44 protein-coding genes (1 of these 44 cut by a window edge) are annotated in these 45,301 nt (G+C 66.7%); 19 read left to right on the top strand and 25 right to left on the bottom strand.

The genetic code is table 11. The features are described from left to right. The 3 genes from F3J15_RS07630 to F3J15_RS07620 all read right to left on the bottom strand — a co-directional run. Positions 1-1,128: MFS transporter (locus F3J15_RS07630; RefSeq protein WP_166889468.1), on the bottom strand; the 1,128-nt coding region annotated here is incomplete at its 3' end. Next, the gene (locus tag F3J15_RS07625; RefSeq protein WP_166889465.1) at positions 1,125-2,537 is read right to left on the bottom strand and encodes a D-arabinono-1,4-lactone oxidase; all 1,413 of its coding nucleotides are present in this window, start codon (positions 2,535-2,537) and stop codon (positions 1,125-1,127) included. The genes F3J15_RS07625 and F3J15_RS07630, both read right to left, overlap by 4 nt. An 83-nt stretch (positions 2,538-2,620) precedes the next feature. Then, on the bottom strand, positions 2,621-3,847 hold the full coding sequence (locus F3J15_RS07620; protein WP_166889464.1) for an amino acid deaminase/aldolase: 1,227 nt from the start codon (positions 3,845-3,847) through the stop codon (positions 2,621-2,623). A 429-nt stretch (positions 3,848-4,276) separates the two neighbouring features. On the opposite strand from F3J15_RS07620, the gene plcR reads away from it, so the two are divergent. Beyond that, on the top strand, positions 4,277-4,990 hold the full coding sequence (gene plcR / locus F3J15_RS07615; protein ID WP_166889461.1) for a phospholipase C accessory protein PlcR: 714 nt from the start codon (positions 4,277-4,279) through the stop codon (positions 4,988-4,990). Between the two features lie 67 nt (positions 4,991-5,057). Further along, complete coding sequence (locus F3J15_RS07610; RefSeq protein WP_166889458.1) at positions 5,058-6,434, top strand: pectin acetylesterase-family hydrolase; 1,377 nt, start codon at positions 5,058-5,060, stop codon at positions 6,432-6,434. 109 nt (positions 6,435-6,543) lie between these two features. On the opposite strand, the gene F3J15_RS07605 is transcribed toward F3J15_RS07610, so the two are convergent. The 3 genes from F3J15_RS07605 to F3J15_RS07595 all read right to left on the bottom strand — a co-directional run bounded on the left by F3J15_RS07605 (position 6,544) and on the right by F3J15_RS07595 (position 10,731). Next, the gene (locus tag F3J15_RS07605) at positions 6,544-6,867 is read right to left on the bottom strand and encodes a DUF4148 domain-containing protein (RefSeq protein ID WP_166889455.1); all 324 of its coding nucleotides are present in this window, start codon (positions 6,865-6,867) and stop codon (positions 6,544-6,546) included. A 275-nt stretch (positions 6,868-7,142) separates the two neighbouring features. Beyond that, on the bottom strand, positions 7,143-8,258 hold the full coding sequence (locus F3J15_RS07600) for a J domain-containing protein (protein ID WP_166889452.1): 1,116 nt from the start codon (positions 8,256-8,258) through the stop codon (positions 7,143-7,145). A gap of 88 nt (positions 8,259-8,346) precedes the next feature. Then, positions 8,347-10,731 (bottom strand): DNA polymerase II, encoded by a 2,385-nt coding sequence (locus F3J15_RS07595; protein WP_166889449.1) that lies wholly within the window; start codon positions 10,729-10,731, stop codon positions 8,347-8,349. Between the two features lie 147 nt (positions 10,732-10,878). Here F3J15_RS07595 and F3J15_RS07590 point away from each other — a divergent pair, with 147 nt between their 5' ends. Next, positions 10,879-11,376, top strand: a complete 498-nt coding sequence (locus F3J15_RS07590; RefSeq protein WP_156814596.1) for a hypothetical protein — start codon at positions 10,879-10,881, stop codon at positions 11,374-11,376. Between the two features lie 127 nt (positions 11,377-11,503). Here F3J15_RS07590 and F3J15_RS07585 read toward each other — a convergent pair whose 3' ends face one another. Further along, a complete protein-coding gene (locus tag F3J15_RS07585; protein WP_069250501.1) occupies positions 11,504-11,728 on the bottom strand; it encodes a hypothetical protein in 225 nt (74 codons plus the stop codon). Positions 11,729-11,766: 38 nt separating this feature from the next. Next, complete coding sequence (locus F3J15_RS07580; protein WP_166889446.1) at positions 11,767-12,762, bottom strand: LysR family transcriptional regulator; 996 nt, start codon at positions 12,760-12,762, stop codon at positions 11,767-11,769. 103 nt (positions 12,763-12,865) lie between these two features. Here F3J15_RS07580 and F3J15_RS07575 point away from each other — a divergent pair, with 103 nt between their 5' ends. After that, positions 12,866-13,240: a nuclear transport factor 2 family protein gene (locus F3J15_RS07575; protein ID WP_069250503.1), complete on the top strand. Its 375-nt coding sequence runs from the start codon at positions 12,866-12,868 to the stop codon at positions 13,238-13,240. 176 nt (positions 13,241-13,416) lie between these two features. Here F3J15_RS07575 and kdgT read toward each other — a convergent pair whose 3' ends face one another. Beyond that, the gene (kdgT, locus tag F3J15_RS07570; protein ID WP_166889443.1) at positions 13,417-14,436 is read right to left on the bottom strand and encodes a 2-keto-3-deoxygluconate transporter; all 1,020 of its coding nucleotides are present in this window, start codon (positions 14,434-14,436) and stop codon (positions 13,417-13,419) included. 280 nt (positions 14,437-14,716) lie between these two features. On the opposite strand from kdgT, the gene kduI reads away from it, so the two are divergent. From kduI to F3J15_RS07550, 4 genes are all read left to right on the top strand, one after another. Next, complete coding sequence (gene kduI, locus F3J15_RS07565) at positions 14,717-15,553, top strand: 5-dehydro-4-deoxy-D-glucuronate isomerase (RefSeq protein WP_166889440.1); 837 nt, start codon at positions 14,717-14,719, stop codon at positions 15,551-15,553. 4 nt (positions 15,554-15,557) lie between these two features. Further along, the gene (kduD, locus tag F3J15_RS07560; RefSeq protein WP_166889437.1) at positions 15,558-16,364 is read left to right on the top strand and encodes a 2-dehydro-3-deoxy-D-gluconate 5-dehydrogenase KduD; all 807 of its coding nucleotides are present in this window, start codon (positions 15,558-15,560) and stop codon (positions 16,362-16,364) included. Positions 16,365-16,423: 59 nt separating this feature from the next. Next, the gene (kdgR, locus tag F3J15_RS07555; RefSeq protein ID WP_205190722.1) at positions 16,424-17,338 is read left to right on the top strand and encodes a DNA-binding transcriptional regulator KdgR; all 915 of its coding nucleotides are present in this window, start codon (positions 16,424-16,426) and stop codon (positions 17,336-17,338) included. 70 nt (positions 17,339-17,408) lie between these two features. After that, a complete protein-coding gene (locus F3J15_RS07550) occupies positions 17,409-17,774 on the top strand; it encodes a hypothetical protein (RefSeq protein WP_240158647.1) in 366 nt (121 codons plus the stop codon). Positions 17,775-17,796: 22 nt separating this feature from the next. On the opposite strand, the gene F3J15_RS07545 is transcribed toward F3J15_RS07550, so the two are convergent. Beyond that, complete coding sequence (locus tag F3J15_RS07545; RefSeq protein ID WP_166889431.1) at positions 17,797-19,371, bottom strand: EAL domain-containing protein; 1,575 nt, start codon at positions 19,369-19,371, stop codon at positions 17,797-17,799. A 488-nt stretch (positions 19,372-19,859) separates the two neighbouring features. Here F3J15_RS07545 and F3J15_RS07540 point away from each other — a divergent pair, with 488 nt between their 5' ends. After that, positions 19,860-20,156: a hypothetical protein gene (locus tag F3J15_RS07540; RefSeq protein ID WP_166889428.1), complete on the top strand. Its 297-nt coding sequence runs from the start codon at positions 19,860-19,862 to the stop codon at positions 20,154-20,156. 35 nt (positions 20,157-20,191) lie between these two features. Here the strand turns inward: F3J15_RS07540 and F3J15_RS07535 are convergent, their stop codons facing one another. Both F3J15_RS07535 and F3J15_RS07530 read right to left on the bottom strand, forming a co-directional pair. Beyond that, positions 20,192-20,497, bottom strand: coding sequence for a hypothetical protein (locus F3J15_RS07535; protein ID WP_166889425.1), 306 nt, complete (start codon positions 20,495-20,497; stop codon positions 20,192-20,194). A gap of 74 nt (positions 20,498-20,571) precedes the next feature. After that, positions 20,572-21,618, bottom strand: a complete 1,047-nt coding sequence (locus F3J15_RS07530) for an AraC family transcriptional regulator (protein ID WP_069250510.1) — start codon at positions 21,616-21,618, stop codon at positions 20,572-20,574. Between the two features lie 94 nt (positions 21,619-21,712). Here F3J15_RS07530 and F3J15_RS07525 point away from each other — a divergent pair, with 94 nt between their 5' ends. From F3J15_RS07525 to F3J15_RS07515, 3 genes are all read left to right on the top strand, one after another. Continuing rightward, entirely contained in the window at positions 21,713-22,732 is a 1,020-nt protein-coding gene (locus tag F3J15_RS07525; RefSeq protein WP_166889488.1) for a sterol desaturase family protein, read from the top strand. Between the two features lie 36 nt (positions 22,733-22,768). Beyond that, entirely contained in the window at positions 22,769-23,428 is a 660-nt protein-coding gene (locus F3J15_RS07520; protein ID WP_166889423.1) for an alanyl-tRNA editing protein, read from the top strand. 249 nt (positions 23,429-23,677) lie between these two features. Next, positions 23,678-24,208, top strand: coding sequence for a YcxB family protein (locus F3J15_RS07515; protein WP_166889420.1), 531 nt, complete (start codon positions 23,678-23,680; stop codon positions 24,206-24,208). Positions 24,209-24,296: 88 nt separating this feature from the next. On the opposite strand, the gene F3J15_RS07510 is transcribed toward F3J15_RS07515, so the two are convergent. The 3 genes from F3J15_RS07510 to F3J15_RS07500 form a co-directional block, all read right to left on the bottom strand. Continuing rightward, on the bottom strand, positions 24,297-25,910 hold the full coding sequence (locus tag F3J15_RS07510; protein ID WP_166889417.1) for a histidine-type phosphatase: 1,614 nt from the start codon (positions 25,908-25,910) through the stop codon (positions 24,297-24,299). Between the two features lie 179 nt (positions 25,911-26,089). Beyond that, on the bottom strand, positions 26,090-26,524 hold the full coding sequence (locus tag F3J15_RS07505; RefSeq protein WP_043178987.1) for a phosphatase: 435 nt from the start codon (positions 26,522-26,524) through the stop codon (positions 26,090-26,092). Positions 26,525-26,850: 326 nt separating this feature from the next. Next, complete coding sequence (locus F3J15_RS07500; protein WP_166889414.1) at positions 26,851-28,209, bottom strand: NAD(P)/FAD-dependent oxidoreductase; 1,359 nt, start codon at positions 28,207-28,209, stop codon at positions 26,851-26,853. Positions 28,210-28,309: 100 nt separating this feature from the next. On the opposite strand from F3J15_RS07500, the gene F3J15_RS07495 reads away from it, so the two are divergent. Further along, entirely contained in the window at positions 28,310-29,263 is a 954-nt protein-coding gene (locus tag F3J15_RS07495; RefSeq protein WP_046548935.1) for a LysR family transcriptional regulator, read from the top strand. A gap of 21 nt (positions 29,264-29,284) precedes the next feature. Here F3J15_RS07495 and F3J15_RS07490 read toward each other — a convergent pair whose 3' ends face one another. Next, entirely contained in the window at positions 29,285-29,485 is a 201-nt protein-coding gene (locus F3J15_RS07490) for a hypothetical protein (protein ID WP_166889411.1), read from the bottom strand. A 194-nt stretch (positions 29,486-29,679) separates the two neighbouring features. Here F3J15_RS07490 and F3J15_RS07485 point away from each other — a divergent pair, with 194 nt between their 5' ends. Both F3J15_RS07485 and F3J15_RS07480 read left to right on the top strand, forming a co-directional pair. Beyond that, positions 29,680-30,603, top strand: a complete 924-nt coding sequence (locus F3J15_RS07485; protein ID WP_166889408.1) for an AraC family transcriptional regulator — start codon at positions 29,680-29,682, stop codon at positions 30,601-30,603. 150 nt (positions 30,604-30,753) lie between these two features. Further along, complete coding sequence (locus tag F3J15_RS07480) at positions 30,754-31,641, top strand: NAD(P)H-binding protein (protein WP_166889405.1); 888 nt, start codon at positions 30,754-30,756, stop codon at positions 31,639-31,641. A gap of 25 nt (positions 31,642-31,666) precedes the next feature. On the opposite strand, the gene F3J15_RS07475 is transcribed toward F3J15_RS07480, so the two are convergent. Further along, positions 31,667-32,869 (bottom strand): benzoate/H(+) symporter BenE family transporter, encoded by a 1,203-nt coding sequence (locus tag F3J15_RS07475; RefSeq protein ID WP_166889402.1) that lies wholly within the window; start codon positions 32,867-32,869, stop codon positions 31,667-31,669. A gap of 183 nt (positions 32,870-33,052) precedes the next feature. Further along, positions 33,053-34,078, bottom strand: a complete 1,026-nt coding sequence (locus F3J15_RS07470) for a fatty acid desaturase (protein WP_166889400.1) — start codon at positions 34,076-34,078, stop codon at positions 33,053-33,055. A 299-nt stretch (positions 34,079-34,377) separates the two neighbouring features. On the opposite strand from F3J15_RS07470, the gene F3J15_RS07465 reads away from it, so the two are divergent. Then, positions 34,378-35,202, top strand: a complete 825-nt coding sequence (locus tag F3J15_RS07465) for a PhnD/SsuA/transferrin family substrate-binding protein (protein WP_166889397.1) — start codon at positions 34,378-34,380, stop codon at positions 35,200-35,202. Between the two features lie 65 nt (positions 35,203-35,267). On the opposite strand, the gene dbpA is transcribed toward F3J15_RS07465, so the two are convergent. From dbpA to F3J15_RS07440, 5 genes are all read right to left on the bottom strand, one after another. After that, positions 35,268-36,665, bottom strand: a complete 1,398-nt coding sequence (gene dbpA / locus F3J15_RS07460; protein WP_166889394.1) for an ATP-dependent RNA helicase DbpA — start codon at positions 36,663-36,665, stop codon at positions 35,268-35,270. After that, a complete protein-coding gene (locus F3J15_RS07455; RefSeq protein ID WP_011356541.1) occupies positions 36,662-36,859 on the bottom strand; it encodes a hypothetical protein in 198 nt (65 codons plus the stop codon). Before F3J15_RS07455 ends, dbpA begins: the two co-directional genes overlap by 4 nt. Positions 36,860-37,136: 277 nt before the next feature. Continuing rightward, positions 37,137-38,798 (bottom strand): malate dehydrogenase (quinone), encoded by a 1,662-nt coding sequence (gene mqo, locus F3J15_RS07450; protein WP_205190720.1) that lies wholly within the window; start codon positions 38,796-38,798, stop codon positions 37,137-37,139. Positions 38,799-39,310: 512 nt separating this feature from the next. Continuing rightward, the gene (locus F3J15_RS07445) at positions 39,311-39,616 is read right to left on the bottom strand and encodes a hypothetical protein (protein WP_069252822.1); all 306 of its coding nucleotides are present in this window, start codon (positions 39,614-39,616) and stop codon (positions 39,311-39,313) included. Between the two features lie 69 nt (positions 39,617-39,685). After that, positions 39,686-40,174 carry an Lrp/AsnC family transcriptional regulator gene (locus F3J15_RS07440; protein WP_046548968.1) on the bottom strand — a complete coding sequence of 163 codons (489 nt, stop codon included), beginning with the start codon at positions 40,172-40,174 and terminating at the stop codon, positions 39,686-39,688. A 115-nt stretch (positions 40,175-40,289) separates the two neighbouring features. On the opposite strand from F3J15_RS07440, the gene F3J15_RS07435 reads away from it, so the two are divergent. Further along, positions 40,290-41,327, top strand: a complete 1,038-nt coding sequence (locus F3J15_RS07435; RefSeq protein WP_166889388.1) for a histone deacetylase family protein — start codon at positions 40,290-40,292, stop codon at positions 41,325-41,327. A gap of 144 nt (positions 41,328-41,471) precedes the next feature. Next, the gene (locus F3J15_RS07430) at positions 41,472-42,605 is read left to right on the top strand and encodes a branched-chain amino acid ABC transporter substrate-binding protein (protein ID WP_166889385.1); all 1,134 of its coding nucleotides are present in this window, start codon (positions 41,472-41,474) and stop codon (positions 42,603-42,605) included. Between the two features lie 68 nt (positions 42,606-42,673). Here F3J15_RS07430 and F3J15_RS07425 read toward each other — a convergent pair whose 3' ends face one another. After that, complete coding sequence (locus F3J15_RS07425; RefSeq protein ID WP_166889382.1) at positions 42,674-43,543, bottom strand: mechanosensitive ion channel family protein; 870 nt, start codon at positions 43,541-43,543, stop codon at positions 42,674-42,676. Between the two features lie 331 nt (positions 43,544-43,874). Here F3J15_RS07425 and F3J15_RS07420 point away from each other — a divergent pair, with 331 nt between their 5' ends. Then, entirely contained in the window at positions 43,875-45,239 is a 1,365-nt protein-coding gene (locus F3J15_RS07420) for a M23 family metallopeptidase (protein WP_166889380.1), read from the top strand. A 57-nt stretch (positions 45,240-45,296) separates the two neighbouring features. On the opposite strand, the gene F3J15_RS07415 is transcribed toward F3J15_RS07420, so the two are convergent. After that, a protein-coding gene (locus F3J15_RS07415; protein WP_166889377.1) for an AraC family transcriptional regulator crosses the window boundary here: on the bottom strand, positions 45,297-45,301 show its final stretch. The gene runs 835 nt beyond the window's last position; 5 of the gene's 840 nt are visible here — the last part of the coding sequence; the start codon falls outside the window, past its right edge; the stop codon is at positions 45,297-45,299.

Genomic DNA, 45,301 nt, shown 5'->3' with positions numbered 1-45,301 from the left:
GAACGGGGCGGCCGCCAGCACGGCCACGCACAGCACGTGGGCGACGCGCGAGCCGCCGAAGCGGCCGAGCAGCGCACCCGACAGCGCGGTGCCGATGCCCGCCGCGAAAAACGTGACGACGAGCGTGCGCGCGACCAGCGAGCCGTCCGGGTCGACGTCGGACAGCATCCCGGTGAGGAACGGCACGATCACGAAGAACGCGCTGTTCAGCACGAACTGGCTCAGGAAGTACGCGCTGCCGCCGCGCGCGCTGAAGAACCATTCGATCGACGCGATCATCGCGAGCTGCGCGGCCCAGATCAGCGCGAGGCGGTGCGGGTGGCTGGCCGGATGCGACGGAATCGCCGCGCCGACGAAGCCGAGCAGCGACGACACCGACAGCAGCACGCCGATCGTCGTCGGCGACAGCCCGGCACGCTCGCCGACGAAGCCGGCGATCGCCCATTGCGACGCCTGCACGCCATACACCAGTGCCGTCACGACCCAGATCGCGATCACCGGCCGCCACGGCAGCGTGCCGGCGCGCACGTGGGTCTGCGCGGGTGCGCTCGCGAACGCGCCGATGCCGCGGATCGCGGGCGCCAGCACGGCGACGACGGCCGCCAGCAGCGCGAACACCCAGTGCCCGAGCCAGCCGGCCGGCAAGGTGGAGATCAGCACGAGGATGCCGCCGTTGATGACGCCCGCGAGCAGGTTGATTTGCCCCCACAGGCGGTCGGTCGACGCGCGCTGCGACACGCCGGACGCGACGACGACGAACAGCATCCCTTCGAACAGCCCCGTCATCCCGCGCGCGAGCGCCGCGGACGCGATGCCGGGCGCGACCGCGCTGAGCGCCTGTCCGGCGATCGTGCCGACCAGGCCGGCCAGCGTGAACGGCCGCGCGGCGCGCGCGATCCGGTGCGACAGCAGTGCGCAACTGATCGCGATGCCGAGGATCTCGGCGCTGACGAGCGCGGTCGCGGTGCCTTCGTCGAGCCGGAAGCGCGTCATCACGGCCGCGACGAGGAACGGCGACAGGATCAGGCCGTTGGTGGCCGCCGCGAACGCGAGCGCAAGGCGGACGACGGCGCCGGTCGACGGATCGGGGCGCGACTGCGCGGCGGCATGCAGGGTGGCGGTGCTCATGAAGCCTCCTGGTTGGATCGCGGTCGATCGTGTGCGATGCCGGCCGTTTCGTGCATCGGGTGTGTCCCTCGGCGGGCCGGCGTGGCGCGTGCGGTTGAAGCGACGCTTGCGCCTGCGTGTTGCGGCAGGCCGAACAGCGTGCGCAGGTACGGCGTCAGGAAGCGGCCATGCGGGTCCATCCGTTCGCGCAGCGCGAGGAAATCGTCCCAGTGCGGATAGCACGCCGCAAGCTCGACGGCCTTCATCGCATGCACCTTGCCCCAGTGCGGCCGCCCGCCGTGATTGCGGCAGATCGCCTGCACGCCCGAGAAGTACGCGTCGAACGGCATCCCGCGATACTGGTGCACCGAGATGCGCACGCTGTCGCGGCCGTAGTCGGGGCTCAGCCAGATGTCGTCGCCGCGCACCCAGCGGTATTCGAGCGGGAACATCAGCGGGAAGCTGCGGCGCGCGATGAACGCGCGGATCTCGCGCAGCGCATCGGCGCCGCGCTCGGCCGGCACCGACCATTCCATTTCGTTGAAGCGCACGCGGCGCACCGTCGACAGCATCGCGTAGCTCGCATCCACGTGGCGGCCGGCCGACACCGTCGATGCGCACAGCCGGCTCAGCGCCGGGCACAGCGACGGCACGCGCCGGCCGAGCCCGCACAGCGCGCCGAACACCGTGTTCTCGAGGAACGACTCGGACGCACGGCTCGCCCAGTGCACCGCGTCGGCCGGCTCGTCGGTCATGTCCCACGCCTTGGTCAGCACGGTGTCCGTATGCGGGAACCAGTAGAACTCGAACGAGCGGTGCTTCGCGATCAGCGCGTCCGCTTGCGCGAGGCAATCGTCGAGCCGCATGCCACCGCGCTCGAGGCGCAGCTTGAACGCGGGCACGAGGCGCAGGCCGATCTCCGTCAGCACGCCGAGCGCGCCGAGCCCGATCCGGCCGCCGGCGAACAGGTCGGGATGCGTGTCGGCGCTCGCACGGATCTCGCTGCCGTCCGCGCACATGAAGGTCAGGCTGTCGATCTGCGTCGACAGGTTGCCGAGCGTGATGCCGGTGCCGTGCGTGCCGGTGCTGGTCGCGCCGGCGATCGACTGCACGTTGATGTCGCCGAGGTTCTCCATCGCGAGGCCATGCGCGGCGAGCGCCGGGCCCAATGCCCACAGCCGGGTGCCGGCATGCACGCGCGCGACGCGCCGGTCGCGGTCGACGTCGATCACACCCTGCATCGCGTCGAGCGACAGGATCACGTCGTCGGTCTGCACGAGCGGCGAGAACGAATGACCGGCGCCGGCCGCGCGCACGGTGGCGCCGGCGGCCGCCGCGTCGTGCAGCACGGCCGCGAGCCCGGCGGGCGACGCAGGCGTCGACACGGTTGCATCAGGACTGCAGACATATCCCGACCAGTTGCGCCACATGGCATTGTCTCCGTGGTTGTCGTTTGAACAGGTTGAACGGGTTGACCGGTTTGATCGGTTTGAACGACGGGCCGCGCGGCCCGCTAGAAAAAGCTCTTGCCTTCGCCGCGATAGGTGGGCGCCTCGCCGACCACGCGGCTGCCGCGGATCAGCAGCAGCGTGTTGAAGCGCTCGCACAGTTCGCCGGCCTTCGCATGGCGGAACAGGATCGGATCGCCGATCGCAGGCGCGACACCGCGCGGCACGCGCACGGGCGTCTGCACTTCGCCCGCGCCTTCGTTGTCGATCAGCGTGCAGCCGGCCGGCAGCCACGGCCGCGGCAGGCGGCTCTTGCCGGCCGGGCCCGATGCGATATAGCCGCCGCCCGAGCAGGTCACGATGCCCGGCCGCGGAATCCGCACGACCGGCAGCGCGAAACCGGCGGCCGGCTGCGCATGAAACGCCGCGTAGTGATCGAACAGCGCCGGCGCGTAGAGGCCGGAGCCGGCCGCAAGCTCGGTGACCGACGCGTCGCCGAGCGTGCTCTCGATACTGCCGGTGCCGCCGCCGTTCACGAAGCGCAACGTGTGGCCTGCCGCCGCGAGCGCCTGCACGGCCGCCTGGCGGCGCGCGTTGATCTCGCGCGCCGAGCGGCGCTTCAGGTGACGCACGAGCGCGTTGCGTGCGCCGCCGCCAGGCTCCGTGTCGGCCACGCCGGCGATCTGTCCTTCATAGCCCATCAACCCGTCGAGCCGCACGTGCTGTCGCTCGGCGATGCGGTTCGCGAGCGCGAGTGCGCCGGCCGCGTCGCGCACCGGCGAGCGGTACATGCCGAAGTACAGGCCCGGATACGCGGACGACATGTCGAGATCGATCGCGAGCGGGATCGTCACGCGTTCATCGTGGGCGACGCGGTCGATCGCGTCGACCTGCGCTATGTCGTCGACCATCAGCGTGATCGAGCGGCCGCGCCTGAGCTGCGCGGCCACCGCGCGCAGGTCGTCGGGCTCGACGGTCGGATACGCGACGACGATGTCGTCGAACCCGCCGTCCGCGAGCCACGCCGCTTCCGCGGCCGAGTAGCACAGCAGCCCCTGCATGAACGGGCCGGCGGCGAGCACCGCGCCGATCAGTTCGCGCGAGCGCACCGACTTCGTCGCGAGCCGGATCGGCAGGCCGCGTGCGCGGCGCTTCAGGTCGGCGAGATTCGCGTCGAGGCAGTCGAGGTCGACGAATGCGGCAGGTAGCCGGCGGCCCGCGAGCGCGTCGCGATAGGTCGGATAGTCGTGGACGGCGGCGGGTGCACGATGCGGAAGGTCTGCACGGCTCATGGAACGGGCTCGGCTGGGTGGGGTGGGCGTCGCGCCGACCGTTCGGCGCGTGTCGGAAACCAGCATAGGGCTGGCCAAAATGACGACCAAGCGCTCAGCGGGTCGTTCGACGGGTCTTATCCGGCCATCCGTATCGGCCACGCCGATGCATGGCCCGCGTGCTGGGCGCGGCTGGATCACTGCTTGCTTGGTGTCGCGACGCACATGGCGAGTGTTGGCTCGAACCGCCGCCGGACGGGCGTGGCGCGCGACAGGGCGCGCTTGGCCGAACGACCACGAAATGCGTTTCAAACGTCTTGGGAACGTGGCCGCCGCGAGCAGGTTTAGTGCCGGCGTTCTAGTGCCGCTTTTGACGGGATGCCGGATTCGACCTAGAACCTACTCGCGGATGCACCGGCGAAGAACGGCATGACGTGACGAGGAGGCGACGTGAAGAAGAACAGGGCACTCTGGCGGCGCACGGGCGCGATCGCCGCGATCGGCGTGACCGTCGTTGCAGTCTGGCGATATGAAGCGGCGACGCCGGCGCAAGCCGCGTCGTCCGACGCAACGACCACGACGGCGAGCGCGCAGCCAGGCGCGGCCGATACGTTCGGCACCGGCACCGCGACGCCCGGCTCGGAGGAGCGGCGGCTCGACGTCGACGCGCTGCGCCGCAGCCTTGCGGGGCGCCCCGATGCGGATGCCGAAGTGAATCGCATCGTCGCGTTCGCGCGCTTTCGCGACGAGGTTGCCGCGTATGGGAATCGCCGCAACAGCATGCCGCAAGCCGAGCGCGCCGCGCTCGCGCGCCGGATTCTCGACGAACTCCCCGACCATGTCGCGCGCAACGAGATCGTGCCGGTGCAGGCCGAGGCGCTGAGCGCGGCGCTGCTCACCGACACCGAAGCCGATCCCGCGACGCGCAGCGCGGCGATCCGGTCGATGCGTGCGCAATGGGACACCTTTGCGCAGCAGACGGTCGGCCCGTCGCCGGCGCAGGACCCGCGCTATCTCTCGTACGAACAGCAGAGCCGCGACGTCGTCCGGCAGGTTCAGGCGAGCATTCCCGATCCCGATCAGCAACAAGCCGTCATCGCGCAGCGCCTGCAGGCGTTGCGTGTCCAGCTGTTCGACGGCGCTTTATCGTCCGGCGTGCACTGAGCGCCGAATCCGCGACGCCGGGATCGAGCCCGGCGGCCGCGCCATGCCCATCGACAAGGAGGGGGAGATGTCCACAGCACGAAGCCTGCTGCGCGCGGCCGTTGCCACGCTGCTCGGTTGCGCGGCACTGAACGGCCACGCCGCCGATACGACGATGCCGGATCCATCGATTCCGTATTATTCGTGGTACGAAGTGACATTGCCGGAGAGCACCGGTGCATCGTGCGGCAACGGCACGCCGATGCGCTTCTACATCAATCGCGCGCAGTCGGACAACCTGCTGTACATGATGGAGCCGGGCGGCGCGTGCTGGGACTACGGCACCTGCACGCAGACGTCGACCGGCGCCGAGGCCGGCCTCGGCGGCTTCAACCCGGACGGCATCCCGCACAACTACATGAACGGCACCGCGAACCAGAGCCTGTTGTCGTCGTTCCTGTCGCCGCTGCTCACGCGGATGGATCTCGCGCATATTCTCGTCGGCGAACCGAAGGTCGAGACGCAGCAGTGGACACAGGTTTTCGTGCCCTATTGCACCGGAGATATCCACATGGGCAGCGCGGTGCGCAACTACACGTCGCCGAGCGGCGACTGGCGGCTGCAGCACTACAGCGGGCTGAAGAACATCCAGGCCGTCGCGCAGTGGCTGACGTCGCACGGCTTCGGCAAGCCGAACCGGCTGCTCGTGTACGGGATGAGCGCGGGCGGCTACGGCACGCTCGCGAACTACGCGACGCTGCGCAACACGTTGCAGCCGCAGGCGCATAGTTCGCTGCTCGACGACGCCGGTACCGTGTTCAACACGCCGTTCGGTGCGGACGCGGCCACCCATCCGTCGGTCGGCCTGTACGACCGCGTGCGCACCGAGTGGGGGATGACGGGCCCCGACGGGATGATTACCGTGAACAGCCGGCTGACCAGCCATTTCGATCCGGGCAACATGGGGAGCGCGTATGCGGCGCTGTCGGCGACATTCCCGCACGACCGCTTCGGCTTCTCGAGCTACCAGCGCGACAAGATTATCGCCGCGTATCACTATCGCGCGTTCGTGCCGGCCGTGATCGCTGCGCCCGACGACGCGACGAAGGATTCGCTGTCGCTCGCGATGTTCGCCCAGGAGCTGGACGGGCTGAAGCAGACGCTGAACCCGTTGCCGAACTTCGGCTACTTCATGCCGTGGTCGCGCAACGACTTCATCGCCAACCACCAGGTGACGGCGGTCAGCTTTACCGGGTCGGGGATCCACGAGCACGGCGTCGACGCGGATATCGGCACCTTCGTCGACAACCTGCTGAACCAGCAGGACCCGGCCGACACGCCGGTGATGAAGGCGTTCCGCACGCAGCAGTGGTCGGATTTCACGTTCTCCACGTTTCTGGCGTGGATCGACAGCATCTTCAACCTGACCGGCGAAGCGGGGCCGATCTCGGGGCACCGGGCGTGAAGCGAAGCGGCGGTTCGCCCGAGCGGGCGACCGCGACGCAGCGCGGCGGCCGGGTGTCGTGGCCGCTCGCCTGCGTCGATGCGTGGCCGTGCGTTACGGCGTTACAGCGTTACGGCTTCACCACCGCAACCGCCGGCGCGCCCGAATCCGTGCCAGGCGCACCGTTCGACCCGTAGGCGGCCTCGGCGCTCTTGCGCTCGGCCAGCCGCTTGGCGGCCAGGCGTTCCTGCGCGGCGACGATGTCGCCCGGATAGTTGTCGCCATCACCGGCGATCGGCTCGTAGCCGACCGATTCGAGGTCGAACAATTCCTGGCGCACCTGCGCACGCGTGAGCGTCGAGTGCGACGACTGCGCGTACGAAGCGGTCGGTGCGGCGAGGAGGGCGGTAGCGGTTGCGGCGACGGTGGCGATGGTGACGATGATGGATTTCACGGTTTCCTCAGACGGTTTCGTTGCGGTTCGGCGCGATGGCGGCTGGCTGAACCGACGAGACAAGTTTAGGAACCCGGATCGGCCGGATAAATGCCGATTCCTGTCCAGCTGTGTTCCTGAATCCGTGACAGTGGGTGAAATACGGCGTCCTTGGTGCCCGGTTTTGGGTGGGTTGATTCGCGTGGAATGCCGATCGATGTGGGGCACGCAGCCGTTCCGTCAGACCGGCTACGCACTCGATGCTCGGCGGGCAGGCGCAGGCCCGCCCGACAATGCTAGTCGTCGAAACGCGGGAATGCCTGTTGGCGCTTCATGTCCTTCAGCCATTCCTTGACGTTCGCCGGATCGTCGAACTCGCGCAGCGTCAGGTTCAGATCATGGATGCTGCGCTGCGTGCCCGCGATGTCGCGCGTGAGCATGCGCATGATGGTATCGGGCGCGACCTTGACCGACGGCGCGATCCCGTAAGTCCGCCGGAATCCGGTCTCGACGTCCTGGATCTCCTGGTCCAGCTCGCGAAGCTGATCTTCCAGGATGCCGTTGTAGCGCGCGAGCCGGTCTTCACCGAGGCCGTTGATCGCGTGCCGGTCGATCTGTTCGATCTCCAGTTGCAGCTCCAGCAGTTGCAGGAGCTTGCCGTTCGCGTAAGCGTGGTTGACCCGCTGCATCAACACGGTCTTGCGTTCCTGTTCCTGGGGATCGGTCTCGCGATCGGGGTGCAGCGCGCTCGCCAGCTTCCGGTAGACCTCGCGGATCGACCGGCTCGCTTCGGCCTGCTCGGCTTCACGCTTGGCCAGCGCGGCCGATTGCCGGGGCGCTTTCTTGCGCTTGGCGCGCTGTGCCTCGCGGGCCGCGTGCTCGGCCATGTCCCGCTCGAACTGCGCGTCCAGTTCGGCCTGCATGCGTGCCATGAGTTCTTCGGGCGACAGCGCGTCGAGATCGTCTTCCGTTGCCACGCCAGGCGTCGACTCCGACTTCGGTTCCGGCTCCGGCTCGGCTGCTGCGTTGTCGCCGTGATCGGCGGCGTTGTGCCGGGCGTGGATGGCCTTCAGCTGCGCGTCGTCGCTGAAGTCGAGCAAGTCGCGCGCCATGTTGGCGATCATCCCGGACAGGGTGTGCTGCTCGGCCTTGCTCAAGCCTTTCTGCAGATACGCGTCGTCGAGCTGATTGAGCAACCGGATCCGCAGCGTGGTCGACGTCTGTTCGAGCGGCAACAGCTCGTCGACGAATTTCTTCTGGAAGGCCGGCATCGCGGCTTCCCACGCGCCGAGCCGCTCGCGCCGCTTCTCGATCTGCTGGACGAGCGTATTGAATGCTTTCTGGGCTTTCGACAGGCTGGCTGCCTCGTGGCCGGGCGCGATGGCGACCGCTGTTCCGCGACGTGCGGTCATGATGACTCTCCTTCGGCTGCGGCAGGACGCGCAGCAGCGCGGTATTTTAACCGCGCCCGACGTGTCTCCCTTGCCCGACAGGGCGCGGCTACTCCTGGAACAACTGCCCCTGCCCGGAGATCACGCGTTCGAAATCGTCGCGCAGGAACGGCAGGATCGCATCGGCGACGGGTTGAAGCTGGCGGCTCAGGTAGAACGCATAGTCGATCGGCGAGCGCATCGTTTCGAGCGGCTCGGGGCCGGCTGTCGTCATCACGTAGCTGATCCAGCCACCGCGCTGATACTGCAGCGGCCGGCCCTGTGCCTGATTGAACTCGTCGGCGATCCGCGCCGCGCGCACGTGCGGCGGCACGTTGCGCTCGTACTCGCGCAGCGGCCGGCGCACGCGTTTGCGGTAGACGAGCTGGTCGTCGAATTCGCCGGCCAGCGTGCGCCGCACGGTGTCGCGGATGAAATCCTGGTACGGCTCACGGCTGAACACGCGCCGGTACAACTCGCGCTGGAACTGCTGCGCGAGCGGCGTCCAGTCGGTGCGCACCGTTTCGAGCCCTTTGAAGACGAGGTCCTCGCCACCGTCGGCCGCCGCCGCGAGACCTGCATAGCGCTTCTTGCTGCCTTCTTCCGCGCCGCGCACGGTCGGCATCAGGAAACGGCGGTAGTGCCGCTCATACTGCAGCTCCAGCGCGCTCTCGAGCCCGAAGTTCTCGCGCAGGTGCGTCTGCCACCAGCGGTTCACCTGCTCGACGAGTGCGCGGCCCTTGGTGCCGGCTTCGTCGTCGTCGTGCGCGCGGCCGAGCCACACGAACGTCGAATCGGTATCGCCGTAGATCACTTCGTAACCCTGCGCTTCGATCAGCTCGCGCGTGCGATGCATGATCTCGTGCCCGCGCATCGTGATCGACGACGCGAGGCGCGGGTCGAAGAAGCGGCAGCCCGTCGAGCCGAGCACGCCGTAGAACGAATTCATGATGATCTTCAGCGCCTGCGACAGCGGCGCGTTGCGCTGCCGCTTCGCATCGTCGCGGCCTTCCCATACACGGCGCACGATATCGGGCAGGCAGTGATCGGTACGCGAGAAACGTGCGCCGAGAAAGCCGGGCACCGACGCGTCGTCGCCGGGATTCGCGAGCCCTTCGATCAGCCCGACCGGATCGATCAGGAACGTGCGGATGATCGACGGATAGAGGCTCTTGTAGTCGAACACGAGCACCGAGTCGTACAGCCCGGGGCGCGAATCCATCACGAACCCGCCGGGGCTGTTCTGCCCCGTCACGTCGCCGAGGTTCGGCGCGACATAGCCGAGCCGGTGCATGCGCGGCAGGTACAGGTGCGTGAAGGCCGCGACCGAGCCGCCGGTGCGATCGGCCGCGAGGCCCGTCACGCTCGCGCGTTCGAGCGCGAAGGACAGCAGGTCGGCCTTGTCGAAAATGCGCGTGACGAGCTCGCAGTCCTTCAGGTTGTAGCGCGCGAGCGCCGGCTTGTCGTGATCGAAGCGGCGCTGGATTTCGTCCATCCGCTGGTACGGGTTGTCGATCGACTTGCCTTCGCCGAGCAGCGCCTGCGACACGTATTCGAGGCTGAACGACGGGAATGTCCACGTCGCGGATTTCAGCATGTCGATACCGTCGAGGATCAGCCGGCCGGCCGCACCCGCGAAGAAGTGGTCGGGCTGCTGGCCGTGCGCGCGCCAGTCGAGCACGCTGCCGCCGCGGCCGAGCTTCAGCGGGATGCCGTATTGCTCCGAATGGGCATGCAGGATGCGCAGGTCGAACTGCACGAGGTTCCAGCCGATCACCGCATCGGGATCGTGTTCGTCGAACCATTCGTTGAGCCGCGCAAGCATCGCGGGCCGGCTGTCGCAGTAGTCGAGGCGGAAGTCGATGGCATTTGCTTCGTCACTGCCGTCCCCATTCGCCGGGCCGAGCATGTAGACCTGCCGTTGCCCGCAGCCTTCGAGCGCGATCGAGTACAGCTCGCCGTGCACGCTGGTTTCGATGTCGAGCGACACGCAGCGCAGCGCCGGGCGATAGCCGGACTCGGCTTTCAGCTCGGCGCTGGCCAGCGTGCCGTCGGGGCCGGGCTGCCCGCGAAATTGCACGCACGCGGTGATGAAGCGCTCCATCGCGTAGCGGTCGGGCGGCTGCACGTCGGCTTCGTAGACGTCGACGCCGGCTGCCGCGAGACGCTTCTGCAGCCCGGACAGATGGCGATAGCGCTTGCAATAGAGGCCGACGACCGGACGCTGCCGGAAGTCGCGCAGCGCGAGCGGGCGCAACTCGGCCTCGCGCTCGCCGGCCAGCGCGCGTTCGGCGAGCGCTTGCTGCTCGGCCGGAATGAACGCGACGGCTTCCTGCGGGCGCAACCGTACGCGGCGCGGACCGTGTTCGGTTGCCAGCCAGAACTCGATCTCGATGCCGGACGCGGTGTCCCGCCAGTGGCGGGTGAGGATGAAACCCTGCTCGAACGCCGTCAAAACACTTGCTCGTGGTGGATGCTCAGGCGGCGGATTTTAGCGCTTGGGCGGGGGGCGTGCCGGAATGGCGTGCGCGATGTCGTGCCCCGGTATCGCGGGCAATGATCGTAAGATTCGGGGTCGATTCAACCAACCAGGCGTCGTTCAATGAAAATCACGATGGATCGTGTCGCACGTGGTGCCGTGCATGCTGTTGTCGCGGCTTGTCTATGGGGAAGCGGGAGCACGCTGTTCGCCGCTCCGAAACTGAAGATACTGCCGGCAGCCCAGGAAGCAGCCTGGATACAGGCAGTCAAGCGGCACCGGACAAAAGATGGGGCAACCGTTGCCGAAGTACTGGCCTATGCGGAGAAAATGAGGCCGCGCGCTTTCAAGGTCGAACGAATCGAAGTCGGTTACAACGGTGCGACCGGTATCGCCGATGCGGTGACGATCGGCTACTGGATCGGATCGAAGCGCACACCGGACGATGTGTATGTCGATCTCGGATATTCGATGTCGCCTGATGGCCGCATCATGCCCGTACCGCCGAACGAGCCTACCGCAACGGCATTGGAGAGCGGACGGAATGCATTTCTGCGCGCTGTCGACGATACATATCGGGACACCTGCCGGTCCGATCCCGATCATCCGCCGGCTTGCTGACCCTCTTCACTCGCCGCCGTCTCCACACGACCTGGATACCCGATACCCGTCGGGTAACGCGGTACGTCGTGCGCGTCGCGTTCATCTCCAACGCGGGTTCGGCGAGCGCGTGAAGTTCGGCGCGCGATCAGGCGACGGCGCGCCGTTGCGTGACGCGCCATTCGGCGTGCGTTGTACGGGAAGGCTTGGGCAGCCAGCGGCGCGCGGCGACCGCGTACGGCTTTTGCGTCACGTATGCGTTGACGGAGAGTTCGAGCGCATCGTCGTCGATGCGGATCTCCCGCGCGACGAAAATCTGCCCTGGTTCGACCCGCATCGCAAACGCTTTACGTGCGTTTGTCAGGATCAGCATGTGCGGCCGATCCGAAGCGACGCGACGTAACGAGCGAATCAAGCGGATGGCAAACGACGCAGCGTTTCGAGCACCGTCGCTGACGGCCGCCGGCCAGCGCCAGCATCATCCCCTTTCGACCGCAGCCCCGGCATCATCCCGACAACAAAGTCGATGAACGCCCGTACCTTGGCCGGCACGTGATTCCGGCTGGGATAGTAGACGTAAAGCGGGAACGTCTCGTCGCACCAGTCCGTCAGCACCGGCTCCAGCGTGCCCGCCCGCAGATGAGTGTCGATCCCGAGGTCGATCACCTGAGCGATCCCGTAGCCAGCAAGGCAGGCGCCGATCTTGGTTCCTGCATCCGTGACCATCAGCTTCCCGCTGACGGCCACCTTCACTTTCTCGTTTCCACGCCAAAACTCCCAATCGAAGGGCCTGCCGGTCGCCGGGTCGATAGCCATGATGCATTCATGGCCATCGTCGACCAGATCCTGCGGCGACCTCGGTCGACCGCGTTGCTCCAGGTACGACGGCGCGGCTACGGTCATAACCCGCGGACTGTACAGCCGGCGGCAGACCAGGGTCGAAACGGTTTGCGGTCCAAATCGAATGGCGAGATCGAATCCATCGCTGATCAGGTCCGGGAGGTCGTTCCGGGTCTCCAGCTTCACGTGAAGCGCCGGGTGATCCTTCATGAACTGGGCCAGCTCCGGCGCCAGCACCAGGCGAGCGAACACGGCATCGCACGCCACACGGAGCGTGCCGTTGACGATCGAGGTCTGGTCAGAGGCGCAGGCAGTTGCCTCTTCAATCCCCTGGAGTAACGGCAGCACCTTGGACAACAGATCATGGCCGGCGTCCGTCACTTCGACGTGCCGGCTGGTGCGATGCACGAGCTTCGCGCGCAGGCGGTCTTCCAGTCGCTGGATCGCACGACTGACCGCTGGTTGAGTCTTGCCCAGACGAGACGCGGCACGGCCGAAGCTCCCGGATTCGGCGATGGCTGCGAGAACCAGCAAGCCGCTGACGAGTCCCCCATCGAGGTCTTCCATGATCCATGTGTTCCTGTAATGGCAGCGATAACCGGGTCGCCGTAGCCGAGGGCGGGGACGATCGCTCACTATACGAGCCGTTCACTACCGAGGGAAGCCAGCCATGACCCAGACCCAAGCCGTCGTCGCTTTGATCGACGATTATTTCAATTTGGCTTATGAGCCGAAGAGCCGTGACTTCGACGCGGTCTTTCATCCGAGCTGCATGATTCAGTGGGTGGATGAAGGCCGGTTGCGCACCCTGTCGTCACAGGAGTATGCGGCACTCATCCATGGGAGGCAGAGCCCTCGAGCGACCGGCGCGCCGAGAGATGAAGCGATCCTGTCGACGGAGAATATCTCGGACAGCCTTTCAACGGCTACCGTGCGGGTGCGAATCGGAAACAAGCTCTTCAACGATCACTTCGTCATGCATAAGGTAGAAGGAAGCTGGCTGATCGCGACCAAGGCGTCCGCTGTCGTGCATACGTTCGACTGAAGCGTCTCGCGGCGGATGCGCATCAATGTCCGGATGCGTGAGCGCGCCACGGAAAGCACGCAAACACCGACCAACGAAAAAGCCCGGGAAACTCATCGATTTGCCGGGCTTTTTACACCATCGAACATTGACTGACTTGAAGCGGGTGCCTGAGGCCAGACTCGAACCGGCATCCCTCAAACATGCCCCTCGTGCTCGATCGCCCGTCCCGGCGACGAACGCGTGGCAACCCTCATCGACGCCCCCGACATCCTCGCCGCCCGCTTCGCCCACATCGCCGTCAATATCGGCACGAGAATCGCCGTCAGGAGGCACGCGGTCGCGACGATCGCCGTCGCGGCCGGCACCATCGGCTTGAACTTCGGAATCATCTCGCCGATGATCGCCGGGTTCGCGACCGCGGCGCCGGCCGTCGACGACGCGGCAAGCCCGGCGGTGCCGTTGCCGCCGCCCAGAAACCTGTCAGCCAACATCAGCGGCACGCCTGTCACGACGATCACCGCGAGCCCGAGCGCGATGCCCGGCAGCCCGCTCTTCGCGATCACGTTGAGATCGATGCCGTTGCCGAGCGCGAAGCCGAAGAACGGGATCAGCGGATGCACGCAGCGCCCGAACAGCTCGCGCAGGTCCTCGTCGAGATTGCCGAGCGTGAAGCCGATCAGGAACGGCAGCACCGCGCCGACGAACAGCCGCGTCTCGAACACCGCGACACCGGCCGCGCCGAGAATCAGCATGCTGACGAGCGGCCCCGATTCGATCGACATCAGCACGAAGGCGCCGGCCTCTTCCTTGCTGCCGTATTGCTGCATCACGGCCGCGTAGAGGCCGCCGTTGGTCATGTCCATCGACGTCGTGATCGCGAGCAGCGACAGGCCCGCGAACAGGCCCGTGCGGATGCCGTCGTCGGGGATGAACTGTGCGGCGATCACGGTCGCGAACCATGCGACCACAAGCTTCGTCGCGAGCAGCGTGCCCGATTTGCGCAGCACGACGCCGGTCGCGCGCAAGTTGATCGTCGCACCCATGCAGAAAAACCAGACGGCGAGGATCGGCACCGTGCCCGCGATCAGGCCGTTGGTGAACGAGCCGAAGTACTTCCCGGCGTTCGGCGCGAACGTGTGCACGCACGCGCCGAGCAGCATCGGGACCAGCATGAGCCCGCCCGGGATGCGGTCGATGGCCTGTTTCAGCTTCACGTCTCCTCCGTGGACGTCAATGCGTCCCGTTGTCGAATGATGTCTGCTGACTGACTATAGGACATGATTCGGAATGCCGTTCCGTTTTTGTGAAAATCGGTGGTAGTCGTATACCCGTAAGACACGATGCTATTGATCCAAAAGGAATTTATCGATCCCGACCGGGGAATCAAAAATCCGGATCGACGTTCCGAATTTGAGGAATGTGTGTTTCAATCTTCATCAGGGCGAGCGTCGGCGCGGGTGCCGGCGGCGTGCCCATTCCCCTCGGAGAACCGGCATGGAAGTGCGGCAGGGCATCCACAGCGAACACGCGAAAACGCTCGACACGGCCGGCCTGCGCCGGCATTTCCTGGTGGAGAACGTGTTCGAGCCGGACGCGCTGTCGCTCACCTACAGCCATATCGACCGCATCATCGTCGGCGGCGCGTGGCCGGCCACGCGGCCGGTCGAGGTGCCGGCGTCGCTCGGCGCCGCGATGGGCGTGAGCCATCTGCTGGAACGGCGCGAAATGGGCGCGATCAACATCGGCGGGCCCGGCTGGGTCGAAGTCGACGGGCAGCGTCACGCGGTGTGCACCGAGGCGGCGATCTACATCGGGCAAGGCGGGCAGGGTGTCGTGTTCGGCAGCGACGATCGAGCGCATCCCGCGAAGTTCTACCTGAACTGCGCACCTGCACACACGGCCCATCCGACACGCACGATCACGCTCGCGCAGGCGTCGCCCGAAACGCTCGGCGATGCGGCCACGGGCAATCGCCGCACGATCTACAAGTTCATCGTGCCCGACGTGCTGCCCACCTGCCAGCTGTCGATGGGGATGACGAAACTCGAGCCCGGCAGCCTGTGGAACACGATGCCATGCCATACGCACGCGCGGCGGATGGAGGTGTATTTCTACTTCAACCTCGCGGCCGACGCGGCCGTATTCCACCTCCTCGGCGAACCGCAGGAGACGCGCCACGTGGTCGTGCACAACGAGCAGGCCGTGATCTCGCCGAGCTGGTCGATCCATTCGGGCGTCGGCACGCAGGCGTACACGTTCATCTGGGGGATGGTCGGCGAGAACCAGGTGTTCAAGGACATGGATCACATCGCCGTGGCCGAGCTGCGCTGACATCATGAAACGCGATACGCCCGATCTTCCTGCCGCCGATATGCGCGCCGCGTTCGCCGGCCTGTTCGACCTGACCGGCAAGGTCGCGATCGTCACCGGCTGCAACACGGGGCTCGGCGCGGCGATGGCCGTGGCGCTCGCGTCGGCGGGGTGCGACATCGTCGGTGCAAACCGGTCGGTGCCCGACGAGACGTCGACGCGCGTCGCAGCGGCCGGGCGGCGCTTCGTCGACGTGCGTGCCGATCTGTCGACGCTCGAGCCGGTCGAACGGATCGTCGGCGGCGCGGTCGATGCGTTCGGTCACGTCGACATCCTCGTCAACAACGCGGGCCTGATTCGCCGCTGCGATGCGCTCGAATTCACCGAAGCCGACTGGGACGCCGTGATCGACGTGAACCTGAAGAGCGTGTTCTTCCTGTCGCAGGCGGTCGCGCGCCAGATGCTGCGGCAGGGGCGCGGCGGCAAGATCGTGAACGTTGCGTCGATGCTGTCGTTCCAGGGCGGCATCCGCGTGCCGTCGTACACGGCGTCGAAAAGCGGCGTACTGGGTCTCACGCGCCTGCTCGCGAACGAGTGGGCCGCGCGCGGGATCAACGTGAATGCGATCGCGCCGGGTTACATGGAGACCGACAACACCGCGCAGTTGCGCGAGGACAGCCGGCGCAGCGACGAAATCCTCGGCCGCATCCCGGCCGGCCGCTGGGGCGTGCCGGACGATCTCGCGGGCGCGGTGGTGTTTCTTGCGTCGCGCGCATCGGACTACGTGCACGGTCATACGCTTGCCGTCGACGGCGGGTGGCTCGCGCGTTGACCGTACCGCACGGCGAACGCGTTATGCTCTCCCGATTCGCATCTCACGGATTCACGGACATGACAGTAACGCCCAGACAGCGCAAGCGCGATCAGGCGAACCCGGAAGTGGGGGGCGGCCATCCGCGGGCCGGCCATTCGGAGGCCGGCGATCCGCACGCGGCCGGCAGCGCGGAGAAAGCCGACTCGGTTGCGGCCGTCGGCAAGGTCTTCACGATCCTCGCCGCGCTCGGCGAACGCCGCGAGATCGGCATCAGCGAACTGTCGCAGCAGCTCGGCATGTCGAAGACGACGGTGCATCGTTTCCTGCAGACGCTCAAGGCGCTCGGCTACGTCGCGCAGGAAGGCGAGACCGACCGCTATCGCCTGACGATCCGGCTGTTCGAACTCGGCAGCAAGGCGCTGGAGAGCGTGGACCTCGTGCGCGAAGCCGATCTCGAGATGCGCCGCATCGGTCAGCTGACGCGCGAAGCCGTGCATCTCGGCGCGTTCGACGAGGACGCGATCATCTACATCCACAAGATCGACGCCGATTACGGCCTGCGCATGCAGTCGCGGATCGGCCGGCGCAATCCGCTGTACAGTACGGCGATCGGCAAGGTGCTGCTCGCGTGGATGGCGCCCGGTGAGGCGCGTGCGGTGCTGGCCGGCGTCGAGTTCCGGAAGTCGACCGCGAAGACGCTCGCGTCGGCGGAAGCAGTGATGAGCATCCTGCCGCACGTGCGGCAGCAGGGCTATGGCGAGGACAACGAGGAGCAGGAAGATGGCCTGCTGTGTCTCGCGGTGCCCGTGTTCGACCGTTTCGATCGCGTGATCGCGGGATTGTCGCTGTCGTTCCCGACGATGCGATGCGGCGCGGATACGAAAGCGCATTACGTCGCGCTGCTGAAGGAAGCCGGGCAGGCGATTTCCGCGCGGCTTGGCCATCGTCCGAAGGCGGCCGGGGTCGAGCAGGCGACGGTCGCACAGGATTGAGCACATGCCGGTAGAGAGCCGGTAAAACGAAACGACAATACGACGTCAAGAACGGATCATGCAGATGAAAATGACGATGCGCATCGGTATCGCGATGCTGGCGATCGGCACGTGCCTGGGCGCGAACGGCGCGCACGCTAAAAACGCAGTGGACTGCGAAAAGCTCAACACCGCAACGAGCGGCCCGGACGACAACTTCCGGCCGCCGGCTTCAGGCACGGTCATCGGCGCGGGGCGCGCGTACTTCTACTCGGCGCCCGATGCGCAATGCGTGACGAAGCGCACCTTCATCATTCCCGGCGATTCGGTGACCGTCTACAAGTCGCACGGGCGCTGGTACAACATCATGTACGTGAACGGCAAGACCGGCGAGGACTTCGAAGGCTGGGTCGAGCAGGGCCGCGTGCGCCTCGACGGTCAATACGGTGCACAGTAAGTAGCCGTCGGCGGCAATGCCGCTACGCCGACACCCACGCACAATCCTGCTTCAAATGCTCCGCCCGCTGCGGTCGCTGATACAGGTAACCCTGCGCGTACTGAATCCCGACCGTATGCAGTGCGCGGTGTTGCGTTTCCGTTTCCACGCCTTCTGCGATGATCTTCAGGTCGTAGTGATGTGCAACGGACGCGATCCCCTCGATCAGCCCCGCGTTACCGCCGTTCAGTTGCGAGATGAACTGGCGATCGATCTTCACGTAGTCGAACGGAAAGCGCGACAGCAGGTCGAGATTGCTGTGATGCGTGCCGAAATCGTCGATCGCGAACTTCGCGCCTTTCGCTCGCAGCGCATGGAAGATCGCGGTGGTCCGCGCATTCTTCTCGAGCAGGATGCGCTCGGTCACTTCGAGCACCAGCGTAAAGCCCGGCGGCAGCGCGCGGATCGCCTCCTCGACGATGGACACGAACCGCGTGCGCTCGAGATCCTTCGGCGCGATGTTGACGGCGATACGCAGCGGCATGCACGGCGTCAGCGCGGATAGTTCCGCCACGGCTGTCCGCAGCACGAATTCGGTCACTTTCGGCAGCACCGCGCTCGATTCGACCTGCGGGATGAACACGGCCGGGCTGATGGCCCCCCACTTGGGGTGGTGCCAGCGCAGCAGCGCCTCGACGCCGACGGTCCTGCGCGTCTCGACATCGACGATCGGCTGGTACACGACATGGAGCTCGTCGCGCCTGAGTGCGTTACGCACGGCCTTCAGCATCAGTCGGCGCGGCGCCATCGCGAGCAGGTAGGCCGCCATCACGAGGCCGTCCGCCAGCAGCACGATCGTGATGGCGATCAGCCGGTAGTGCTGCCGGACCTGCGACGCGTAGTGCGTGGATGCGGCAACCCGCACCGTGAACGGCCAGCGGGGCGACACGAGCGTGCTGCCGCCCGCGGGTTCCGTGGCCGACTCCGGCGTGAACTTCCCGTGCTGGTCGAGATGGCCCGAACCCGCGATCGACAGCGTCGCGGTTTCCGTTCCGTAGCGGGCGCCGTGCGCGAGCGCGTCGGCCACGTAGTCGCCTTCGATCAGGTAGAGCACACCCGCGCCGGGTGCGGTCGCGTAAAACACGGGCAACACCGGGATACCTTGCTGGAACGGCGTCTGGCGCAGCAGCGTGACGAGCGTCGAGCCCGGTTCCGGCTCGTGGGTATACGCGCCGAGCGGCAGGTCGATCGCCCCCAGCGCCGACGAGCACATGACACGGCCCTCGTGCACCAGCGCGACGGCGCGCAGATAGCGCAGGCGCGTCCCTATCTCGGCGAGCGTCCGGAATACCGCCGGGCATGGCCGCCCGACGAGCGCGGTCAGTTCGTCCACATGCCGCAGGCGCGCACCGTCCAGGATGCGGTCCACCGAGGCCACGATGTCGTTCGCGATGACGCGTTCATGCTCGGTGACGGTATCGCGCGCGTAGCGGTCGGCAGGCGCGATAGCAAATGCCGGTACGAGCACGCAAACGATTACGGCGGCGAAAAAGGCAACCCGCGGCCATGCGCCGCTGCGCTGAAAAACGGCCTTCGAGCCTGGCGTGAACGCTGACATTCCCGCGGTCGCCTTTGGTGTTGTGTGTACGGAGAGGCGAGTCGAACCGGTCGATACACCCACGGCGTGCATGCGTCATGCCGGGTTCTGGCCATGCACGATGCGTGCCGGTATCGCAATGCGATCGATGCTGCGACCGCGGCGGGCATCTGCGGCAGCCCCGTCACAATCGGCCAATCATTCCGGCGGCTGGCCGCTACGAGCATGTGCATGCAGCGCATGTATATCGACGTAATACACCGAAAAAACCCCGGCCGCATGGTCTTGCGGCCGGGACGAAAAAACACCGTCTCTTGGCACGAGGATGGTGCGCGGCAAGTATAAGATGTGACGAGAGATTGTGAAATATCGTTATTCAACGATTGGTGTAGTTTTGTCATTGCGTCTCGACAGGAAACATTCTTTCGGGATGCTGTCTTCGTCGACCTGCCGGCGGCCCACGATCGGCCGCCGCGCGATACGGTCGCACGTCTTGCGGGAGCGCCGGGATGGAAGAAAATACCGCGCCCACGGTCACCATGACCGATGGCGCAGCCGCGGCCGACGGCGGTTCGCTGTGGATCCAGATTGCCGTGAACGGGCAAACCCGTAACTACGTGCTCGACCGCGCGCTCGCCTCGCGCGGCACGTCACGCTACGACACCATCAGCAGTGGACATGGTCCGCTTTCGAAAGGGGAACGAAAGGAATTGCTCGCGCTGCTATGCAGCATTGCCGACCCCGCGATGTGGGCCGGCATGGTCGGCACGTTCGTGCAGGTGCTGCAGGCGTCTGAAGGTGAGTGAACGATACGGCGCCGGCGCGTCGCGCGGGCCGCGATTCAGAAATCGTTGCGCATCTTGCGCATCAGGTCGCCGGCCGACTGGTGCGTATCCACCGCGGTGAGCACGTCGGTCAGGAACCACGGCAGGTTCAGTTGCGTATTGGCATCGCTGACGCATACACGGATGGGCGGCGCCTTCGACGACGCGCGGGCGTCATGCGTGGCGTCGCGGGACGGCACGCAGTTTTTTGCGTGCGCTTGAACGGGCGCCGGCTCGGCGCTGCCGGACGGCGCACCGGCGGCGGCCGGCAAGCTGACGGCGGCCAGCAGGGTCAGGACAGCGACAGCAGCAACGCGTTTCATGGGATTCTCCGGCGATGCTCGTTCGACCGCGCGGGCGGACGCGAGTTCGTCGGCGGCTCGCTGGCGCGCTGCACTCAGCCGCGCGCGACGTTCGCTGCCCGCGCCGGTTGCCGGCTGCGCCACTGCTGCGGCGATTCGCCGGTCCAGCGCCGAAAGGCGCGCGTAAAGGCGCTGTGTTCCGAATAGCCGAGCAGCCAGGCGACTTCCGCGAGCGTCAGCCGCGGATCGTTCAGGTGGTCGATCGCGAGCCGCCGTCGCGTGTCCTCGCGCAGCAGCCGGAAGTTGAGCCCGAGTTCGGCGAGGCGTCGATGCAGCGTGCGAGACGACACATGCAGGTCCGCGGCAATCTGTTCGAGGCTCGCTTCGCCCTGCGTCAACAGGCGCGCGACGGCTTCGCGCACCGACTGTTCGAGATCGTCCGTCTGCCGCAGCTCGGCAAGCAGCGCGCTCGCCTGGCGTTCCATCATCTGCAGCAGGGCGTCGTCCGGCTGGCGCAGCGGCTGCGTGAGCAGGTGCAGCGGGAACGCCAGGCGGTTCACCGGCTGGCCGAATCGCACCGGGCAGCCGAAATAGTCGATGTACGGTTGTTCGTCGCCGGGTGACGGGTGCACGAAACAGACCTCGTCGGGCCCGTGATGCGTACCGGTGATGTTGCGTGCGAACTGGACGATGGCCGTCAGCGCCACTTCATCGACGAGCGGGCCGAGCGGCTCCGGCGCGTCATGCCATTCGATCGCGACCGACGTCGCCTCGACCCGCACTTCCATGCGCGCGACGTTCGCGATCAGGTGTTCGTATTGCTGCCAGCGCGCGAGCGCGGCGCCGGCATCGCGGCACGCATGCAACGCATAGCCGAGCGCACCGAGATGGGCGGGCGTGATTCGCTGGCCGACGTGCAGGCCGAGCAGCGGATCGTCGAGCGCGTGCACCGCGCATTCGAGCAGGCGCCGCCAGTGAGCACTCGCGTACAGCGTGAGCCCGCGATCGTCCTCGGGCGGCCGCGCCTCGCCGAGCACGCGCGCGGCATCCTTGCCCTGCTCGGACAGATAGTCGAACAGCAGCCGCACGTAGGTGCTCGAGTAGTAGACGCGCTGCGTCGATAGCGGGGAGGCGGCGGGCATGGCGGAAAGTGTCAAGTAATCGTCGGCAAGTGTCAACGCGCGGCGACCCGTGCGCGACCATACTGCCGGTCAGTTCTTGATCGAGGCCGCGAACATGCCGACCGAGTTGATGACGTGGCTCCACGCGTTCCTGGGTAACGACGTGGACTGGAAGCAGGTGCTGCTGATCGGCATGACGCCGGTCTTCCTGATCGCGTTCGCGATCGAATACGCGGTGATGGCCGGGCGCGGCCGCCGCGAGCCGTTTCGCTGGAAGGAGATCGTCGCGAACCTGTCGCTCGGCGCCGGCTATCAGGTGGCCGAGACCGTGATGGGGCTCGTGTTCACGGGTGCGATCTTCGCGTGGGTCTACCGGCACCGGCTGTTCGACGTGCCGGTGAACGGCTTCACGATCGTGCCGATCTTCGTCGTCGTGGAGTTCTGCTACTACTGGTTTCATCGCACGTCGCATCGCGTGCGCTGGTTCTGGGCCGCGCACGTGCCGCATCACAGCGGTGAAGTGATGAACTTCACGACGGCGATGCGGCAGTCGCTGCTGAACGCGTTCGTCGGCGTGTTCGTGTTCTACCTGCCGCCGGTGTGGCTCGGCATCCCGCCCGCCGTCGTGCTGTTCCTGCTCGCGGTCGATCTCGCGTACCAGTATTTCGTGCATACCGAAGCGATCGGGCGGCTGCCGCGCTGGTTCGAGTACGTGTTCGATACGCCGTCGAACCATCGCGCGCATCATGGCCGCAATCCGCGTTACATCGACAAGAACTACGGCGGCGTGCTGATCATCTTCGATCGCCTGTTCGGCACGTATGTCGAGGAAACCGAGCCGGTCGACTACGGGATCACGCAGCAGATTCGTTCGTATAACTTTATGGTGTTGAACCTGCACGAATTCGTCGACATGTGGCGCGACGTGTTCGCGCCCGGGCCCGTCCTGCAGCGGCTGAAGCACCTGTGGATGCCGCCCGAATGGGAGCGGACGGGGCATCGGCCGATCCATACGTGGAGTGTCGAGCGCAAGGGCGAGGAGGAGGCCGCGACAGCATCGCGTGCCATGTCTGATGAGGAGGCGTCGGCGCAAGGGCGCAAGATCGTACAAGCCGCGGGTACGCGATCCGGCTAACCTGCGTGCTTTCCTCGGCGGAAGGCGCGGCGGGCAATGACGAAGAAAGTATTCTGGGACGATCCCTACCGGACCACGCTGGATACCGTCGTCAGCCACGTCGACGGCGATCGCGTGCGGGTGGACGCCACCATCTTCTTTGCGTTTTCGGGTGGGCAGGAGAGCGACGCGGGCTCACTGGGCGGCTATCCGGTCATCCAGGCCGACAAGCAGGGCCTCGACATCGTTTATACGCTGCCACGCGATCATGCGCTGAGCGTCGGGGATCGCGTGACCTGGCGCATCGATTGGGCACGGCGGTACCGGCTGATGCGTCTGCACTTCGCGGCCGAAATGGTGCTGCAGCTGGTCTATCGGCTCAGGCCCGGCATCGAGCGCATCGGCGCGCATATCGGGCAGGACAAGGCGCGCATCGACTTCGCGAGCGACACGAGCGTGGCGCCGCTGTTTCCCGAGATCGAATCGGCCGCGGCCGACCTGTCGAAGCGCGACCTGCGCATCGTGACCGATTTCAGCGATGTCGACGCGCAACGCCGGTTCTGGCGTGTCGACGGCTTCGCGACGATGGCGTGCGGCGGCACGCATCCGGCGTCGACCGGCGAGATCGGCATGCTGACGCTCAAGCGCAGGAATACCGGGAAGGGCAAGGAGCGGATCGAGGTCATGCTGGTCGAGCCGGAGAGCGCCGGCGGGTAGCGGGGCGAGCGGGTTGCGTGATGCTCGGGAGGGCCCGCCCGAAAGGCGGAATGCCGTCGCCGATACGTGATTCGGCGAAGCCTTTGTTCCGCACATGTATATTGACGCTCCATGCATCGAATGGCCGGCGATTCCGCATGGCTTCGTTTGCAGGTCACCCTGCGACGCCTCGCCGACTGTCCGGGTCGCGGCGCTCGCGGTGAAACATCCCGCGCAAGCATAAAAACAGCGAACATTCCGAGCCCGCGCATGAGCGATACCGAAATCGTATTTAAATTGAACGTGGAAGACGTGGTCCACGCTTACCGTCTGAATCTCTGGCGCAGATACAACTGGAAATATCTGCTCAAGACATTCGCGATCGTGGTGATCGCGTACATCGTCCTTTTTTTCGGTGGCTTCCGGGTGGTAACCGGCGCCTTGCTGGAATGGCGCAATGTATGGTGGATAGCGGGAATCGCGGCGGTGGTTACAATCGGCGTGCCGCTGCTCAACCATCTGATGTTGCGCCGTGTCGCTCACAAGATCTATAGCCAGCAGAAAACACTCCACCAGCCGCACACGGTCATCTGGCGAAGTGACGGTTTCATCGTCGAATCCCCGACGTCGCACGAGGAATTTCGCTTTGCAGATCTCATTCACTGGAGTGAAGATCGTGATGCGATCCTGCTTTATCAGTCGGTGCTGATGTTTCGCTTCATACCGAAGCGGGTGCTGGCGGAGCCGCAAGTGGCCATCCTGCACCAAACGCTGCTGCAGAACGGTGTCCGCAAGATCTAGCAGCCGGTGAGCGCATGCTGAAACCCGGACGCATTGCGTCGTCCAGGCTTCGAACGGGTTCGTCGCAGGAGGCGTATCCCGCGTCACGTCACTGATACCCGTAACACTGCCTCAACCCCGCGTAGTCGTAGAAGTGGCTGCCCGGCGCGATTTTCGCGCCGTCGCACGCGGCCTGGAAATCCGTTTCGCGCTCGTTGTACAGCATCTTCACGATGAGGCGCGAGCCGTTGCGATAGACATCCCATTGCATGTTCGCGGCCATCGGCGACACTTGATCACCGCGCCACGGATTGTTCGCGTACGTGTACGTCTGCGCGTGCGGCGTCGGCACGAACACGTTCTTCAGGTTCATGATCGACGCGAACGGAATCACGATCTCCGCATGCGTGAAGCGCAGCTTCGCGGCGCGGGTCAGGTCGCCGCGCGCGATCGCATCGACTTCGCCGAAGAAATCGTCCTGCAGCACCTTCGCCATCCGGTACGTGACGGGGTTCGCTTCCTGGATGCCGGGCCCCTTCTGGTAGTAGTCCTCGGCATCCTGCAGATACGCGAGATACTGCGCCTGCTCCGCGCCGATGTACTTCTCCATCGTGACGCCGCCGGTTTCCGCCGTCATCGCGGGCGCGACCTGCAGCAGGTTGTACAGCACGTTCACCGCGTCGACGGCCGTCGTGATCTTGGTCTTGCCGTCGCCCTTCAGCGTGTTGGTGAACTTGCCGTCCGCCGACGTGAATGCATAGGTGCCCGTGTTCGCGAACGTGTAGCCGTCGGTGCCGAGCTTCGCGATGAAGGCCTGCGACACGAGCGCGGACAGCACCGTTTGCGCGACGTCGGCCGCCTGCGGCGCGGCCTTGATCGCGTTGAGCTTCGCGGCCACCGTCGCGTCGTTCGCATAGGCCTGGTATGCCTGGCTCGCCTGATAGGTCGTGTAGTACGGGTTGCTTGCGTCGGTCACGAGATCGGTGGCCGGCTTCAGCGCGTGGAAATACAGCAGGAAGCGGTTGGTGCCGGCCGGCTGCGCGACCGGCGCGTTCGCGGGATAGCCGGACGGCGCGGCGGGCAGCGTGATCGCCGAGGCCAGTGCCGGCTGCGCGGCCACGAGCGACGCGGAGAAATACGTCGAGCTGTCGACCGCGCGATCCTGGCCGGAGTTGACGACGACGACCTGCCGGTTGCCGCCCGCAAACAAGGCAGGCAGCCGCTGCGCGAGACGTACGGCGAGCTGCTGGTGTTCGCGGATGCCGGTTTGCGTGAGATTGCCGTACCCGGGCGTCGAGATGCCCGCCACGCCATAGCCGAGCAGCGCATTGGCCTTCATCATCGCGTACGTGTCTGCCTTGAGCTGCGCGCCGAGCGCGGTCAGTGCGCCGTCGGCCTCGGCCTTGACCAGCATCGCGTAGATCGCGCCGTCGTACTTGAAGCCCGACAATCCACGCGAGCCGTGGCGCGCGACGAGTTCCGTATAGACGGGCGCGTAGCCGGCGGGCGGCGCTTCGTACGTCGCGGCGTCCTGCTGCGGACGGTACGGTGTCTTCGTCTGGTAGTAAGTCGCGGGTGTCGGCTTGGGCTGAGGCTGCGGTGCGGGCGTCGAGCCGCTGTTGTCGGCAGAAGCCGCGGGTGGCGTCGAGTCGTCCCCGCCGCAAGCGGCGAGCAGCAGGCAGGTAATCGCGAGGGCGGTGGCGGTGCGGATCGGGCGTGTCATCGTGGCGTGCAACGGGCGGGACGATGCAGGTTCGCGTCGTCCCGTCTCCGGGAGTGATCGGTCAAGCCCGGAAGTGTTGCAAGCGACTTTGACAGCAGAATGTCATGATTCGGTCGGGCAATCGTCGGATTGCCGCCGAGTCGCACCTGGCCGGCCAACGCCGGCCCGTGTGCCGGCGTTCAGTGCAGGCCGGCCGATGCGATCGAGCGAACGGTGTCGGTGATGTTCACGCAGCGCGACAGGCCGAAATGCTCGGCTTCGCGGCGCTCCGGCTCGCTGCTCGCAATGGCCACCGCGCGTTCGGGCGGCACGCCGAGCGCCTGCAGCGCGACGTCGAAGGGATGCTGGTTTGATCCGGAGTCCTGCTGATTGGCGTCCGTGACGACGACCGAGAAGCGGTCGAGGTTCGCGCGGCCGAACTGGCCTTCGAACATGTCGCTGAGCCGTGCGGCCGGCAGCGTCGTGACGAGACCGAGTCGATATCCTTCTTCCGATGCTCGATCGAGCCACTGGATGATCGCATCGCGTTGATGGCGCGATTCATGCGAATCCGGTGTTGCTTCGATTTGCGCGAATGCTGCGTCGAGACGGGTGACGATGGCTTCGATAACCACGGTGATTCCTCTTCAGAGACGTGATGATCCGTTCGCCGACGGGAATGCCACACACCTTAGCGTCGATCCGGAAAACGCGACCAATTAATATTTATATCCGACCCATACGATTTGACTAATGAATGGGGCGACGAGCCAATGTGGGCGTGGGATGCGTGTCGCACGGTCTATGCCGCGCGAATCGCATCGCATCGACGGCCTTCGATGTGATGCACCGGATTCGCGCACGCGCTGAATGCACCGCGCATGTGCAAATGAAAAAACGGCATATCGAACGATGCACGCCCGATATGCCGTCTTGCGAGGCTGCGTGTGAATCGACGCGATCAGTGCAGCTTGATCGACGGCTGGTTGCGGCTTTGCAGCCAGTGGCTCAGCGACTGGAACAGCGCACGCTTCACGCCGACCACGCTGAACAGGTGCTTGCGATACAGGAACTTGTACAGCCCGATCGCGGCGAGCCCGTCGACGATCAGCGAGCGCGAACGCACACTGATGTCGGCCTGGTACACGGCGCCCGCATGCCCGAGCGACACGACGGTGCCTGCATCGCGGAACGTGAAGGCGGTTACCGGCTTGCCGGCGACGCGCCGCGCGAACGCGTTGACCAGGTACACGGCCTGCTGATAAGCGACCTGCGCACGCGGCGGCAGGAAGCCGTTCGCGCCGCCCGTCGGGCAGGCGGCACAGTCGCCGAATGCATACACGTGCGGATCGTCCGGCGTCTGCAGCGTCTCGGTCACGATCACCTGGTTCGAACGATTGAGCGCGATGTCGCCGATCTGCCGCAGGAACGCGGGGCCCGCCACGCCGGCCGCCCAGATCGTGATGTCGCTTGCGAGCCGTTCGCCGGTCGAGGTCGTCACGGCATCCGCGCCGACTTCCGCCACGCGGGTATCGGTCAGCACGTCGACGTTCAGCGCGCGAAGCTGCGCGTGCATCTTGCCGGACAGCCGCTCATCGAGCGCCGGCAGGATGCGCGGGCCGCCTTCGATCAACCGGATGTGCACGTCGCGCGCGGACACCAGCGCCTTGAAGCGGTACGTCGTCAGTTGCTGGATCGCATCCCGCAATGCCGCTGCCAGCTCGACGCCCGTCGCGCCCGCACCGATCACGTTGATGCAGATCGGCGCCGCGCGCCGCGCGGGCTGCTGCTCGGCCAGGTGATTCGCCTTCGTGCAGGCCGCGAGGAACTTCCGGCGGAAATCCTCGGCCTGGTCGAGGTTTTCGAGCGGCAGCGCGTGGCGCGCCGCACCCGGCACATTGAAGAAGTTCGTCACGCTGCCGACGGCGAGCACGAGATCGTCATAGCCGAGCTCGCGCTGCGGCAGGATTTCCGTGCCGTCCGCGTCCTGCACGGCTGCGATCGTCGCCGTGCGTGCCGCGCGGTCGACCTGTTGCAGCGCGCCCTGCACGAAGCGGAAACCGTGGCGCTTCGCTTGCGCCGCGTATTCGATCGTGTGCGAGGCCGGGTCGCGATGGCCCGATGCGGCTTCGTGCAGCAGCGGCTTCCAGAAGTGCGTCGGATAGCGGTCGACGAGCACGACTTCGGCTTGCCCGCGGCGTCCGACCGTATCGCCGAGACGCGTGGCGAGGTGCAAGCCGCCGGCGCCGCCGCCGACGATCACGATGCGCGGCAGGCGCGGTGCGCGATCCGTTGCAAGGTTGGGCGTGGTGTTGTCCATGTTGGGCTCCCGCTGAATGACGATTCGGATGACATTGCTCAAGAACCGACGATATAGTTTTGAACCTACACGAACAATTTAATGTTTATAAGCGACTCATATGTATTCACTTATAGGAAAGACCGCGACGTTCCGGCAGCTGAAGGCGCTGGACATGATTGCGCGGCTCGGCAGCGTGTCGCGGGCGGCCGAGGAACTGAACCTGACGCAGCCGGCCGTGTCGCTGCAGGTGCGCCTGCTCGAGGAGGCGGTGGGCGCCGCGTTGCTACAGCGGGTGGGGCGCGGCGTGCAGCTGACCGCGGCCGGCGAGATCGTGTCGCGCTATGCGCGCGAGATCCTGCATCTGTGGAGCGAGGCCGGCGACGAAGTGGCCGCGCTGACGGGCGATCTCGGCGGCACGCTGCGGATCGGCGCGATCACGACGGCCGAGTACCTGATTCCGCCGCTGCTCGTGAAATTCACCGCGACGCGTCCGCATGTGAAGACTTATTTCAAGGTTGGCAATCGCGACGACATCATCCGCATGCTCGCCACGCATGAAATCGATCTCGCGGTGATGGGCAGCGCGCCGAAGGAACTGCGCACGCATGCGGTCGAGTTCGCGAAGCATCCAATGGTGTTCGTCGCGGCGCCCGGCCATCCGCTGATGCAGCGCAAGCGCGTCGCGCTGAAGGATCTCGAATCCGCGCACCTGCTCGTGCGCGAACGCGGCGCGGGCACGCGCTCGACCGTCGAGAGCCTGTTCAAGAACGCGGGTTACCGGTTCCATGTGGGCTCCGAACTGTCGAGCAACGAGGCGATCAAGCAGATGGCCGAAGCGGGGCTCGGCGTGGCGTTCCTGTCGTTGCACGCGTGTGCACTCGAACTGCGCACCGGGCTGCTCGGGCAACTGCCGTTTCCCGGCAATCCGATCGAGCGCGAATGGTATGTGGTCACGCTCGCCGACCGGCGGATCTCGCAGGTCACGGGGCTGTTCCGCGATTTCCTGATCAAGCAGGGCGCGCCGGTGATCGACGGCGCGACGGTGGCGCCGCACGAGCGGCGGCGCAAGTAGGCGGATGCGTTGACCGGCCGGTCAGACGAGCCCGAAGTCGTCGTTGCTGTCGGGGATCGACGCGAGCAGCCGTTCGAGCCGGTACCAGCCGACGATGCGCAGGCACCAGGCGGCGATCGGGGTGCGGTTGCTGCGGGAGTGGGGCCCGGATGACGGACGGGTGGCGGCGGAACGCGAGCGCGCGGTGAACGCTGCGCGTTGCGCAAGGCACTGATGGGGCATGACGGTCTCCGTAGGTGTCGGATGGGGCCATCGTAAGCGGCGCGGCGCCCGCCGGCGCACACGCAAGGATGGCCCTGAGCAGGAACGGATGATCTTTTTCTGCTCGCCCCGGGCGCGTTGCCGGCAGGCCCGGCAGACCGCCCGAAAACGCGTCACAATGCGCGTTCGACATCCCGATCCACTGGAGGAAGGCCATGAGCGATGCGATTCTCGCGGCGCCGACGGACAACGGCGTCCCGGTCAGCCTGCGCTCGAGCCGCGGGCTCGGCTGGCAGGGCTTCGGCGCGTCGCTGCTGGAAATCCGCGCGGGCACCTACCGGATTCCGGCGGCCGAGCATCACCGGATCGGCGTGCATATCGGGTCGCCCGTTCGCGCGGATTGCGTGTGCGACGGCGAGCGCGTGTCGCGCATCCAGGCGCATGGCGACGTCGACGTGATTCCGGCCGGCTTGCCCGGCCAGTGGACCGACAGTGCCGACTGCCAGATCCTCCATATCGCACTCAGCGACACGTTCGTGCGGCGGACCGTCGAACAGCTCGAACTGAAGCCGTCGCAGGGGCAGATCCGCCGCCGGCTGCAGGTGCGTGACCCGCGCCTGCAGCACATCGCGTGGGCGATGGCCGCCGAACTCGAAGCGGAAGACGCGTCGGATCCGCTCTACGCGGAAAGCCTGTGCACGGCGCTCGTCGCGCGGCTGGTCGACGGCCAGCCGGCGTTCCGCGAGCGCCGCCGCACGCTCGCGCCGAAGGCGGCCGCGCGCGTGATCGACTATGTCGAAGCGAACCTCGACCGGCGCATGACGCTGGCCGAACTCGCGGCGCTCGTGTCGATCAGCGTGCCGCATTTCAAGGTGCTGTTCCGCGAAACGCTCGGGATGCCGGTGCACCAGTACGTCGTGCGGCGCCGGGTCGAGCGCGCGAAGGCGTTGCTGCTCGAAGGCCGGCTCAGCATCAGCCAGATCGCGCTCGAAGCCGGGTTTGCGCATCAGAGCCACATGGCGAACTGGATGAATCGCGTGCTGGGTGCGACGCCGACCGAGATTGCGCGGTCGGGGGCAAGGGGCGGGCTGCGGCTCGCGTATGACGGCGAGGAGGGTGCGAAGCCTTCGCGTCGCTAGCCCCGGCTTCGCGGCGGGGACGGCGCACGGCGCGATCGGTGCGCGCCCCTCATCCCGTCATCCTTTCCTGCTGTATTCATCCCTCCGTGCGCGCCGTTCCCGCCGCCCAACCTGACAATCACGACACTTTCATCCCCCAAGGAGCGAATCGTGTTCGTGATCTTCGGCGCATCCGGCAACGTCGGCCAGTCGACCGTGACGGCCCTACGCAACGCCGGCCATCCCGTGCGCGCGGTGCTGCGCGACGCACGCCATCGTGAGCGTTTCACGCAGCTCGGCTGCGACGTCGTAATCGCCGAGCTGACGGATGCGAACGCGGTCGCGCCGGCGATCGATGGCGCGCGGGCCGTGCAGATCCTGTGCCCGGTGCCGGTCGCCGACCCCGATCCGGCCGCGACGATGACGCGGACGATCGACGTCGCCACCGCCGCGCTCGCCGCCAACCCGCCGCCGGTGCTGCTCGCGCTGTCGGACTACGGCGCTGAGCGTGACGGCAATACGGGCATCACCCGGCTGTTTCATCACTTCGAGGAGCGGCTGAAGACGATCCCGACGCAGCTGACGCTGCTGCGGTCGGCCGAGCATCTGCAGAACTGGACGCGCATCCTGCCGGTCGCACTCGGCACCGGTGTGCTGCCAAGCTTTCACCATCCGGTCGGCAAGGTGTTCCCGACGGTCTGGGCGCCCGACGTGGGCGTCGTTGCGGCGCGGCTGCTGCTCGATGCGCCGGAAGGCGGCAACGGGCCGCGTATCGTCAGTGTCGAAGGGCCGCGGCGGGTGAGTGTGACGGCGATCGCCGATACGCTCGGCGCGGCGGCCGGCCGGGCCATCGTCGCGCATGAACTGCCGCGCGAGACGTGGGCCGCGACGCTGCTGCGTGCGGGCCTCAGCGAACGCCATGCGCAGTTGATCATCGATCTCTACGACGTGCACAACGCGGGGCAGATCGACGTCGAGGAGGGTGTGTCGGAACGGCTTTACGGCACGACGACGCTGACCGATGCACTCGCACAACTGGTGCGCCAGCACGCTCGGTAACAGGTGCGGCGACCCGCGTTGCGCATCACGCCGGTTGCCGCACCTTGTTCAGGATAGCGTATGAAAGCGACCCGATCACGATCCCCCAGAACGCGGAGCCGAGCCCGAGCCACGTCATGCCCGACGCGGTCGCGAGGAACGTGATCAACGATGCTTCGCGGTGGTTCTCGTCGTCGAAGATCCCGTGCGTGTTCGCGCCGATCGCACCGATCAGCGCGAGCCCCGCGAGGATCGCGACGAACGCTTTCGGCAGCGCGAAGAACACCGTGACGATCGTGCCCGCGAAGAGCCCGCCGATCAGGTAGATCGCCCCGTTCGCGAGCCCGGCGATGTAGCGCCGGTCCCGGTCTTCGTGCGCATCCTTGCCGGTGCAGAGCGCGGCCGTGATCGCCGCGACGACGATCGTGATCCCGCCGAAGCACGCGACCACGAGCGAAATCACGCTGGTCGCGGTGATGATCGGCCGCGCGGGCGTGTGATAGCCGGACACGCGCAGGATCGTCATGCCCGGCAGGAACTGACCGGTGAGGCTGACGACCACGAGCGGCAGCGCGAGGCTGAGCGTCGTGCCGAGCGTCCATTCGGGCGCGATGAAGATCGGGTGCGCGAGGCTCGCCGACACGTTGCCGAGATGCGTCATCCCGAGCAGCGTCGCGAGCGCGGCGCCCGTCAGCAGCACGAGCACGATGCTGTAGCGCGGCAGCAGGCGCTTGAAGATTACGTAGGCGGCGATCATCCCGAACGCGAGCGCGGGCTGTTCCGACGCGGCGGCGAACGCATGCGTGCCGAACGGCAGCAGGATGCCGGCCATCATCCCGCACGCGATGCCGCGCGGAATGTGGCGCACGAGCCGGTCGAAATAGCCGGTCACGCCGATCAGCAGGATGATCAGCGCGGCCGCGATGTACGCGCCGACGGCCTGGTTGAGCGTCAGTTGCGGAAACAGGCCGACGAGCAGCGCGGTGCCGGGCGCCGACCACGCGGTGATGACCGGCACCTTCAGCTTCCAGCTCGCGAACAGGCCCGATACGCCTGCACCGATCGAGATCGCCCAGACCCACGACGACACCATCGCATTCGACGCATGGGCTGCCTGCGCGGCCTGGAAGAAGATTGCGAGCGGGCCTGCGTAGGAAATCAGTACCGCGAGAAAGCCCGCGGTAATCGCGGAAACGGACCAGTCGTTGCCGATCGCGCGGATTGCGCCGGGCGGGGTGTTCGGTTGCATCGTCGTGGGGCGTGCGGCGCGGGGCCGGGAGCAGAGCCGGAGCGAATGATTGTTGGAAGCCCCGGACGAGCCGTCATTCTGGGCATTGCCGACGCAATTGGCAATGCGCGGGTGGGAGCAGGAATGTTGGCGTTTCGTAAGGAATGTGCGGTGGGGCGGACGAATCGTCGGCTCCGCCGAACGTCACGTACTGATCTGCAGCACCTTGTCGACCACTGCCACCTTCACACCGCTGCCCGTCGACAACGACGCCGTGCCCTGGTCGAATGGATGCACGGGCGTATCGGTCGGCGTCCACGCATGGCGCGCGAGCAGTTCGCGATACCCGCCGCGAATCACGAAGCCGCCGCACTTCTGCGCGTACGCATCGCGTCGCATCCGGTACGCACGCGGCAGGTCGTACCACGGCAGCTTCGGCAGGTCGTGATGGACGAGGTGATAGTTGTTGTTCAGGTACAGCAGCCGCATCGCGAAGCCGGCTTCATTGATCGCGATGCGCGCCTTCGGATGCGGCGCGGCGCGGTGCTCGTATAGCGAGCGGATCATCGCGATCGACAACGCGGGCCACGTGATCACGAGCAGGTAATACCACCACGGCACGCCGATCGCCCATTGCAGCCACGCGAGCAGCGCAACCACGCAGGCGATATGCATCGCCCACATCGGCAGATAGCGGAAGTCGCCGCGACGAAACGCGGCGACTGCATCGATACACATTGCAAAGATGCTCAGCGGCGGCCCGGCGATGAAGCGTCCGATGAACGTCTTGCGTGCGACCGTCAGCACGCGGCGCCAGCGCGGCAGCTGTGCCCAGCGTTCGCGCGTGACGTAGTTCGTTTCGGGATCGACGCCCGGCACGGTCAGGTCTTCGTCGCGATGATGGTCGAGATGCGTGTCGCGATACAGCGTGTACGGATACCAGACCGTCAGCGGCGGATAACCGAGCAGCTTGTTCACGAGGGCGGAGCGTGTCGGGTGGCCGTGCAGCAGCTCGTGCTGCAGCGACAGGTGCCACGCGCCGAGCAGGATCAGCGGCGGCGTCGCGGCCGCGAGCGACAGCGTGCCGTCGCGCACGAGCAGCAGCACGGCGAGCCAGCCGCCGTAGATGGCGGCGACCAGCAGCCAGGTCGGCCACTCGGTGCGGGCGGTGAAGCGGGTGTCGAGCGCGGCGATCGCACGCGCGTGGTCGACGTCGAAGTATTCGGCCATGGCGTTGAGGCGGATTGAACGGGCAGTGCGGGGAACGAGCGGTTGAACCGGTGCGCTCGGCCCGGTGCGCAGGTGTCTCGCGGATCACGGTCGGCCTGTCCGCTATCACGCGCAATGGCGATGCTCGGGCAGGCATCAGGACGGTACCGGGATCGCGCCGCGCGGCCAACCAATCGATTCGCATTTGCTTATCGTCGCGGGGCCGATAAGCTTCGGGCGTGCTGCGCCACGTTCAGCCCCCGTTTTACCGAGATCGAACCGGGTTCCGCTGCATGAGCGTCGATGCGTAGAATGCCCGCATGAGCTCATGGATCGCCGCCCTGCCGATGTACAACGTGACGCCGCGCCACGACGCGCTGTGGCGCGCCCTGCTGCGCGACGCGCTCGATGCGTTCGCGAACGCGGGCGGGCCCGCCGATGTCACGCTTCCCGACGAACCCTTCGACGACCTGCACGCGCTGTGGCGGCGCGACGATCTGCTGCTGTCGCAGACCTGCGGCTACCCGTACCGGATGCTGGGCCTGCGCGATGTCGTGCGACTGATCGCGACCCCCGTGTTCGATGCGCACGGTTGCCACGGTGCGCACTACAGCAGCGTGCTGGTCGTGTCGGCACATGCACACGCGGACGGCGCGACGACGCTCGCCGCATGCCGGGGGCTGCGGGCCGCATTCAACGGTCGAGATTCGCACAGCGGGATGAACGCGCTCCGGCACGCGGTCGCGCCGCATGCACGCGACGGACGATTCTTCGGATCGGTTACGGCGCTCGGCTCGCACCTGAACGTGCTGCGTGCGCTGGCTTTGGCGGAAGCCGATTGTGCGGCGATCGACTGCGTGACGTTCGCGTATGTGCGCGACGCGTTGCCCGATCTGCTGCAGGACATCCGGATCATCGGCACGACGGCCCCTGCGCCGGGATTGCCGTTCATCGCATCACGCGCGCTGCCAGAAACGCAGGTCGCCGCGTTGCAGGATGCGCTGGACGTCGCGGTGGCGGCCGATGCGGAACGGGCGCGCGTGCTGCGGCTGAAGGGATTCGAACGATTGTCGCCAGGCGACTACGACACGATTGCGCGGTTCGCGGAGGACGCGGCCGCGCACGGATATCCGGAACTGGCGTGATGCGGGGGTAATGTGAGGGAATGCAGGGCGGCGCGGAACGGTGCGTTCGTCCGCGCCGCGTTCCATTACTCTTCGTCCATCAACCGGACCTTGACCCGCTTGCCCTTGATCTTCCCCGCATTGAGCTTGCGCAGCGCGTCGCGCGCCACACCGCGCTCGAGCGCCACATAGGTCGAGAACTCGGTCACGTTGATCTTGCCGATCTGCTTGCCGTCGAACCCGGCGTCGCCGGTCAGCGCGCCGAGCACGTCGCCCGGGCGGATCTTGTCCTTGCGCCCGCCGAGGATCTGCAGCGTTTCCATCGGCGGCGTCAGCACGCCGTCGTCGGCCGGCTTCAGTTCCGAGAGCGGATGCCATTCGACGTCGCGCTTCTGCGCCTGCTCGATCGCACCGACGCGGCCCATCTCGTCCATGCTCGCGAGGCTCAGCGCCCAGCCGTCCTGATCCGCGCGGCCCGTGCGGCCGATGCGGTGCACGTGCACTTCCGGGTCGGGCGTCACGTCGACGTTGATTACCGCTTCGAGCTGCGCGATGTCGAGCCCGCGCGCGGCGACGTCGGTGGCCACCAGCACCGAGCAACTGCGGTTCGCGAACTGGATCAGCACCTGGTCGCGCTCGCGCTGGTCGAGCTCGCCGTGCAGCGCGAGCGCGTGGAAGCCCTGCGCATGCAGCACGTCGAGCAGGTCGCGGCACTGCTGCTTCGTGTTGCAGAACGCGATCGTGCTCACCGGCCGGTAGTGGTTCAGCAACTGGCCTACCGCATGCAGCCGTTCGTCTTCCGTCACTTCGTAGAAGCGCTGGCGGATCTTGCTGTTGTCGTGGCGCTCTTCGAGCTTCACTTCCTTCGGGTTGCGCAGGAACTGCTGGCTCAGCTTCGCGATGCCGTCCGGATAGGTCGCGGAGAACAGCAGCGTCTGGCGCGAGGTCGGGCACATCCGCGCGACCTTCGCGATGTCGTCGAAGAAGCCCATGTCGAGCATCCGGTCGGCTTCGTCGAGCACCAGCGTGTTCAGCGCGTCGAGCTTCAGGTTGCCGCGATCGAGGTGATCCATGATGCGGCCCGGCGTGCCGACGACGATATGCGCGCCGTGCTCGAGGCTCTGCGCCTGCGGGCGCATCGGCGTGCCGCCGCACAGCGTCAGCACTTTCACGTTCTCTTCGGCGCGTGCGAGGCGGCGCACTTCCTGCGCGACCTGGTCGGCGAGTTCGCGCGTCGGGCACAGGATCATCGCCTGCACGTCGAAGCGGCGTGCGTCGAGGCGTGCCAGCAGCGCGAGCGAGAACGCGGCGGTCTTGCCGCTGCCCGTCTTCGCCTGTGCGATCAGGTCCTGGCCGGCCAGCGCGATCGGCAGGCTCGCGGCCTGGATCGGCGTCATGTCGACGTAGCCGAGCTGCGCGAGGTTGGCGAGCGTGGCGGGCGTCAACGACAGCGCGCTGAACGGCGTGGCGGTCGGCTGGGTCATTCCAGGTCTCCGAGGTAAGGGCGGCCTTCCATCTGCTCGTAGACGACCTTGCCTTCGTCGTCTTCGAAGCGTTCGAGGTAGTTGCGCGCGCCGCACAGCGGGCAGCGGAACAGCAGCCCCTGGCCTTCGTCCTTGATGACGACGTCGGACTGCTCCCACGGCGTGCCGCAGCTCTGGTTTCGGCAGGTAAACACGGTCTTTCTCCAGCTGAATTCGGTTGATGGCGCGCCCGGGCGGGCGCGGCAACGGCGGGCGGCGATCGCGCGGCTCGGGCGCGGGCCGCACCGGGCGTCGCTTGGATTGCGTCGATGCGGATGGTGGATCGGGCGGCGACAGGGTCGCGCGTGCCGCAATTCTAGCGGAAGCGGGCGACCGGCCGGGCGGTTTCGCCCGCTACCCGCCAAGAAAAACGGCCGCCCCGGAGGGCGGCCGTGTCGTGCGGCGCGAGGGTGTCGCGCGGCGCTCGGCGCGTTACAGCGCCATGTCGGTCGCCGCCTTCGCCGGGCGGGCCGGCGCGGTGCCGGTGGCCTGCGACGGCGTGGCGACGTCGATCTTCGGCGGCGGCGACAGCTGCAGCACGTCGCTGGTGTACGTCCATTCCTCGACGACCTTCGCCGGGCTGTCGTTCAGCTTCGTGCCGTAGCTCGGCACGATCTGGCGGATCTTCTGCTGCCACTCGGGCGTCGCGACCTTGTCCTTGAACACCTTCTTCATCAGGTTCAGCATGATCGGCGCGGCCGTCGACGCGCCCGGCGATGCGCCGAGCAGGCCCGCGATGCTGCCGTCCTGCGAGCTGACGATCTCGGTGCCGAGCTTCAGCACACCACCCTTGACCGGGTCGCGCTTGATGATCTGCACGCGCTGGCCGGCTTGCCACAGGCGCCAGTCTTCCTTCTTCGCGTTCGGGAAGTATTCCTTCAGCGCGTTGAAGCGGTCGTCGTCGGACAGCATCAGCTGGCCGGCGAGGTACTGCACCAGCGGGAATTCGTCCACACCCACGCGCATCATCGGTGCGACGTTGTGCAGGTTGGTGCTCTTCGCGAGGTCGAAGTACGAACCGTTCTTCAGGAACTTGGTCGAGAACGTCGCGAACGGCCCGAACAGGATGATCTTCTTGCCGTCGATGATGCGCGTGTCGAGGTGCGGCACCGACATCGGCGGCGAGCCGACCGACGCCTTGCCGTAGGCCTTCGCCAAGTGCTGCTTCACGACTTCGGGGTTGTCCGTCACGAGGAACGAGCCGCCGACCGGGAACGCGCCGTAGTCCTTCGCCTCGGGGATGCCCGACGCCTGCAGCAGGTGCAGCGCACCGCCGCCCGCGCCGATGAACACGAACTTCGCGTCGACCGACTGCGCCGGTTCATCCGAGTGCAGCTTGACCCACGTGACGTGCCACGTGCCGTCGGCATTGCGCGAGATCTCGCGCACTTCGCTCGACAGCGACAGCGTGAAGTTCGGCTGCGTCTTCAGGTAGCCGACGAACTGGCGCGTGATCTCGCCGAAGTTCACGTCGGTGCCGATCGGCGTCCACGTTGCCGCGACCTTCTGGTTGCGGTCGCGGCCTTCCATCATCAGCGGCACCCACTGCTTGATCTGGTCGTAGTCTTCCGAATACTGCATGCCGCGGAACAGCGGGCTCGCCTGCAGCGCTTCGTAGCGCTTCTTCAGGAAGCGGACGTTGTCGTCGCCCCACACGAAGCTCATGTGCGGCGTCGAGTTGATGAACGAGTGCGGGTTCTTCAGCACGCCCTGCTTGACCTGCCACGCCCAGAACTGGCGCGAGATCTGGAACGACTCGTTGATCTCGATCGCCTTCGAGATGTCGATCTTGCCGTCCGCCTTCTCCGGCGTGTAGTTCAGTTCGGCGAGCGCCGAGTGGCCGGTGCCGGCGTTGTTCCAGCCGTTCGAGCTTTCCAGCGCGACGCCGTCGAGGCGCTCGACCATGGTCATCGACCAGTCAGGTTGAAGCTCGTGCAGCCAGACGCCCAGCGTCGAGCTCATGATGCCGCCGCCCACCAGCAGGACGTCGACCTTCTTCGTATCGGCGGCATGCGCGGACGACGTGGCGACGCACAGCGCGAGCGCCGACAGTATTACCCGTAACGTTTTGATCACAGCAGATCCCTTTTTCAACTTGGATGCATCGGTTTGCCAAGCCGCCCGGCGCGTGTGTCGATCGCGGTGAAACACGTATCCGGAGATCCGGACACGCGAATCCGGAATTCCGGATCGACGCCGCGCGCCGTTGCATTTGCGCACGCGAAGCCGTCGGGAAGGACACCTTCGGATCGGCTGCCTGCGGGCAGGCAAGCACCTGCGTCACAGTGGCGCACAACGCGCCCGGGCCCTTGCGGCAAGCCTGAGCGGAAGACGCTTCAGGCTGCGTGGAAAGAGGCCGCGCGCGACGCGTTTTGCGGGGGCGGGGTGGCAAGGGGCGCGTAATGTAACCGAACTCGTTTGCTGTGTCACAAACGAAAAAACCCGTTGTTTTTGTGGGGTTTTTTGTATGTCCGGGTTTCCGGAATGACGGTCGCGGGAACCGGGAAAGCTGGGGATAACTGCGCGGGATCGGGAGGGGATGTCGAGGGGCGCTGCGTCGTGTCGCGGCCGTGCGCCGCGACACGATCGCGTGACGTCACGTCACTTTACTTCGCGGTGCCGTTCCGGCAGAACTGGTCGTACCCTTGCGCCGAATTCGCGAAGCCCTTCTGTTTCGCGAGTTCCCACGGGCGTTCGCATTGTTGCGTTGCTTCGCACCACGAATAGCCGGCCGAGGGGATGCAGCCGTGCGAATCGCGATCGCTGCCGGGCATCGGCGGCGGGGGCGGCGCGGCAGCTTCGGCCGGCGCCGACGCGGCGGCCGGCACGGTGGATTGCGCCGCACAGGCGCTCAACGCGAGCGCGCAGGCAATGGCGGCGGCCAGCGAAGCAGACGGAAGAAGACGTTTCATCAGGTAGCGCTCCATGGGATGACGATCGACAACGGATGCCCGGGCCCGGGCGCGGAACAGCATGAACGGTCAGTCGCCCGGCACCGGCACCCGCGACGAGAACTTCACTTCGCGCAACGCGAGGCTCGACTGGATCGACGACACCCCGGCCTGCTTGCGCAGCACGCGCTCGACGAATTCCGCGTACGCATCGAGATCGGCCGCGACGACCTGCAGGATGTAGTCGGCCGCGCCGGTGATCTTGTGGCAGGACGTCACTTCATCGTGACGCCGCATCACGTCCTCGAAGTGATCCGAATCCTGGCCGGAATGCATGTTGAACGTCACCTGCACGAACGCGAACACGTTCATGCCGAGCGCGCGCCGGTCGAGATTCGCCTGGTAGCCGGTGATCACGCCTTCGTCCTCGAGCCGCTTGCGGCGCCGCCAGCAGGGCGTGACGCTCAGCGACAGCTTCTCGCCGAGTGTCGCGTTCGACAACGCGCCGTCGTCCTGCAGCAGGCGCAGCATGGCGCGGTCGACGCCATCCAGTTCGGCTGAAGCGCGATTTTTGCTCATTTCCGGGAATCCGTAGGCGGTTTTCTCAAAATTGTACGAAAGGCGCGCGTCGAAAGCAAAGCTATTGCCGGTTGCCGTCAATAAACTGTTGCCACCCTCACTGCAACGGTCAACCATGCTCACGGTCTACAGCAGCGATCACCAACTGCATCGCGGCGTCGAACTGAAGGACGGCGCGATCACCGATTCGTTCGAAAACCCCCTTCGCGCCGAAACGGTGCTCGCGCAGGTGCGTGCCGCCGGCCTCGGCGACGTGATCGCGCCGAAGCCGTTCGACCGTGCCCACTACGCGGCCGCGCACAGTGCCCGCTACGTCGATTTCCTCGCCGGCGCGTGGGACGAGTGGACCGCGACGGGCCGCACCTGCCAGGCGCTGCCGCTCGTGTGGCCGGTGCGCGCGATGCCGGCTGCCGCGACGCCGCCCGCGTTCATCGACGGCAAGCTCGGCTTCTACGCGATGGACGCGGGCGCGCCGATCAATGCCGGCACGTGGGACGCCGTGAGCGCGAGCGCGAACTCGGCGCTCACCGGCGCCGACCTGCTGTCGAGCGGCGCAGCGCGCGCGGCGTTCGCGCTGTGCCGCCCGCCTGGCCATCACGCGGGCCGCGAGTACATGGGCGGCTACTGCTACCTGAACAACACGGCGATCGCCGCGCAGCACTGCGTCGCACAGGGCGCCGCGCGCGTCGCGGTGCTCGACGTCGATTTCCATCACGGCAACGGCACGCAGGACATCTTCTACGACCGCGCGGATGTGCTGTTCGCGTCGATCCACGGCGAGCCGCCGGTGTCGTATCCGTACTTCTCCGGCTATGCGGACGAGCGCGGCATCGGCGCGGGCGAAGGGTTCAACCTGAACCTGCCGCTGCCGAAGGGCACGCTGTGGGACACCTACTCGGCGGCGCTCGATCAGGCGGCCACCGCGATCGCCGCGCATGCGCCCGACGCGCTCGTCGTGTCGCTCGGCGTCGATACGTTCGAGCACGACCCGATCAGCCATTTCCGGCTGCGCTCGCCCGACTACCTGCGCATCGGCGCGGCGCTCGCGCGCCTGAACGTGCCGACGCTGTTCGTGATGGAAGGCGGCTACATGGTCGACGAGATCGGCATCAACGCGGTCAACGTGCTGCTGGGATTCGAAGGGCGCGCGTAACGCGCGGCGCCGCAGCCGTGCCGCCGACGGGGATGTGGCCCGCCGTGCAGGAAGCGCTGCATCACTGACCGCAACCGATTCGTCATCCGAACCACAACACGTCCCGCATCGAACGGGGCCCACAAGACTGACCAGGAGACAGACATGCTTCGACATTCCATGACGGCATTCGCGTCAGCGGCGGCGCTCACGTGCGCGCTGTCCGCACATGCGGACGAGATCGTGCGCATCGGCCACGTCGCGCCGCTGACCGGCGCGATCGCGCACCTCGGCAAGGACAGCGAGAACGGCGCGCGCCTCGCGGTCGAGGAAATCAATGCGAAGGGCCTGACGATCGGCGGCAGGAAGGTCACGCTGCAACTCGACGCGCAGGACGACGCGGGCGATCCGCGCACGGCGACGCAGGTCGCGCAGCGGCTCGTCGACGACAAGGTCATCGGCGTCGTCGGCCATCACAACTCGGGCACGTCGATTCCGGCATCGCGCGTCTATCGCGACGGCGGTGTCGTGCAGATCTCGCAGGCCGCGACCAACCCGACCTACACGCAGCAAGGCTTCAAGACGACCTATCGCGTGGTGGCGACCGACGCGCAGCAGGGGCCGGCGCTCGCGATGTATGCGGCGAAGAACATGGGCATCAAGACGGTGGCCGTGGTCGACGATTCGACCGCGTACGGCCAGGGCCTCGCGACCGAGTTCGAGAAAGCCGCGAAGGCCGCCGGGATGAAGGTCGTGTCGCGCGACGCGACCAACGACAAGGCGATCGACTTCCGCGCGATCCTCACGAAGATCAAGGGCGCGAACCCGGACGCGATCATGTACGGCGGCATGGATGCGACGGGCGGGCCGCTCGCGAAGCAGGCGCGCCAGCTCGGCATGCGCGCGAAGATCCTCGCCGGCGACGGCGTGTGCTCGACCGACCTGCCGAAGCTCGCGGGCCCGGCGTCCGACAACGTCGTGTGCTCCGAGGCCGGCATCGCGCTCGAGAAGATGCCGGGCGGCGCGGCGTTCGCGAGGCGCTACGAGGCGCGTTATCACCAGCCGATGCAGGTGTATGCGCCGTTCTCGTACGACGCCGTCTACATCATCGTCGACGCGATGAAGCGCGCGGACTCGACCGACCCGGCGAAGGTGCTGGCGGCGATGCCCGCGACCGACTACAGGGGCGTGATCGGCGAGACGAGCTTCACGCCGCAGGGCGACCTGAAGCACGGCGCGATCTCGGTGTTCACGTACAAGAGCGGCAAGAAGGCGCTGCTCGATATCGTGAAGATGTGATGCGGCGGTGACGTTGCGTTGACGTCGCCGGGGCCGCGAAGCAGGATGCGCTTCGCGGCCTTCGCCATTTACAGCGCGTGCGTTCGCGCGCGGTCGGCGCGACGCTCCGCGTCATGCACGATGTGCAGCTCGCGCGTGCGGATCGGCAGCGCGCAGTTCGCGTCGGCGAGCGTCTTGCGCACCTGGCGCGCGAGGCGCCAGCGCATCGCCCAGAACTTGTCGGTGTGGGTCCATACGCGCATGTTCGCGACGACCGTGCTGTCATCGAAGCGCATCACCATCACGTCCGGCGCGGGGTCTTGCAGCACGTCGGGATCGGCCGCGGCCAGCGCCCGCAGCGCGTCGAGCGCGCGATCGATATCGTCATGCACCGATACCTCCACTTCGAGATCGAGGCGGCGCGTCGGGTTGCGCGTGTAGTTGCGGATCGAGCTGCCCCACAGCGCGCTGTTCGGCACGTATTCGCAGATGCCGTCCGGCTTCGTCAGCCGCGTCATGAAGAGCCCGACCTCGTCGACGGTACCCGCGACGCCCGTGCCGCCGTCGATATAGTCGCCGACCTTGAACGGCCGCAGCAGCAGAAGCATGATGCCGGCCGCGATGTTCTGCATCGTGCCCTGCAGCGCGAGCCCGATCGCGAGGCCGGCCGCGCCGAGCACCGCGACGATGCTCGCGGTTTCGATGCCGAGCTGCGACAGCGCGCCGACGATCGCGACGATGCGGATGCCCCACACGGCGACGTCGCAGAGGATCGGCCGCAGCGTGTCGTCGACGCGCTCCTTGTTCGAGAGCAGACGGTTCAGCCAGTTGCCGATGCGTTTCGACAGCCACCAGCCGGCGACGAGCAGTGCCAGGCCGGCGCAGAGCTTGAGGGAGAGGGTGGACAGCGCGTTCCACAGGAACGTCCAGCGTTCCGGATGTAGTTGATCGAGAAACATTGACGGGATTCCGGGTTGAAGAAACGATGCGTGACGCGGCCGTGGTCGAGCAGGCTTGCGCTCACGCGCCGGCAGCGTTCGACTGTATGCGGCACACATTGGTTCGCGCCAGCGGGTGGGGCCGAATGCCGCGTACCCGTGCCGCCGGGCCGCGAAATCGAGGTTTCGGTTTTGTACTAAGTGGCTTTGCTATTAAATGAGACTAGTCCTATTCAGCCGCGTCGATCGCGCCGCTACACTCGTTTTCACGTTGCCGGGTCGCGACGATCGCTCCTCCGCGATACCCGGTTCTTTCCCGATTTTTCACTGACAGACAGCGAGTGACGACGTCATGCGGTTAGACCTGCGTTTCCGTCTCGCACGCGAACAAGGTCAACCCACACGGCGCGGCGTTCACGGTTTCCCGGTGCGCCGCGCGCTGCTGCGCGGTGTCATCGCGGCGGCCTGTGTGGCCGGCGAACCGGGTGTGGTGGCACATGCGTCGCACGACGCCGCGCCGTTTTCGCCCGTGATGGCCGACCTTGTCGACGTGCCCTTTTTCAATGCCGCGCGCACGACGTGGGGCGGCTTGCACGCCTCGACGGCCGCGCCGCTCGACGTGGCCTACACGTCGCATGCGTTGGCCGTGCCGACGGCCGGCGAACGCGACGACCCCGTGGCGCGCTTCGGTGCCTGCGTGGCTTACCGTGTGTTGTGCGATGCGGCGCGCGGGGCGGTCGAGCGCGCGTACGCATCGAGGCTCGATTACGGTCTTGCGTCGGCGTTGCCCGTCGCGGGCGAGCAGGCTGCGTTCGAACGGCGTCCCGTCGATCTTGCCGCCGCCGAGCCGTTCGTGTTCGCGCAAGCCGAGCGCGGCGCGCGTGGCGGCGCGATCGTCGGCAGCCTGCAGGCGTCGCTGGCGCGTGCGGATTTGCCGGCCGGCGTTGCCGCGCAGATCACCCGCATGCTCGCCGGTCGCATCGACCTGAAACAGCGCGGTGCACTTGGCGACACGTTCCGCGTCGCCTACGAACCCGACGGCAACGCAAAGCTGCCAGGCGGCGTGCGCGTGACGGCGCTCGAGCTTCGCTTGCGCGGCGAGCACGTCGCGGCCGTGTGGTTTGCGCCCGATGTCGGCGCGCCGGGCGCCTATTACGACCTCGACGGCGTGCCGCTCGCCGGCGCGCGGTTTGCGATGCCGGTCAGCGCAAAGCGGATCAGCTCGCATTTCGGTACGCGCGTGCATCCGGTCACCGGCGCGCGCCATGTGCATTCCGGCGTCGATCTCGCGGCGCCGGCCGGGCGTGCGGTTCATGCGTCGGAGCGCGGCGTCGTCACGTTCATCGGCACCGAGCCGCGCGGCTACGGTAAGTACGTGGTGATTCGTCATGACGGCGGCTATGCGTCGTACTACGCACACCTGTCGGCATTCGAGCCGACGCTGCGAACCGGCATGCGGGTCGTGCGCGGCCAGCGTGTCGGTGCGGTCGGCAGTACGGGTACGGCCACGGGGCCGCATCTGCACTTCGAGGTCCGGCGGTATGCCCGTCTCGTCGACCCGGTCGCGCTGATGCAGGCGAGCAAGGCAGCGAAGCTGAGAGGCGAACAGCGCGTCGCGTTCAATCGCGTGGTGCTCGATGCACGCACGCGCCTGGCGTCGGTTGAGTGGCCGCAGCCGGTGGCGATGTCGAAGCCCGCTGGATCGCGGGCCGGGTGACGATTGGCGAGGTGCCGGCCGCGACGCGCCCCGTCGCGGCCGATCAGGGCAAACCGCTTACG

The sequence above is a fragment of the Burkholderia sp. Ap-955 genome, from assembly GCF_011753045.1.
Classification (GTDB): Bacteria; Pseudomonadota; Gammaproteobacteria; order Burkholderiales; family Burkholderiaceae; genus Burkholderia; species Burkholderia lata_D.
Note: the sequence above shows the minus strand (reverse complement) of the source record. Positions and strands in the feature narration are given on the sequence as shown.

What these genes read in the sequence shown, in the direction of transcription:
- F3J15_RS07625 (WP_166889465.1), bottom strand. Translation starts at nt 2,537, where the DNA reads ATGTGGCGCAACTGGTCGGGATATGTCTGCAGTCCTGATGCAACCGTG.
- F3J15_RS07620 (WP_166889464.1), bottom strand. Translation starts at nt 3,847, where the DNA reads ATGAGCCGTGCAGACCTTCCGCATCGTGCACCCGCCGCCGTCCACGAC.
- F3J15_RS07610 (WP_166889458.1), top strand. Translation starts at nt 5,058, where the DNA reads ATGTCCACAGCACGAAGCCTGCTGCGCGCGGCCGTTGCCACGCTGCTC.
- F3J15_RS07600 (WP_166889452.1), bottom strand. Translation starts at nt 8,258, where the DNA reads ATGACCGCACGTCGCGGAACAGCGGTCGCCATCGCGCCCGGCCACGAG.
- F3J15_RS07590 (WP_156814596.1), top strand. Translation starts at nt 10,879, where the DNA reads ATGAAAATCACGATGGATCGTGTCGCACGTGGTGCCGTGCATGCTGTT.
- F3J15_RS07585 (WP_069250501.1), bottom strand. Translation starts at nt 11,728, where the DNA reads ATGCTGATCCTGACAAACGCACGTAAAGCGTTTGCGATGCGGGTCGAA.
- F3J15_RS07580 (WP_166889446.1), bottom strand. Translation starts at nt 12,762, where the DNA reads ATGGAAGACCTCGATGGGGGACTCGTCAGCGGCTTGCTGGTTCTCGCA.
- F3J15_RS07575 (WP_069250503.1), top strand. Translation starts at nt 12,866, where the DNA reads ATGACCCAGACCCAAGCCGTCGTCGCTTTGATCGACGATTATTTCAAT.
- kduI (WP_166889440.1), top strand. Translation starts at nt 14,717, where the DNA reads ATGGAAGTGCGGCAGGGCATCCACAGCGAACACGCGAAAACGCTCGAC.
- kduD (WP_166889437.1), top strand. Translation starts at nt 15,558, where the DNA reads ATGAAACGCGATACGCCCGATCTTCCTGCCGCCGATATGCGCGCCGCG.
- kdgR (WP_205190722.1), top strand. Translation starts at nt 16,424, where the DNA reads ATGACAGTAACGCCCAGACAGCGCAAGCGCGATCAGGCGAACCCGGAA.
- F3J15_RS07550 (WP_240158647.1), top strand. Translation starts at nt 17,409, where the DNA reads ATGACGATGCGCATCGGTATCGCGATGCTGGCGATCGGCACGTGCCTG.
- F3J15_RS07545 (WP_166889431.1), bottom strand. Translation starts at nt 19,371, where the DNA reads ATGTCAGCGTTCACGCCAGGCTCGAAGGCCGTTTTTCAGCGCAGCGGC.
- F3J15_RS07540 (WP_166889428.1), top strand. Translation starts at nt 19,860, where the DNA reads ATGGAAGAAAATACCGCGCCCACGGTCACCATGACCGATGGCGCAGCC.
- F3J15_RS07535 (WP_166889425.1), bottom strand. Translation starts at nt 20,497, where the DNA reads ATGAAACGCGTTGCTGCTGTCGCTGTCCTGACCCTGCTGGCCGCCGTC.
- F3J15_RS07530 (WP_069250510.1), bottom strand. Translation starts at nt 21,618, where the DNA reads ATGCCCGCCGCCTCCCCGCTATCGACGCAGCGCGTCTACTACTCGAGC.
- F3J15_RS07525 (WP_166889488.1), top strand. Translation starts at nt 21,713, where the DNA reads ATGCCGACCGAGTTGATGACGTGGCTCCACGCGTTCCTGGGTAACGAC.
- F3J15_RS07520 (WP_166889423.1), top strand. Translation starts at nt 22,769, where the DNA reads ATGACGAAGAAAGTATTCTGGGACGATCCCTACCGGACCACGCTGGAT.
- F3J15_RS07515 (WP_166889420.1), top strand. Translation starts at nt 23,678, where the DNA reads ATGAGCGATACCGAAATCGTATTTAAATTGAACGTGGAAGACGTGGTC.
- F3J15_RS07510 (WP_166889417.1), bottom strand. Translation starts at nt 25,910, where the DNA reads ATGACACGCCCGATCCGCACCGCCACCGCCCTCGCGATTACCTGCCTG.
- F3J15_RS07500 (WP_166889414.1), bottom strand. Translation starts at nt 28,209, where the DNA reads ATGGACAACACCACGCCCAACCTTGCAACGGATCGCGCACCGCGCCTG.
- F3J15_RS07495 (WP_046548935.1), top strand. Translation starts at nt 28,310, where the DNA reads ATGTATTCACTTATAGGAAAGACCGCGACGTTCCGGCAGCTGAAGGCG.
- F3J15_RS07490 (WP_166889411.1), bottom strand. Translation starts at nt 29,485, where the DNA reads ATGCCCCATCAGTGCCTTGCGCAACGCGCAGCGTTCACCGCGCGCTCG.
- F3J15_RS07485 (WP_166889408.1), top strand. Translation starts at nt 29,680, where the DNA reads ATGAGCGATGCGATTCTCGCGGCGCCGACGGACAACGGCGTCCCGGTC.
- F3J15_RS07475 (WP_166889402.1), bottom strand. Translation starts at nt 32,869, where the DNA reads ATGCAACCGAACACCCCGCCCGGCGCAATCCGCGCGATCGGCAACGAC.
- F3J15_RS07470 (WP_166889400.1), bottom strand. Translation starts at nt 34,078, where the DNA reads ATGGCCGAATACTTCGACGTCGACCACGCGCGTGCGATCGCCGCGCTC.
- F3J15_RS07465 (WP_166889397.1), top strand. Translation starts at nt 34,378, where the DNA reads ATGAGCTCATGGATCGCCGCCCTGCCGATGTACAACGTGACGCCGCGC.
- dbpA (WP_166889394.1), bottom strand. Translation starts at nt 36,665, where the DNA reads ATGACCCAGCCGACCGCCACGCCGTTCAGCGCGCTGTCGTTGACGCCC.
- F3J15_RS07445 (WP_069252822.1), bottom strand. Translation starts at nt 39,616, where the DNA reads ATGAAACGTCTTCTTCCGTCTGCTTCGCTGGCCGCCGCCATTGCCTGC.
- F3J15_RS07440 (WP_046548968.1), bottom strand. Translation starts at nt 40,174, where the DNA reads ATGAGCAAAAATCGCGCTTCAGCCGAACTGGATGGCGTCGACCGCGCC.
- F3J15_RS07435 (WP_166889388.1), top strand. Translation starts at nt 40,290, where the DNA reads ATGCTCACGGTCTACAGCAGCGATCACCAACTGCATCGCGGCGTCGAA.
- F3J15_RS07430 (WP_166889385.1), top strand. Translation starts at nt 41,472, where the DNA reads ATGCTTCGACATTCCATGACGGCATTCGCGTCAGCGGCGGCGCTCACG.
- F3J15_RS07425 (WP_166889382.1), bottom strand. Translation starts at nt 43,543, where the DNA reads ATGTTTCTCGATCAACTACATCCGGAACGCTGGACGTTCCTGTGGAAC.
- F3J15_RS07420 (WP_166889380.1), top strand. Translation starts at nt 43,875, where the DNA reads ATGCGGTTAGACCTGCGTTTCCGTCTCGCACGCGAACAAGGTCAACCC.